The 57671-nt window shown below is 48.4% G+C and carries 44 protein-coding genes and 2 pseudogenes (1 of these 46 running past the window's edge); 25 read left to right on the forward strand and 21 right to left on the reverse strand.

Going from position 1 to position 57671, the window contains the following annotated elements; all coding sequences use genetic code 11:
- Positions 1-323: 323 nt before the first annotated feature.
- From LZD49_RS30930 to LZD49_RS30950, 5 genes are all read right to left on the reverse strand, one after another.
- A complete protein-coding gene (locus LZD49_RS30930; protein ID WP_234671961.1) occupies positions 324-1286 on the reverse strand; it encodes an AraC family transcriptional regulator in 963 nt (320 codons plus the stop codon).
- Positions 1287-1423: 137 nt separating this feature from the next.
- Positions 1424-2263 (reverse strand): SDR family NAD(P)-dependent oxidoreductase, encoded by an 840-nt coding sequence (locus LZD49_RS30935; RefSeq protein ID WP_234671962.1) that lies wholly within the window; start codon positions 2261-2263, stop codon positions 1424-1426.
- A gap of 196 nt (positions 2264-2459) precedes the next feature.
- Complete coding sequence (locus LZD49_RS30940) at positions 2460-2891, reverse strand: cupin domain-containing protein (protein ID WP_234671963.1); 432 nt, start codon at positions 2889-2891, stop codon at positions 2460-2462.
- Positions 2892-2946: 55 nt separating this feature from the next.
- Positions 2947-4239: an epoxide hydrolase family protein gene (locus LZD49_RS30945; RefSeq protein ID WP_234671964.1), complete on the reverse strand. Its 1293-nt coding sequence runs from the start codon at positions 4237-4239 to the stop codon at positions 2947-2949.
- A 139-nt stretch (positions 4240-4378) separates the two neighbouring features.
- Positions 4379-4810 (reverse strand): Ohr family peroxiredoxin, encoded by a 432-nt coding sequence (locus LZD49_RS30950; RefSeq protein WP_234671965.1) that lies wholly within the window; start codon positions 4808-4810, stop codon positions 4379-4381.
- Positions 4811-5181: 371 nt separating this feature from the next.
- Between LZD49_RS30950 and LZD49_RS36185 the strand changes: the two are divergent.
- The 3 genes and pseudogenes from LZD49_RS36185 to LZD49_RS36195 form a co-directional block, all read left to right on the forward strand.
- Positions 5182-5289 (forward strand): annotated as a pseudogene (locus LZD49_RS36185) (helix-turn-helix domain-containing protein); the annotation flags it as partial.
- Between the two features lie 333 nt (positions 5290-5622).
- Positions 5623-5743, forward strand: a pseudogene (locus LZD49_RS36190) (thiamine pyrophosphate-dependent enzyme); the annotation flags it as partial.
- A 100-nt stretch (positions 5744-5843) separates the two neighbouring features.
- Positions 5844-6077 (forward strand): uracil-DNA glycosylase family protein, encoded by a 234-nt coding sequence (locus LZD49_RS36195; RefSeq protein WP_409021366.1) that lies wholly within the window; start codon positions 5844-5846, stop codon positions 6075-6077.
- A 322-nt stretch (positions 6078-6399) separates the two neighbouring features.
- On the opposite strand, the gene LZD49_RS30960 is transcribed toward LZD49_RS36195, so the two are convergent.
- Positions 6400-6780, reverse strand: a complete 381-nt coding sequence (locus LZD49_RS30960; RefSeq protein WP_234671966.1) for a VOC family protein — start codon at positions 6778-6780, stop codon at positions 6400-6402.
- 281 nt (positions 6781-7061) lie between these two features.
- Between LZD49_RS30960 and LZD49_RS30965 the strand changes: the two genes are divergently transcribed.
- Together LZD49_RS30965 and LZD49_RS30970 are read left to right on the forward strand one after the other, a co-directional pair.
- The gene (locus tag LZD49_RS30965; protein ID WP_234671967.1) at positions 7062-7493 is read left to right on the forward strand and encodes a hypothetical protein; all 432 of its coding nucleotides are present in this window, start codon (positions 7062-7064) and stop codon (positions 7491-7493) included.
- A 14-nt stretch (positions 7494-7507) separates the two neighbouring features.
- Complete coding sequence (locus tag LZD49_RS30970; RefSeq protein ID WP_234671969.1) at positions 7508-9589, forward strand: BACON domain-containing protein; 2082 nt, start codon at positions 7508-7510, stop codon at positions 9587-9589.
- A gap of 135 nt (positions 9590-9724) precedes the next feature.
- Here LZD49_RS30970 and LZD49_RS30975 read toward each other — a convergent pair whose 3' ends face one another.
- Both LZD49_RS30975 and LZD49_RS30980 read right to left on the reverse strand, forming a co-directional pair.
- Positions 9725-10894, reverse strand: coding sequence for a PepSY domain-containing protein (locus tag LZD49_RS30975; RefSeq protein ID WP_234671971.1), 1170 nt, complete (start codon positions 10892-10894; stop codon positions 9725-9727).
- 63 nt (positions 10895-10957) lie between these two features.
- On the reverse strand, positions 10958-11881 hold the full coding sequence (locus LZD49_RS30980; protein ID WP_234671973.1) for a carboxypeptidase-like regulatory domain-containing protein: 924 nt from the start codon (positions 11879-11881) through the stop codon (positions 10958-10960).
- A gap of 258 nt (positions 11882-12139) precedes the next feature.
- Between LZD49_RS30980 and LZD49_RS30985 the strand changes: the two genes are divergently transcribed.
- Together LZD49_RS30985 and LZD49_RS30990 are read left to right on the forward strand one after the other, a co-directional pair.
- On the forward strand, positions 12140-13759 hold the full coding sequence (locus LZD49_RS30985) for a PQQ-binding-like beta-propeller repeat protein (protein ID WP_234671975.1): 1620 nt from the start codon (positions 12140-12142) through the stop codon (positions 13757-13759).
- Between the two features lie 266 nt (positions 13760-14025).
- Entirely contained in the window at positions 14026-16197 is a 2172-nt protein-coding gene (locus tag LZD49_RS30990; protein ID WP_234671976.1) for a prolyl oligopeptidase family serine peptidase, read from the forward strand.
- 55 nt (positions 16198-16252) lie between these two features.
- On the opposite strand, the gene LZD49_RS30995 is transcribed toward LZD49_RS30990, so the two are convergent.
- From LZD49_RS30995 to LZD49_RS31040, 10 genes are all read right to left on the reverse strand, one after another.
- Positions 16253-17227, reverse strand: a complete 975-nt coding sequence (locus LZD49_RS30995) for a YafY family protein (protein ID WP_234671978.1) — start codon at positions 17225-17227, stop codon at positions 16253-16255.
- Positions 17224-17826 carry a YdeI family protein gene (locus LZD49_RS31000; RefSeq protein WP_234671979.1) on the reverse strand — a complete coding sequence of 201 codons (603 nt, stop codon included), beginning with the start codon at positions 17824-17826 and terminating at the stop codon, positions 17224-17226. The genes LZD49_RS30995 and LZD49_RS31000 overlap by 4 nt, the downstream gene beginning before the upstream one ends.
- A gap of 132 nt (positions 17827-17958) precedes the next feature.
- Positions 17959-18354 carry a RidA family protein gene (locus LZD49_RS31005; protein ID WP_234671980.1) on the reverse strand — a complete coding sequence of 132 codons (396 nt, stop codon included), beginning with the start codon at positions 18352-18354 and terminating at the stop codon, positions 17959-17961.
- Between the two features lie 113 nt (positions 18355-18467).
- Entirely contained in the window at positions 18468-19547 is a 1080-nt protein-coding gene (locus LZD49_RS31010; protein WP_234671981.1) for an alkene reductase, read from the reverse strand.
- A gap of 13 nt (positions 19548-19560) precedes the next feature.
- Positions 19561-20454 (reverse strand): NAD(P)H-binding protein, encoded by an 894-nt coding sequence (locus tag LZD49_RS31015; RefSeq protein WP_234671982.1) that lies wholly within the window; start codon positions 20452-20454, stop codon positions 19561-19563.
- A gap of 104 nt (positions 20455-20558) precedes the next feature.
- Complete coding sequence (locus LZD49_RS31020) at positions 20559-21311, reverse strand: pirin family protein (RefSeq protein WP_234671983.1); 753 nt, start codon at positions 21309-21311, stop codon at positions 20559-20561.
- A gap of 76 nt (positions 21312-21387) precedes the next feature.
- Positions 21388-22332 (reverse strand): NADP-dependent oxidoreductase, encoded by a 945-nt coding sequence (locus LZD49_RS31025; RefSeq protein ID WP_234671984.1) that lies wholly within the window; start codon positions 22330-22332, stop codon positions 21388-21390.
- 264 nt (positions 22333-22596) lie between these two features.
- Positions 22597-23334 (reverse strand): AraC family transcriptional regulator, encoded by a 738-nt coding sequence (locus LZD49_RS31030; protein WP_234671985.1) that lies wholly within the window; start codon positions 23332-23334, stop codon positions 22597-22599.
- Between the two features lie 217 nt (positions 23335-23551).
- Positions 23552-24373: an alpha/beta fold hydrolase gene (locus LZD49_RS31035; RefSeq protein WP_234671986.1), complete on the reverse strand. Its 822-nt coding sequence runs from the start codon at positions 24371-24373 to the stop codon at positions 23552-23554.
- 248 nt (positions 24374-24621) lie between these two features.
- Positions 24622-27204: a helix-turn-helix transcriptional regulator gene (locus LZD49_RS31040; protein WP_234671987.1), complete on the reverse strand. Its 2583-nt coding sequence runs from the start codon at positions 27202-27204 to the stop codon at positions 24622-24624.
- Positions 27205-27319: 115 nt separating this feature from the next.
- Between LZD49_RS31040 and LZD49_RS31045 the strand changes: the two genes are divergently transcribed.
- The 3 genes from LZD49_RS31045 (at position 27320) to LZD49_RS31055 (ending at position 29670) form a co-directional block, all read left to right on the forward strand.
- Positions 27320-27790, forward strand: a complete 471-nt coding sequence (locus LZD49_RS31045) for a lipocalin-like domain-containing protein (protein WP_234671989.1) — start codon at positions 27320-27322, stop codon at positions 27788-27790.
- 288 nt (positions 27791-28078) lie between these two features.
- A complete protein-coding gene (locus tag LZD49_RS31050) occupies positions 28079-28729 on the forward strand; it encodes an HD domain-containing protein (protein WP_234671990.1) in 651 nt (216 codons plus the stop codon).
- Between the two features lie 302 nt (positions 28730-29031).
- On the forward strand, positions 29032-29670 hold the full coding sequence (locus tag LZD49_RS31055; protein ID WP_234671991.1) for a hypothetical protein: 639 nt from the start codon (positions 29032-29034) through the stop codon (positions 29668-29670).
- Positions 29671-29810: 140 nt separating this feature from the next.
- On the opposite strand, the gene LZD49_RS31060 is transcribed toward LZD49_RS31055, so the two are convergent.
- Both LZD49_RS31060 and LZD49_RS31065 read right to left on the reverse strand, forming a co-directional pair.
- A complete protein-coding gene (locus LZD49_RS31060) occupies positions 29811-30512 on the reverse strand; it encodes a LytTR family DNA-binding domain-containing protein (RefSeq protein WP_234671992.1) in 702 nt (233 codons plus the stop codon).
- On the reverse strand, positions 30502-31509 hold the full coding sequence (locus LZD49_RS31065) for a sensor histidine kinase (RefSeq protein WP_234671993.1): 1008 nt from the start codon (positions 31507-31509) through the stop codon (positions 30502-30504). Before LZD49_RS31065 ends, LZD49_RS31060 begins: the two co-directional genes overlap by 11 nt.
- 139 nt (positions 31510-31648) lie before the next feature.
- Here LZD49_RS31065 and LZD49_RS31070 point away from each other — a divergent pair, with 139 nt between their 5' ends.
- The 4 genes from LZD49_RS31070 to LZD49_RS31085 all read left to right on the forward strand — a co-directional run bounded on the left by LZD49_RS31070 (position 31649) and on the right by LZD49_RS31085 (position 36264).
- On the forward strand, positions 31649-33193 hold the full coding sequence (locus tag LZD49_RS31070) for a serine hydrolase domain-containing protein (RefSeq protein WP_234671994.1): 1545 nt from the start codon (positions 31649-31651) through the stop codon (positions 33191-33193).
- Between the two features lie 105 nt (positions 33194-33298).
- A complete protein-coding gene (locus LZD49_RS31075) occupies positions 33299-34294 on the forward strand; it encodes a GRP family sugar transporter (protein WP_234671995.1) in 996 nt (331 codons plus the stop codon).
- Between the two features lie 161 nt (positions 34295-34455).
- The gene (locus tag LZD49_RS31080; RefSeq protein ID WP_234671996.1) at positions 34456-35367 is read left to right on the forward strand and encodes a hypothetical protein; all 912 of its coding nucleotides are present in this window, start codon (positions 34456-34458) and stop codon (positions 35365-35367) included.
- Positions 35368-35706: 339 nt separating this feature from the next.
- The gene (locus tag LZD49_RS31085; protein ID WP_234671997.1) at positions 35707-36264 is read left to right on the forward strand and encodes a hypothetical protein; all 558 of its coding nucleotides are present in this window, start codon (positions 35707-35709) and stop codon (positions 36262-36264) included.
- A gap of 199 nt (positions 36265-36463) precedes the next feature.
- On the opposite strand, the gene LZD49_RS31090 is transcribed toward LZD49_RS31085, so the two are convergent.
- A complete protein-coding gene (locus tag LZD49_RS31090; RefSeq protein ID WP_234671999.1) occupies positions 36464-38005 on the reverse strand; it encodes a serine hydrolase domain-containing protein in 1542 nt (513 codons plus the stop codon).
- Between the two features lie 156 nt (positions 38006-38161).
- On the opposite strand from LZD49_RS31090, the gene LZD49_RS31095 reads away from it, so the two are divergent.
- From LZD49_RS31095 to LZD49_RS31145, 11 genes are all read left to right on the forward strand, one after another.
- Positions 38162-38563, forward strand: a complete 402-nt coding sequence (locus LZD49_RS31095) for a BlaI/MecI/CopY family transcriptional regulator (protein ID WP_234672001.1) — start codon at positions 38162-38164, stop codon at positions 38561-38563.
- A gap of 6 nt (positions 38564-38569) precedes the next feature.
- Entirely contained in the window at positions 38570-40480 is a 1911-nt protein-coding gene (locus LZD49_RS31100) for a M56 family metallopeptidase (RefSeq protein WP_234672003.1), read from the forward strand.
- A gap of 305 nt (positions 40481-40785) precedes the next feature.
- A complete protein-coding gene (locus LZD49_RS31105) occupies positions 40786-42072 on the forward strand; it encodes an MFS transporter (RefSeq protein ID WP_234672005.1) in 1287 nt (428 codons plus the stop codon).
- A 97-nt stretch (positions 42073-42169) separates the two neighbouring features.
- Positions 42170-43666: an L-fucose/L-arabinose isomerase family protein gene (locus LZD49_RS31110; RefSeq protein WP_234672007.1), complete on the forward strand. Its 1497-nt coding sequence runs from the start codon at positions 42170-42172 to the stop codon at positions 43664-43666.
- Positions 43667-43716: 50 nt separating this feature from the next.
- Positions 43717-46854: a TonB-dependent receptor gene (locus LZD49_RS31115; RefSeq protein ID WP_234672008.1), complete on the forward strand. Its 3138-nt coding sequence runs from the start codon at positions 43717-43719 to the stop codon at positions 46852-46854.
- A 12-nt stretch (positions 46855-46866) separates the two neighbouring features.
- Positions 46867-48522 carry a RagB/SusD family nutrient uptake outer membrane protein gene (locus LZD49_RS31120; protein WP_234672010.1) on the forward strand — a complete coding sequence of 552 codons (1656 nt, stop codon included), beginning with the start codon at positions 46867-46869 and terminating at the stop codon, positions 48520-48522.
- A gap of 24 nt (positions 48523-48546) precedes the next feature.
- Complete coding sequence (locus LZD49_RS31125) at positions 48547-51567, forward strand: TonB-dependent receptor (protein ID WP_234672012.1); 3021 nt, start codon at positions 48547-48549, stop codon at positions 51565-51567.
- Positions 51568-51588: 21 nt separating this feature from the next.
- On the forward strand, positions 51589-53211 hold the full coding sequence (locus tag LZD49_RS31130) for a RagB/SusD family nutrient uptake outer membrane protein (protein ID WP_234672014.1): 1623 nt from the start codon (positions 51589-51591) through the stop codon (positions 53209-53211).
- A gap of 56 nt (positions 53212-53267) precedes the next feature.
- Positions 53268-54773, forward strand: a complete 1506-nt coding sequence (locus tag LZD49_RS31135) for a hypothetical protein (RefSeq protein WP_234672016.1) — start codon at positions 53268-53270, stop codon at positions 54771-54773.
- Positions 54774-54792: 19 nt separating this feature from the next.
- Positions 54793-57309, forward strand: coding sequence for a hypothetical protein (locus LZD49_RS31140; RefSeq protein ID WP_234672018.1), 2517 nt, complete (start codon positions 54793-54795; stop codon positions 57307-57309).
- Positions 57310-57336: 27 nt separating this feature from the next.
- Positions 57337-57671: the start of an SGNH/GDSL hydrolase family protein gene (locus LZD49_RS31145; RefSeq protein ID WP_234672020.1), read on the forward strand. 373 nt of this gene lie beyond the right edge of the window; 335 of the gene's 708 nt are visible here — the first part of the coding sequence; its start codon is at positions 57337-57339; the stop codon falls past the right edge of the window.

Raw genomic sequence — 57671 nt, forward strand, 5'->3', positions numbered from 1 at the left:
ACGAACCTATCTTTTTGCTCTCTTCATCATGTCAAAGAACGTTGCTCAGCCGTTGCTGAACTTGTGGTCTCGATCATTCTCGCTACCGTTGTTCCTGATTGGGGGTGCAAAAGTAGGACGCTTATTTTTAACATGCAAGTAATAGCCACAAATATTTTTAAATAAATAAAAATATACCCTCGAATCTTTCGGCGTCAGTCATTCAGTAACAGCGACGAAGATGACAGATAAGACATGAGCGCTATTGATAGTGTAAGTAAACCAGATGCTATCTTCTCTGTCAACGAATGGTCGGGCGATAGCTGCTGGCGACCGATCCTTCCCTAATTCATACTTTCGAAAATCGATTGATTGGACATCATCATGTTTTTGCGGAACAACGATGGTGACACATTAACCTTTTTACGAAAAAACGTCGTGAAAGCCGACTGTCCCGAAAAACCCAGTCCGTCACTTATTTTGTTGATATCCCAGTCCGTTTGAACTAGCAGGGATTTTGCTTCGTGCAGCAGGCGATCTTGGATATGTTCTCGCAACGTTTTCCCGGTATGATTTTTAATGAGCGCATTCAGGTAGTTGGGGTGAACGTGAAGCTGATCCGCGAATTCGGCAGCTGTTTTCACTTTTACCAGACTGTCATGCTCTTGCACCTGAAAAGAAGATTCCAGCAGGGCTAAAAATCGGTAAATGTAGCCGTAGCTTTCAGACACAGGCATCTCGATCCTGTTTTTGCCTGCGCGTTTACATTCAAGTAGCAAAAGCTGTAATTGTAACATGATGGCTTGCTTTTTATCCTCATCGTTTCCGCGTTCCTCTTTTAGCATTGCGGTGAAGCATCCATGGATCACTGAGGACTGGGTATCCTGCAACTGTACCACGGCCTTATCAGCATGAAAGTAGGGGAACTGCCTTAATAGCTGCAATACATGCTCCGAGTCGTGTCCGAAATATTCGGGATGGATCAGACAGAAATGTCCGCCGGTTTCCTCAGATGTAGTTTGCCAGGACATAATCTCGTCAGGATGCACAAAGGCAATTTCATTTGGCCCCATTTCATAACGATGAAGTCCGATGGTCAGGGTGCCTGTACCGGAGGTCATATGGAAGATCTTGTAAAATTTTCTGCGATGGGGTGAGATATAATCTTTAATCGGATAGTCGTCTCGATTCTCAATGATAAATTGTCCTGAATTAACTGGATAATGCTCCACATTAAGTAACGAGGCCTTATACTCTTCCGCAGCGAATTTTTCGAGTTCGATCCTGGGTATACCGGTATTTTCCATGTCCACTAATTGTATAGTGTAAATATAAGTGATCCCCTTTTTAACCATATAGAGCCCGCATTACAAAATATTCACTGATCATTTAAAGTACCCAACCACCAGGCTGAGCCCCAGTGGTCGGCAAATACCATGCATTTTTAATAATCTGTGGATTTGCTAACGCTTTCAAAAGCTTTCAAATCGTTTTGCAGCATCTCAATTTTGCCGTTGGCCATGCCGAATGAATCGGAACCCAGAAACAGATGTAGCGGCCTGGCGTCCATTTCCGCGACCCGGATAAATGCCGCGGCAGCCTTTTCAGGGTCGCCTGGTTGGTTGCCGATGATTTGCTCGTTATGCATTATTTCAAGGTCGCGCGCTTCCTTGTATGCCGCAATCGGATGGGCTGCGGTGCGCATTGAGCCTTGGAGCAAAAAATTCGTTTTGAAATAACCTGGATACACAATTGTCGCAGAAATCCCCATTGAGCTTGTTTCGGCTGACAATGCCTCTGTTAAGCCGGCAACCGCAAACTTGGTAGCATTATAAATACCCCAGCCCGGGAAAGTGCCCATAAAGCCCGCAATGGAAGATATATTGAAAAACGCGCCAGCATTCTTTTCGCGAAATAGCGGCATTACATTGCGGATCACGTTCAATGTGCCAAACACGTTCACATCGAAGTTCTCGCGGGCTTCTTCGTCACTTAGTTCTTCGAGGGTACCCAGTTGACCATAACCGGCATTATTTACCACAATATCAATGGTGCCGAATTTGCTCACAATATGCTTCACAGCCTCGCCGACCGCATTGTTGTCATTCAAATCAACTTGAAGTGGGAGAAAAAGATCACCGGCGAAACCCACTTCGTTTTGTAGGACCTGTGCATTTCGTGAAGTTGCTGCAACCTTGTACCCTTGATTTAGAAGGCGTTTTACCAATGCTAACCCCAATCCCTTAGAGGCTCCTGTGACGAACCATACTTTTTTTATTTCCATGATTTCCTTTGTTTTTATATGATACAAAGGTGGCATGGACAAGGTAGCCGGAGTTTGTTCAGAAGAAAGCAGTATTTGTTAGTTTCAAAGATTCCTCAAATTATGATGCGGATGCGGTCATTTGTAGGGAAGGGAGAAACCTTCGGTTGTTCACCGCTTCAATGAATAATCGTGCTCAACACGTAATCGTATTTGCTCAGGAACCGGTTGAGCGCATTTCTGTTTTCATCACTACCAACGTTTTCCCCTTTTCTACGATATAGGTCGCCAGTTCTACGGCTTTATTTTTACCGACATTTTTAGCCTGATGGTTTTTCCCTGCCGGAATAAAAAGCACATCGCCGGCGCTGAGCGTAACCGGTTTTTCGCCTTCGATCTGATACTCGAATGTGCCTTCCAGCACATAAATCACTTCTTCTCCCGGATGCGAATGCATTCCGAATTGAATACCCGGCTCAAATGCGATACTTGCCTGTATGGTTTCGTAGCCAGGGACACTAATGTCATGTCTTTGATGATTAATTCGTGTTATGCCTGTTTGTTGGGCAAAAGTGGCAACGGGCGCTAAGAAGGAACCTAATGCAAAAACCAAAGTGGTTGCCAGTAGGGATTTTTGATATCTTTTCATTGTCTTATTGGTTTGGATTTTAAATGGGCAACCGATAGTCGAGCTGCCCTTGTAACTAGCGAAGAGAATTGAATGCGGCGCGTAATTCCTGTGTAAATAGTTCAGGCTGCTCCCAGGCGGCAAAGTGACCGCCCCTATCCACTTCATGGAAATAGATCAGGTTTTTATAGGCTCGGCGTGCCCAGCTTTCGGGAGAGGCGTAGACGTCCTGCGGAAATGTGGTAACGGCAACGGGTATGGTAATCTGGTCGGATTTCATAATACCAGCACTGATAAGGCTGATTTTTCGGTTTTCCCAATAAATCTGGGCGGAAGAAGAAGCGGTATTGGTCAGCCAGTAAAGAGAAATATCATCCAGCACCTGGTCTCTGGTCGGCAGCTGTTTGGGATCATGCCCATAGGACCAATTTTCAAAACCCGGATGCAGGAAGATCCAAGACGCAAGCCCTACCGGTGAATCTGTCAGGCCATAGCTAACCCCCTGCGGCCTTGCCTCCATCGTGGTCTTGTAGATGAAGCCTCCGCTCCTGATCGCATTATTCAATTGTTTGAATGCAGCACTTTCCTTCTCGGAAAACCCTTCCGGAACAGCGTTTCCTCCCAAAGCCTTTCCTGCCTCATTGGGTAACGTTGCGGGTAAATTGCTATGGATACCCAGTAACCCTTTGGGAGCCAGCATGGCCATGGAGTGGACGATCCCAGCGCCCCAGTCTCCACCCTGGGCAACATAACGGTCGTACCCCAGACGCTGCATCAGCACAATCCAGGCTTTCGCGATACGGTCGTTGTTCCAGCCTTCCTCGGTCGGTTTACCGGAAAAACCAAAGCCTGGCAAGGATGGGATAATGAGGTCAAATGCATCCTGAGCATTTCCTCCATGAGCTGTCGGATTGGTCAGCGGCTCGATTACACCCATAAATTCAAAGACCGATCCAGGCCAGCCATGGCTTAAAATTAGCGGCATTGCATCCTTATGTTTTGATTCAATATGGATGAAATGGATATCGACGCCATCAATCCTTGTAACAAACTGCGGATAGGCGTTCAACCTGGCTTCTGCCTTCCTCCAGTCATAGCCTGTTCCCCAATACCCGGCAAGCTCCTGTACCTTGGCAAGATTTGCTCCCTGAGAACCATCTTTGACCAGTTCCTTTGTCGGCCATTTAGTAGCCATAATGCGGCTCTGCAGATCCCTGATCTGAGAATCTGGGATATTTACCTTGAATGGACGTATGCGCTCATCATCTATATTTTCTGCTTTTGAATTTCCCTGTGCGCCTGCGAGTGCAACCGGCACCATCAGTGCTGCTGTGAGCACCAGTCGGGCGAAACTGTTTAAAGTTTTCATTTCATTCGAATTTTTCTGGGCCCTGTGGATTTTTTGATATTTTCCATTGTCTTAATCTGTGTAACTGATCATTGAAAGCTAAAAGTGACCAGTCAGTCACTTTTAGGATAAAAAACAAAGAGCGCTTTATGCTCGATTTCTAGATGATATTGGTCTCGACTTTAATATTGCCGCGGATGGCTTTCGAGTAGGGACATAGGGTGTGCGCGTGTTCGGCAATTGCAATTGCGTCATCATCGTAAATACCGGGCAGGCTGATGTTCAGGCGGGCTTGTAATGAATATCCTTCTGTTTCTGAGAGTACCAGGTCTACATCAGTGGTAATATTTGAATCTGCGGAAAGCCTAAGGCCTTTGGCAGCAGCCGCTTTTCCTAATGCACCCAAAAAACATGCGGACCATCCCGCGGCAAATAGCTGTTCGGGATTGGTGCCTTCACCTCTTCCGCCCGGAGGGGTTAGTTTAATGTCTAAACGGCCATCTGTACTTTTCGATGCGCCTTCACGACCTCCTGTGGTATTTGTTGTCGCCGTGTACACGACTTTCTGTGCAGCAATATGTGAATTTTCCATGTTCTGTATTTTAATTGTTTAATTGAATTCGTGATGAACTTTTTTACGAAGCAAAGGTAGGATGGCGCAGATTCGCTAGCGGGGATAAAACAGCCGAAATAGGCAAAGTTGCGGGTGAAATAGACAGGACCGGCAACCCCCGGTGTCGCATTGTAATAAATGACCGTCGTCTTCTTTCTCCCTTTGTCATTTCTGCTCCTGAGCCCTACCGTGCGGAAAGCTACGCAATCGCGTATATAAGGGAGGGTGAGGTTAAGCTCAACGTCGGTTTGTCCGCCTGGCATGTGGTTGCCCCGTCTATTATTACGCTGGCGCCATCGGATATACGTTTTTTTCCAAAAGCAGCGAGCTGCTGAAAAACCCTCACGGTCTCGCAGGTCGCCGAGATGCTCAATTTTTCCGATCAGTCTGTGTTCGGGAAATTCTTCCGCGCCAATACCGGGCTGTCGCCAGTTCAATACCGAAAGAAAATCAAGTAATATTTCTCACTTCCATTGAGTACCATTTTGGGCCATTTCGACGAATGTCGAGGTATTTCAGCCTACAATATTTCCCCATTTTAAGGGAATTTTGCCATACAAAACATTAAAAACGTTTGGATTATGGCAAAGTCAACAGTCTGTCGCTGCGCACGGAGCTGCTCGATGCCGATAATCTCTCTCAGGAATCCAGGTTCAACCTCGTCAAGGCCCGAACCGACGCAAAATGTAGCCACTCGCGCCGCAAAGCACTCATGCGTGGCAAGTGGCGGAACTAAACTATCCAATTATATTTATTATGATGAAGATCGAACAGCAAGAAGAGTTGCCGGAACCAGCGGGGGCTTGGGAACGATGGGCTTTGCATTGCCTGCCGCCATAGGTGCCAAGTTCGGAGCCCCACACCGGGATGTGATTGCCATTGCGGGCGACAGTGGGTTTCAGATGACCCATATGAAGGTTAACAAAGCAATAAACGAATCGGCAGCAATGCTGCCGGACATCCTGGCAGAAAATCTGACCGCAGTTTTCTGTGGGATCAATCCTGGCCTGAAATGAATGCCTATAAGCCCCGGTACATTGCATTCCTTGGGAAGGCTGCATACCAAGGCTTCTTTCAGAAAAAAGATGTCATCTGGGGAATTCAAGAGCATGATATCGCAGGGGCGACCGTTTGGGTCCTCCCTAATCCAAGTGGGCTGAACCGCAGTTTTTCATTAGCGGCGCTGGTAGATGCATATGAGAAATTCCGGCACGCTCTAGTGCGGAAGACTACTCAGCACTCTTGATTAATTACGCCGCGCGATGAAACCTGGGACGCCCGTATTGACGACGTTGTTGAATCTCTGTCTCGTTTGAATGCGATTGATCTCGTCATTTGCGTCATCCGGCAGGGGAGAAATATCAAAAATTTCTTTTGCCCTATCCATCGTTTTTGGCGTGGTAAGTAAAACCGTGCCTCGCTGGATCGCCCAGGTCTGCCAATCCGCATGTTATGCCGGCCAACGTAATACCTTTTAAAAATGGTCTGGTTGGCCTATCCTACATAGACAGTCGATTTCAGTTCCTGACGTACTCCTTCATTCTCATAAACTGCACTACCGCACGCGCTCAATTCCCCCCTGGCGTAAAAAAATTAATGAGATTGCCGTCCGGATCTCGAAAAAGGAGGGAGCGGTTCCCCCAAGGCATTGTCGTCGGTTTTTGTACAAGGGCTTTACCAAGATAGTCAGCTAGTCTTTCGTAATGCGCGTCCACATCGTCAACACGGAATTCAAGAATTACAGAGCGGTTTGCGGCGGGTGAAGCTATGCTTTCTCCGCCAAATAGTTGCAAAGTACGCGTGCTGCCAATGGCAAGGACAGCCACTGGCGTGCGGAACTCAGCGAAATCTTCGGTGTACCTGTTAGCAGGAAAGCCAGTGACTTGCTCGTAAAAATCAATAAGGTGGTCAATATTGGCAGTAATGATTCGGGCTGAAATGAATGTCATGGATGCATCGGTTAGTGTTTGATTCCTCAAAGAAACAATTACAAAATGACAGCAGTATGTCAGCAGCAATGGCGCATGTAAAATTTTACATACCGCATTTCCATTCTTTTTTGGAATAAAAGTACCACTATCCCAAATGTCTCTTTTGGTAACTAAATCCACCTTGATACCACCCGGATGTTTTTGATTAATAGATATTTACACCGAATAATAACTTAAGAATCACGAGTTGTCGATGAGTGCCAAATAATGTTATTTTTAAGAAAACGTAAACTTCCTCTATGAAAAAACGATACTTCATTTTCCTGTTATGGGCGCTGGTATCCTGCAAGAAAGACAATGCACGCCCCCTCTCTGAGCAAATTCAGAAAGTATGGCAGGCCGGAGTTGTGAAAGAAGGTGCTATTACCGTGTTTACCAAGGGTGCCGCCTCAAATGCCAAACCTGGTTACAGCCAGTACCGTCTCGATCTGAGTTCGCCGACGTTAGTCAAACTGACTGACTTTGATGCCAATACTTTTGCAGGTACGTGGGAATTATCTGCTGATCAGAAGATGCTTATTCTCAAAGGACTATCACCGCAACCATCCGGCACAAACGGGCTTATCGAATTTTCCATCGGTTCGGCAAGCGACAAAACGCTAACAATTACTCGCCTGACTGCAAGCGTGAAGACCGGCGGTACAATAAACACCTATGATCTCACTAACTAACCTGAAAAGTAGAGATGAAAAATTTTTACCAAACCCTGCGTCTTTCATTGTTTTTGATCTTCTTTCATCAGGCCGCCACAGCACAGACCGAGATTTTCAATTACAAGGATATTATCCGCAAGGCATCGGCGACCACGCTGGCCCTCTTTGTTCAAAATATCAATCTCAACACAGGTGATGTCACTATTACGGGCGGTGATTCCCGTGCACCAGGTACACCATTTACCTTCATTTGGGGTGACAATTTGATTTCTCAGGGCTTTTTTCCCACAAGCCATAAGTATGCAGATTTTTCGAAAAATTATATCCTCAAGGTCGTTGGCAATTATTCTGACAATTCTAAGGATACCGTAGCGATCCTTGTAAGCTTTACCAAGCCGGCTATTAATAAAATAACGCTTGACCCTTTTGCCAAGGTCACGGTTCCCTCGCAAACGATTCCGCTCTCTACTCATTTCAGCATACCCGCGCCCCAAAGCCTGACAGCTTTTTCCGATGAGATGTTTACCGGACAATTCAACCGCGGTGATCTGGAATATTTGCTATCAATCGTTGGTTCGATTGAGACTGAGTTTATGAATTCTGACCTGTATTTATACGAAAACAAGTTCCAGCAATACCTTTTCCGGGATGCCGGTGCCGGTGGTGGCTACGCTATCTGGTACACCGACCCCGTTGCGATGGCCGCGGGGGATGCCTTGGTAAATACCACCATTGATTTTTCCTCTCTCGCGCACGAGATGGGTCATAATTTCACACTTAATACGCCAGCCAAATACATATTTGGGGGTAAAATAGATGGCAGTGCGAATGCGTGCTATTCTGAAAGCATGGCCCAAATATTCCAGCACGCCACCGGCTACGAGCTAATTAATAATTACAAAAAATATGGCCTTGACCAGAACATCTACCTTACACTTGTAGGGAACTTCAAAGCCTCCTTTAATACACTTAAAAACTTCTATCTGAAATATTTGGAAGGAGGAAAAAAATTTACAACCTGGAATGATCCTTCCACCGCCAATGACGAGACGCTGCTTTCTTTCGCAACCACAGCATTTAAGTTTTGTGAATATGCAGAAAACGAAGGACAGGGCTACACGATGCCAGTTAAACGGATGATGCAGTTTTTACAAAAATTCAACGCCGAGTGGCACCAGCGCTTCGATCAGTTCAACAATACCGAAGCCGCTAATTCCTTCCGGGCTACGATGATGGTCGCTGCCCTTTCTCATGCATTTCAGAAAGATCTTCGTCAAGATTTTCGGTCATTGAACTACCCCATCAGTGACAGCGACTGGGCATTTCTGAACCCGAAAATCGAAACGTTGGACGTTTCGACCGCAACCCTTCAGATCGGAGCAGCTAATGCAAGCGCAGGGACGTTCACGGTCACGTCAAACGCGGCCTGGTCTGCAAGCAGTTCACAAGCCTGGTTGACGGTCACTCCTCTTTCGGGATCTGGCAACCAAACGATTACTGCAACAGCTACTGCCAACACATCCAGTGAACCCCGGACTGCGATTATAACCCTATCAGTCAATGGCTCGGCGAGAAAGACAGTGAATATTACTCAGACCGCCATGGCACCCAGTTTGTCGGTTTCAACAAAAAATCTGACTGTGAGTTATGCAGAAGGAAGCAAAACGACATTTGACATACAGTCAAATGCGGCTTGGACCGTGGCAAGTTCACAGACTTGGGCAACAGTAAACCCCGACAGCGGAAATCAAAATGCCACAATAACCGTAACGGCAATTGCAAATCCGCTCTTTGAAAATCGCAAAGCCACTATCACCGTGAAAGCCTTAGGCATTGCCGATCAGCTTATCGAGTTGGTGCAAACCGCTCCGCCAATCACAGGCTTGTTCCCGAAGCACGAACTCACAGTTTTTCCAAACCCCGTAACGGATTATCTGGAAATTACCGGACCCGCCACGACCGTTAAGGTCGAGATACTTAATATGCTTGGACAAAGTATTCAGATCGTGGAACCGGCCCGGAAAGTACCAGTGAGACATTTAAAGGCTGGCCTTTACTTGATCCGAATAACTTCCGGAAATAAGTCATCGATCATAAAAATCGTGAAAATATAACAACGTATAACATCCGATGTTTAAAAAAGTCACACATTAGAAGATCAACAAATCACCTTTAAGACATACTCTTACTCTTTTCGGGCAAGTGGAATAGCAAGTACATCTCAGGCTTGACTCTATCTATCTTGATCCTTAGATTGATTGCGTTGTTTTCATTTTCCTGTGCGAGCCCGATTTTTTCTCCTTCCTGTTTCTTCCCCACCAGATATAAAATCCAGTAACCGGCAAACTTGAACAAAACAATGCAATGAAGGTGGCAATGATTTTGGTGAAGATCCCGTAAATGCTGCCCACGTGAATGGCATAGTTCGAGTTCCGGAATTTGGCTCCGGTTGTTTTGTCTTCGTGTCTGACAGAAAAATACAGATCACCGTTTCTGGCATCGTAATGATGAAGGTCCCAGGTATCCCACCCCGAATCGCCGTCATATCTGATCACTCCCAGGAATTTCTTTTCACTGAGAAAAAATGAAATTTTGTCCCATTCTGCTTTTTTTGTGATCATATCCGAAAGAGCCCGGTCAAGCGGGTTGGCTGCAATTTGTCCGTTGGGTCTTAACACCGGAACCTGATTGAATACTTTTTCAGGGTTGTCTCCCAATAGCCGGTAAATACCATCTGTCCACCATTCGAAAGTCCACACCAGGCCGGTCGCTGCAAAAATCAGGATAAACAGCTGCGTGTAAAAGCCACCGACATTGTGAATGTCGTAGTTCACGCGCCGCCATTTGGCATTGAATTTCATCTTGAACCTCTGCTTTAAAGCGCCCTTATTTCTTGGCCACCAGAGGATCAGACCGGTAATAACCATGACGATCATGATGAGCGTGGAAATGCCTACGATCATGTGTCCGATGTCGTATTGCAATAAGAGCTGCTGATGCATAATGCGCAGTAACCATATCCAATCCGTTTCCTGATCAACCACGCCCAGCACTTTGGCCGTATAGGGGTCGACGTAAACGATAGTAGAATATTCAACTTCCGAAAATGCATTCCAGCCTTCATCCTTCGCATGTTCCAATCCAGAAAAAATATAAGCTCTCTTCGGATCGCCGCTTATGTTAACTTCTTCAAGTGCCTGATCGGCTGGAACGCTTTTGCTAGCAACTTCCAGCAGTTTTGTTAAAGATTGCGGCGGCTTGCCGTTCGGTTCAACAAAAATATAATCATGATAGTATAGGTCTGTCAGCTCCTTTTCCCACACAAATAAAGCAGCGGGTAGAAAACTACAAACGACGACGATACCCACGGCCAGCCCAAGCCATAAATGAAGTACTGAGGCAATTTTTTTTAAAGTCATGGTTGTGAATGGTAATACTAAAAATCACACTTATCAACAGAATGATTCAGTCGATAAGTGTGATCATTTACCCGCCGCCCCAGGATAAGTCGATCTGGTGTCTTTGAAGATCCTAACCTTATCCAATGCGGGATAATCCACCGCTGCAAGGTAAGCCGTGTCTGAGGCATTCCAGTTTGCATTGAAAATAGAAAAGCCAATGTACAGTTTGTTATTTCTCAAAACGAGTGAGCCCACAGACAGGTCGTTGTCCGTTTTACCAATAGCCTGGCCGCTAATCGTGCCCGATTTGGTTACGGCCATTGCTTCCACGTTGATGATCGAATAGCTCAAAATGGGATCGGTCCCGGTTGGGCTCGCGTTTTCAAGCATCAAAGTTTTGTCGTCCAGCCAGGTGTAGGTAACCGAGTTTCCGGTAACGGGAATTTCAGCCACTGTGGTGAGCGCTTTGTTCTCATATTTGTACTTGGCAAATTTGCCATTGGTACGTTTGTAATAATAGCCATTTTTAAACCAGCGGCTCCATGACGTGGTTTCGATGCCATTTCCCACCGAAGTAACCGCGCCTTCCGTAAGCGTGCCGGCAGTTAAAAGATATAGGGTTGATGGATTATTGACACCACCGACGATCATAAACTCGTCGCCGTCCGGTGTTTCGACCCGAGCCATTGTAAAAAACCGCTGGATAAAGTTAAAAACCAGGTCTTTGCCGGATTTTGCGACAAACTCTTTCGACTGACCAATATAGCCGATAGAGGAAACTGATAGGGTAAACCGGCCATCGGGTATCGGGCTGAGAGAGAATGATCCGTCAGGGCGGGTCACCGTGCCGATAGACGGTACTCTCAGGGTTACACTTGCCCCCGAAAGCGCCGAGCCATCATCCGCATGCACATGACCGGTAATCTTTACGGACTGACCATACCCCCAAAAAACGCGAAACAGTAAAAGAGAAAACGTGAAAATTAAAAATCTACGAGGGTTCATTGTTCAAGCTACTTGTATTTTAAAAAGGCGCAAGCAATGCATCTTTGAATACAAGTAGCGTGGACTGATCTTTCCCGAAGTCGTAATGTGAACCTTTTTCGAATGAAATAATCCTTCCGTCGTATAAGAAGCGACGACGCACTGGGCATGCAACGGAAGCCCCGGTACAGCTGTCTGATGTAACTGATAGTATTTGTAGAATTAATTTCGATATTTAGAAATCAAAACACCTCACTTGTCAGTTCCCACAACTTGTTCATGAAAAAAATTCTATTGCTTTTTCTCCTGCTGCTCCCTGTTGCCGGCACGTTTTCCCAATCTAAGATCCAGCCCGTCCTGAATGACCTGCAAACAGGCGTTGATTTCCGGACGAACACACCGCTAATGGGCCGCGAAATTGGTTTTGGAATGCCGGTTTTTCGCATTCATCCACTGCCCGACGAGTCGTCGTTTGCGGTAATGCTCCGCAAGAAGAACCCGAACAGGGAAATGTGGACAATGAAAGGCGAAGTGATGGTTTTCGACCCTGCCAGCGGGCAGACCAAATGGCAGAAAAAATTCAAATACGCGCAAAGCCAGTTGTTGCTGGACGGCGATGTAATGCTCCAACAGCGAGGCAACAAACTGGAAAGACTTAATCCCGACAATGGCCTGCCGCTCTGGACTTCGAAGGGAATTGCATTCAAAGTTTTTCCCGAGCTAGGTCGCGCACTTTGCTACAATTTGCAGGATGGTGGTTTCAAAGTCATGCAAGGCGTTGACCTTGAAAACGGCCGACCGGTCTGGCACAGGTACGTGCCGGGCACTTATGGCTGGGAAGATCTGCAAATGCTGGACGACGAAACAGCGCTGATCAAGTCGTCGGGCCTGCATTTGGTGAGGGTTACCGATGGAGACGGCTGGTCTGTGGACCGGGTCTCGCATGCCGAAAAGGTGGATATGAAGCAGGTCGGGCTGGCCGTACTCACGGGCGTTGCGTTGGGTGCTGCGAGCGGCGCATTGGGCGGCGGTGCATACTACGGCTATGCAGTGCCTTACGGTGGAAATGCCTACATGAACCTTTTCCTGAACATTTGCTCTAATGTGGTTTTCAATCAAGACACCGTTTTCTTCGCTGCCAAGAACAAAATCAGCTGCCATTCGCTGGATGGGAAAACCATTTGGTCCACCGACCTGAACGAAAAAGAAACCAGTAAATCACATCTGTTCAGGGAAGGTAACGTACTGTACATGATCAATACGGGGCATGCAATGAAGTACGGCCGTCCTGCCCGTTTCGGGACGCCATTTATAGCAGCATTCGATGCTGGCACAGGCCAGCAGCTTTTCATGAAGGTGTGGGGTGAGCGTAAAAATTACTTTACAGACTACATGATCCAGGGCCACGACCTGTATCTACTGTATCGCGATAAGCTCGAAGTTCACGAATTTTCGCCCGAAGGACTGACCCAGAAAAAAATGATGGGCATGCACAATGGCAGTGAAATGCGGTCATTCGTTTCGGACGAATTGTTTGCCAAAAAAGATTCGGCCTGCTTGCAGCTAAGCCTCGACCCCGACCATTATTATATCCTTTCGGAGGCCGGTGACATCCTGAAACTTGACAATGATTTTTTACTCGTCGAAAAGGTAGACAAGAATATCCTGTACAAGAATTACTTCGAAAATGCCGATTTCAGGTTTCTGGGCAACGACAAAGAAACATTTGTCGTTGATAAAACCGACAACCTGCCGGTAGCCCGCTGTGAAATCCCGGTTCACGCATCGCGTTTCGGGACGAAGTTTTACTACCGGAAATCCAACCTTAATATCGCAGAAATCGATATGCGCCCGTTTATGAGCGCGTTCGGCGGGGCGGTCGGAAGCCAGGATCGGTAACGGCGCGGCGCGGCCTTACCTCACACTACAAAACGGTAAAACCTCACTTCGCACAAAAGAGCGTGAGGTGATCAATCTGGTCGTCAGCCAGGACAAGCCGTCGAGCTCTCACCTTCCTACGAGATACGGTGAGAGCTCGACGGTCAATGCTCCAAGTTCGCCAAGTAAGCCTGATTATGGATAATTTCTATATAAAACGAGTAGTAATACGCTATTTTCCAGCACTTTGAAAATATAGCTTTACAAGATATTCAAAACATCATGCTATGAAACAACTTGTATTGTTCTTCGTCGGCCTCTTAAGCTTCACATGTTGTTTCGCCCAGTCTGGCCAGGTAAGCCCTTCCCTGCCTGAGACGCCCAAGCAACCGGTAACTGACAACTATTTTGGTAAAGAAGTCACCGATAATTACCGCTGGCTTGAAGACATGACTAAACCCGAAACGGTGTCGTGGTTCAAATCTCAAGGTGACTATTCCAACGCAGTGCTTGATCAGATTCCCGGACGCAATCAATTGATTGAAACCTTTGTCGAATACGATAAGCTGCTTGCTGTCCGGTACGGCGAAATCATCAAACGAGGTAACCTGTATTTTTACCGGAAGACCCTTCCTGCTGAGAAAGTGGGCAAAATTTATGTTCGGGAGGGCAAATCGGGCAGTGAGCGCCTGATTTTTGATCCGGAAGCATTTGAGAAAGGTAAAACCTACTCGGTTTCAGCCTTCACACCCAGTCCGGATGGCAAAAAAATAGTCATTGGTCTTCAAGAAGGCGGGGGTGAATATTCGACTTTGCGTACGTTAGACGTTGCGACTAAGACCTTCGGCCCGGGGCAAATTCCCGCTGTCTTTGGGGGCTACGTTGTATGGCTTCCAAATGGAAGCGGTTTTGTTTACACACCTGATAATTCTTCCGACCCCAATGACCCCAAAGCCGCCATCGATACCAAAGCCCGCCTTCATAAGCTTGGCGATTCGGGCAAGACCGATCGCGAAATATTCTCGCGGGCCAAATATCCGGATCTGAAAATCAAGCCCGAGCAAATCCCCGATGTGTTTTTCTCGGAAGATCATACCCAATTATACGGACGCCTGGGCTCTGTTGACTGGCGAAACGACGTTTGGGTAGCCGCACCGGCAGACCTGAACAAACCCATTATCCCCTGGAAGCGCTTGCTCACTCCCATGGATAGTATCCAGAGTTTTGTCAAAATAGGGAACCGGCTTTACCTGAATAGCCTCAAAAGCGCCCCAAACGGGCAGATCATTGTAACGGATGCGAGTAATCCAAACCTGTCAACCGCAACTATTTTACTCGCCGAAAGCAAGCTGAACATCACCCAAATTTTAGCGACCAAAGATTATCTGTTTGTCAACCTCAGTGACGGTATTAATCAAACCATCCAATATTACGATCCCAAAAACAATGGGTGGAGTACCATACCGATGCCCATTAAAGGCACAATGCGGCTGGAAAGCTACGAAGCTTCCAAAAGCAATGAAGTAAATATATTCGGTACGTCTTGGAACAACCCAGGCACCTTTTATGATTTTGATCCCCAGACCAAAAAGTTAGAGGTCAACCCTTTCCACGTACCGATGAATTATCCCGGCGTTGCCGATCTGGTGGTAGAAGAAATAGAAATCCCCAGCCACGATGGGGTGATGATACCATTGTCATTGGTTTATCGAAAAGATCTTAAAAAAGATGGAAGCGCGGTGTGTCTTATGCATGGTTACGGGGCTTATGGGATTTCGGCAACGCCCTCTTTCAGCCGGCAGTATCTTGCCTTAATGAATAAAGGTGTATTAATTGCAATGACCCATCCCCGGGGCGGTGCTGAAAAAGGCCTGGCCTGGCACAAAGCCGGTTTCAAGACAACAAAACCAAATACATGGAAAGACTTCATCGCCAGTGGCGACTACTTAGTTAAAAACGGGTACACCTCGAAGGAAAAGTTAATTGGAATGGGAACCTCTGCTGGCGGTATCCTGATTGGCCGGGCCATCACCGAGCGCCCCGACCTGTTTGCAGCAGCCATCAACAATGTAGGCATCAGTAATCCGCTCCGGTTCGAACTTACGCCCAATGGCCCCGGAAACCTGCCTGAGCTTGGTACGGTAAAAGACTCAACCGAGAGCATGGCATTGTATGAGATGGATTCCTTTCATCATGTCAAGGATGGCGAGAAATACCCCGCCGTAATTAACGTTGCGGGCATAAATGATCCCCGGGTGATTGCCTGGCAACCCGGCAAGTTCGCTGCCGCGTTGCAAAATTCCAGTTCGTCCGGCAAGCCAGTCCTCATGCAGGTCAACTATGACAATGGCCATTTCACCGAAGACAAAACGGTCGCATTCCGCAACTTCGCCAATATGTATGCTTTCTGTTTGTGGCAGGCAGGCCATCCGGATTTTCAACCTCTAAGCTCCAAATGAACAGATGAATTCGGATCTTCGGAATAAACGATGGGCGCAAAACTAATTCACTTATTTACTTCTGATAAAAGGAAATATATGCTCGCTGTGCAAGCTCAGATAGATAGCCGCGCAGGGAGGCTGGTTCTACGACCGTTATCGCACTGGTAAACGGTAGCAGCCACGTTGCAATATAGGGGAGCGAGCCCACTAAAAATAACATTTCCAGGCTGCCTTCTGGCAGATTCTGTTGATGGGTCCAACCATATTGGTGTTTGGTGTCATGAAGATGCTGAGCTTGTGCGGGCGATACCTCCGACGAGTCGAAACGGATCACGACCTTTTCCTTATCCCTTCTTTTTGCTTCATCGATCCAATACCGTTGTAATGTCTCCGGACGCGAAGGAAACTCCTCGTCAGATACCGCCAGAGCGCTGAAACGATCGAGGCGGAAGTTCCGGAATGCCTGCCGTAGTCGACAGTAGGCGACTACATGCCAGTGCTGACTGAGATACAGCCCGATCGGTTCAATTTCACGGACGGTGGACTCGCCGGTTTCTGCCGCCTGATATTCAACCTGCACTACCCGGCGCGCTGCAACAGCGGCTACCAATTGATGATAGGCATTCGGCCGATCCGGCGTGGTAATTGGCTCTATTACTTCGATATGGTGCGATACTCTTTCAAGATGGTCTCTGTCGGAATACCGGAGTGCTGCACGCAATTTGTCCATTGCAGCGCCACTGAGCCGAGCAGTCGCCGTATCGGTCAGACGCGATGCTAGCTTTTCCGCGGTAAGCAGCGATACGGCTTCTTCGCGGGTAAACATCACGGGTGGTATGCGGTATCCTTCCAACATTGAATATCCCTTTCCCTCCTGCGTAACAATCGGAATTCCCGCACGTTCAAGGGTTCTGATGTCGCGATAGATGGTGCGTGTGCTCACTGAGAAACGATCTGCCAGCTCCGATGCGGTGATTGTTCGTTTTGTTTGCAGCACCGTGAGCAGCGTTACCAGGCGCGACAGGCGGGTGGTTTCGGAGTCACTCATGCGTCAGCTTTTTTTGTCCAGGTCAATATCTTTGGCTTTAAATTCTGGCCGGTGAATTCGACGATTTCCTCGATCCGTTTCCGGCGCGTGTTATCACGCTTCGCAAAAGCCACCCATTGCAAGAGGTTCCGTTTGTCCGATTTACTCAATTTTTGAAAGAAAGAAAGGGCCACAGCATTTTTTGCCAATTCGTTTAAGAGGTCATCCGGGGCAATCAATTCTTCAACGTCGTCAAGCAATGTCCAGGAACCGTTCCGCTTAGCAATAGCAATGGCGTCCAATCCGGCCTGGGACATCTTCCCTTCCTCAGTCAGCTTTCGGATTTTTGCCTTATTTATTTTCGACCAACCACCACCGGGCTTTCTTTTACTAAAAAATTGCATGTAACGGTCTACGTCCAATGGCTTTGCAAGGCTGTCGATCCAGCCAAAGCAAAGGGCTTCGTCTACTGCTTCGCTCCAAGTGATGGTGGACAGCTGTGAGGACTTTTTATGGTAAATCAGCCATACAGCACTTTCGCGGGAGTGGTTTTCCTCTAACCATTCCCGCCATTCCTGGCGGTTAGCGGGGCTGAAAACTTTTGTGTCTCTGGCTATCATGATAACATCGTTTGAAAGGAAAAGCCGCGTCAAGAAAGGCATTTTATTCTGATTTTGATGTGACAACCGATCTGATGTGCACAGATTGCCAAAACAAAAAGCCCGAAGCCGGGCTTTTTGAATGCATTATGGTTAGTATTTTACAACCGTGGCTTCCAGTTCAATTGTCAGACCTCCAAACAAGGCTTTCACTTCGAGCATGGTAGTGGCTTGTTTGATCCCATGTTTTGTAATCCAGGCCTGGTACGTCTGGATGCAGCTGGCAAAAAAGTCCTGTGTCGAAGTCGTGTAGACGTTCAGCCGCACAATGCCGCTGGGGTCATATCCGGCCTCGCTGATGAGTTGCTCCAAATTGCGGATAGTCAACTCCAACTGTGTATTCATGTCGGCAGCAACCGGCTGGCCGTTGACATCGATCGCCACCTGCCCGGAGCAGTAAAGCGTTCCCCCGGGTTGCTTGATTTCCACGGCCTGCACCGAATTTGTGTACTTTCCCCATTCCCAGGGATCGGTAATGTTCTTTTCCATCTTGATTTGATAACTAATTTGTTCTTTGTTTTCACAAAGGTGGAAGGCACAAGTGACAGCCTTATGTCATACCTGTTTGTCACTTTAAGCTCTACTCGTTATCTCCTGTTAATTTAAAGCAAAAACGGGTAGTCTACATAACCTGCAGCACCACCTCCGAACATCGTCGCCCTATCTGGTTCATTTAGCGGTGCGTCTGATTTAAACCGTTCAGGCAAGTCAGGATTTGCCAGGAAAAGTGTGCCAAATGAGATCAGTTTGGCGACTCCCTTTTCAAGCTCTGCTTCACCGGAAGCCTTGTCATAGCCTGCATTTGCAATGACCGTTTGCTGTATCATGCTGCCGAACAATTCTATTTCATCATCCGCCGGATAATGGGCAGGCGAAGGGAAGAACGGGCTGCGCTTCATTAATTCTACGTAGGCAAAGTTCAATTTGTTAAGCTGCTCCACCAAATAAGTGTAGGAGGCAGCTGGATTATCTAAAATCATATTGCCATATGGGTGAAAAGGAGAAATCTTAATCCCTACCCTATCGCCACCCACTGCACTGATCAATTCCTGCATTACTTCCAGCACGAAACGGGCTTTATTAGGAATGCTGCCACCATATTCATCTGTTCGCTGGTTTGCACTTTCCGCCAGAAACTGGCTCGGTAAATAGCCATTGGCAGCATGAAGTTCTACACCATCGAAACCGGCCTCAATGGCATTTTTGGCTGCTTGTCCGTAATCCTTAATTGTCTGCCTAATTTCATCAATAGTGATTTCCAGGGGTGTTTCGTAATCTTTAATGCCCTGCGAGGTGAAATGTTGCATTCCCTGAATAGGTAGCGCAGATGGTGCAAGTGGTAGCTTACCATTCCTGTCGATAGAATGCCCTACGCGGCCTGTGTGCCATAGTTGGGCTATGATAAGGCCTCCATGATCGTGTACAGATTGTGTAACTTTTTTCCAGGCCCCGATCTGATCACTCGTGTAAATGCCAGGCGTGAGCGGGCTACCAGTTGCTTCCTCACTGATTCTGATGGCTTCGGTAAATATCAGACCGGCACTAACTCTTTGGGTATAGTATTGAACTGTCAGATCGCCTACAATCCCGTTTTGATCGGCACGGCTTCTGGTCATGGCAGACATTACCATTCTGTTCTTCAATGCCAGGCTTCCCAGCTGTATTTTTTCTAATAATTTCATGAGGCTTAATTGGTTATTTGTTGTAGGCAAGCAGGTAAACCCCATCTACAAAGGCTTCTGCCGTCGTAGGCGTGGTGGTCGAATCATCTCTTTTTTGGTAATTCATAAACCCGGTCTTAATGGCTGTTCCCATTTCAATCAGATTATTCGCAAAATCTTCCGAAAACCCGTTGCCTAAGAATGCTTGCTTTACCTGCTCTACCGGTAGTTGTACATACGTCAGTTCAGGATTGCCAATGGCCTTACCTATAATACTGGTAAACTCTCTATATGTATAGTCTCTTGGTCCCATTACGGCATGGACACTCTTACCCTCGAAGTCAAGATTTGCCAAATGCCCGGCAGCGATTTTTGCCACATCTTCGGTGGCTACCATCGGTATGGAATGGTCTCCATCTGCGGCTGTCGCGTTGAATCCCATTTTTTTAACCACGCCTATTGTCCTTAAAAAGTTTTCCATAAAATAGGCAGAGCGGATGTGCAACACGTTTACATCCTGCAATTGGTTTAACCTCACTTCCTGTTCGCCTGTACCGCCCATCATACCATTACCTTCATGCATATGAGATCCAAGACTGCTCATATTAACGATGTATTTGATGCCCGACTTCTCGATGGCTTCAATGAAGATGCTTGTAACTTGTCTCTGGTAAGCTCTTGTATTCTCCGCCTTTACATTGTCGGGTAACAGCACAAAAGCGCTATCGGCATTTTTGAAGGCGTTAGTCAGCGTTTGCACATCGGTGATATCCCCTGCAATGATTTCGGCTCCCAGACTACAGTATTTTTCTAACTTTTCGGTATGCCTTGCGATCAATGTAACCTGATGCCCCTGGTTCAAAAGGATTTCTGAAATCTTGCTACCCACTGTTCCTGTGGCTCCGAGTACTACTATTTTCGTTTTCATTTTACTGTTTTTAAAAGTGGTCGATTAATTACTGTGTAAAGATGTTGTGGTTAAAAAATTTAAACTTGTATCAGATCACTGTTCTGGTTTCGATTCCAGGCAGCTCATCTGTGGAGATTGCCGCTATACATTCCGCCGTCAAAATGAGCTGCGTTTGTCTGCGTGATGAATAGTACTACGTCGCTTGTTTCAACTGCCTGGAATATGGGGCTTTCCATTTCAATGAGCACACTTTCTCCTGTGGACAGGTCCATGGTTTCATTCACTTTTACCTTTCCTTCAAATACATAGAACAGGAAAGCACAACGCTCAGATGGTGCTTCGGGAAGGACAATTGCTTCGCCCTTTTCTAATCGAAGGTCCAATAGCCACGTGTTACTTCTTATTTGAAGCGGGTAATCATTACCTTTACCCGCCATTTTCCTCCAACGGTTGACGCTATACGTGTCAGACAATTCGGAGAATTGAACCATTGGAGGAAGATCCGCCGTTTCCGGCCTGATAAAAATTTGTAGCCCCTCTAAAACACCACCTTCTTCTAACACCTTTTCTTCATGATAAAAGTCTGCTCCCGCATTCATCATCATTAATCTCTGGTTTGAGATGATGCCTGTATAACCCTCAGAGTCAAGGTGCTTCACGTTGCCACTTCTCAAATAGGTGAGAATTTCATCATTCTTATGGGGATGCATTGGAATTATTGTTCCTGGTGTTATTCGCGCGTGATCAATCCTTCCAATCGAAGAAAAACCACTGTCGTCTAACTCGGGACGGATGAGCCCGGGGTATAATATCTGAATTCCAAAGCCCTCACGCTGTTTACCGTATTTGATGGTATTATCTAATTTTGTTAACATTAGTCTGATGATTAACCGATATGTAAAATGTTCAGGACTGAGCCAAGTATCCCTGGGCACCACTTTGTAGCTCCTGTTAGTCTATTTCCACGACAACTTTTCCGATGTAGCCGCCTTGCTCAGCATATTGATAGGCTTCCTTGTATTGGGCGAAAGGAAAGACTTTATTGACCTCAATCTCTAACCCATTCTTTACGGCACCTAGCAACACATCTGTGTATTCAGTAGATGGGCTGGAAAGTACTACAATGTGTTTTTTGGCCGTAAACAAGTTCTTAAAGAATGATACGGGGATTTCGATTGGCTTCGGTGTCGGGTTTAGAAAGATGGCCCTGGGCTTCATGACTTGTTTAGCGTTTCTGTAACCCATTTTGCCGGATAAATCAATGACAATATCGTAGGCAGCCTTGTGAGAAAGCACATCTTCCCTGGCGTAGTTTATCACGGAACTTGCTCCCCATTTTTTTGCACTTTCTACTCCCCTGCTGCTTGTAACGGCTGTTATGTTGGCACCCTGTTGTTTTAATAATTGAAGTAAAAACATACCGAAGCCACCGGTAGCTCCATTCACCAGGATGTTAGTTTGCGCGTTGATGGTACCCATTTTTTCCAATGCAGTCACCGCCGCAGTACCTACTACCGGAATAGAGGCAGCCTGGGCAAAGCTGATATCAGAAGGCTTTTTCCAGATCAGCGAAGACGGCACGGCGACACATTCGGCTGAAACACCTTCTTTCATCATATTTTTTACCACGCCGAAAACTTCATCGCCTATCGTAATGCCGCTTACAGATGCCCCGATATCTTCAACAATGCCGGCGAAATCAGTGCCTGTGTGCTTTGGAAATTTAGAGCCGGACATTAGTGTCATCTCTCCCTTCCTGATTTTCCAATCCATTGGATTGATAGAAAATACTTTCACTTTGACCAGTACCTGATCTGCTTTTATAGTAGGTTTTGGCTGTTCGACGATTTGCAACACGTCTGCGGTTCCGAACTCTTGATATACCATGGCTTTCATGATATTATTTTTATTTGTTAAAATGATATCACAAAGTTGCATGCAAGCACATTACTGAACTTGTATCAAATCACTGTTCTGCATTATGCAAAAGTCCTTTGGGAAGAGTACCCAAAACAGGAATGGAACAAGTCAAAGAGCATCTGTTAGTACGAAACTGCGGCTTTTGGAAGTTGGGATGGGTCATACACGACCAAGGCACCTGCAAAATGGTGGTGCCTTGGTCGTGTATTGTAGCGTTAAAATGAATATAGGCAAGCAGGACTAGTAAACAGCAATCAGGTCACTATTGTACTTTAATGCCTTGGGCGGCATTCCAAACATTTCGTACATATATTTATTGAATTGAGGAAGATCGTAAAAGCCGGTGTCGTAAGCAATGTCAGTAAGGCTTCTGTCCTTGTCAGAAAGCGTAAGGTAAATGGCTTGGCGCAACCGGGTCCATAATAGATACTTGGATAAGCTGCTCCCGGTTTGCTTCTTAAAGAGTGAGGCCAAACGGGATGGAGAAAGGAAAACAATATCGGCAAAGGTTTGGGGAGTTATGTTCTGCTCAAAATAGTTAGCCCTGATATATTCAACTATTCTTGTAACCCTTTCATCATAATCAATGGAAGGTAATTTAGAAAGCATGGCATCAACTACCTTGTTAACATCTAAACTGTCTTTTGGTGTGTGAAAGAAAGAATTGGTCTCGGTAGGTGAGTCAAAAACGATGTAATCTTGATCTTCTTTAAATCTGCTTGCCAGTTCTAAACCAATATTCGAGTAGGGTTCTATATTGAGGACATTCAAGGTTCCTTTTTCTGCAACGCAAAAATGCGGAACATGGGGTTTGATCAGAAAACCGTGGATACGTTCATAAAGTATCCCGCTGATCGTTGAATTAAATGGGGTATCGTTCGATAAGACGATTTGATAGGCAGAATGATGATGGATCTCTACGGTAAGATTGCGGGCTTTAAGAGCAAGGATGAACGGGTTGTTGTTCTGTTTTGTCATGGAATTTACAATTATAGCTAGGACGCTGCCCGGAGTCTTGAACCAAGAAACTGTATCGCAAACCAGGCATCCCGGGGTGCATGGGGTCTTCTCCGAGGCATTCAGAGTTTAAAAGCAGAGCTTTCTCATGTTTTTGATGAAAAGCCGAACAGCGGTATTGCTGTTCGGCTTCAAATGTCAGCGCCTGATCACTGCGTTACCACCGTCTGATACATTATCAAAGCGTGATAAATGCTAAAATATCCTTGTTAATGGTTTCAGCCTCCGTTGTTGGCATTCCATGCGGAAAACCGGGATAAGTTATCAATTTGCCATTCTTCAAAAGCTTGGCAGCTTTTAATGCGGTTAGCTGATATGGTACAATCTGATCGTCTTCTCCATGTAGCACCAATACAGGGACATCTACGTTTTTTAGATCCTCGGTAAAGTCCGTTGCAGAAAAAGCTTGAACGCATTCGTAATGCGCAAGTACACTTCCCATCATCCCCTGCCGCCACCAATTGTCGCGGATACCTTGTTTCTCGACTGCTCCTTCCCGGTTATAACCATAGAATGCACTCGAGAAATCCTTAAAATATTGCGGCCTTTGAGTAGCAGTAAATAGACGAATTTCATCAAACACGCTCATAGGCACACCCTCAGGATTACTCTCTGTCTGTACCATTATCGGCGTTACAGCACTCACCAGCACAGCTTTTGCCACCCTGCCTTTTCCATACTTATTGACATAACGAATCACTTCGCCACCACCCGTTGAATGACCAATATGTATGGCATCTTTCAGATCAAGGTGTGCTGCCAAGTCGGCTACATCGGCAGCATATGTATCCATCTCGTGGCCTAGATAAGTTTGAGAAGACCGGCCATGTCCGCGGCGGTCATGGGCGATTACGCGGAAACCTTTTTGCAGGAAAAACATCATCTGATTATCCCAATCGTCACTTGAAAGTGGCCAGCCATGATGAAAGACGATAGGCTGTCCGGTGCCCCAGTCTTTGTAGAACATCTCAGCTCCATCTCTTAATTTCAGCGTACTCATATTTACCTTTTTTGGAAGTGAAAAATTACCATTCGCAATAACGTAAGAATCATCACATATTTCAAGGGCGTAAGATCAAGCTTGAATTAATTCGTTTTCGCGGCGCTTCACATAATTCCTGATTTGGACTGTCGCTCTAATTAAGGTCATCTGGGTCGGAAATGCTACTTTCTCAGGGTGCCGGCTTCGGTATATTGTACCAACGCCTCGGGTTGGGTAATACTGGCTAAATTAACGTGACGGGCTCCCTATTTTACAATTCCCAGTTTCAATGCTTCATGAACGGCTTTTACGCGGGAGCTTACATTGAGCTTTAATAATAATGCTGATATGTGATGGTCGACAGTTTTGGCCGAAATGAAAAGCTTTTCTGCAATTTCTCTATTTTGCATGCCAGTTCGGAGGTGATGTAAAACGTCCAGTTCGCGAGTGGTAAGTTGGGCGGAATTCGAGCGGGTGCTTAGTCGTTTACCCCGAGGGATCTTTTTCAGCCCTACAGAACGCATGGATTGCCGCATTTTGTCATAAACCGTATCGGCGCCGAGTTTTTGCACAATTGTCAGCGCCTGTTTCATGTCATCTTCGTCCCCGTCAAACAGCGTCAGGGCATATTCGTAAGGGCAGCCGAGCTTCTCCCAATAAGCGGCCGACAACCTTTCTTGATCGTGCCGATGATCAGATCCTTCTGTAAGAATGTAATCTTTTCTAGCGCGTTTAAGCCAAAAAAACAGCTTGTTATCATCTGTGATTTTCTTCGTTTGTCGGATCATTTGCACTACCCGATCCAGGACCGCTGTTTCAACAAGGATAGCTCCCAATAGCCACTCATACTCCAGCAATGCTGATAAAGCAGGAATAATCCGGTGCAGTTCCATCGTATCAAAAGCGATAGTCCTGGCCTCAGACAATAGTTCCAATGCGCCTGGCTCTCCGCGCCGTAATTTTAAAAGTCCAAAAGTCACCAGTGCACCAGCCTTGATTACAGGGAGCAAATCCTCCGTTTCCAGAAGAATATTTGCCAGCTCGTAAGCCTCATTCCAGGCACCCGTTTCCAGGCAAAGCCGGGCTTTATAACCCACCATATACAACCGGAGCGAATCCATGTCCCGCTCCTGACAATACAGAATACCTAAATTCAGATTCTCATTGGCAACATCATAAAGCTTCATGGATACAGCGTTGCTCCCCAAGGCCGTGTATGCACGGGCGACGTGCTCGTGAAAGGAATGTTTGAGGGCAATTTTAAGACTTTGCTGTAAAAATGACATCCCCTCGGACACTGAATTGTAATCTGTCATCAGCGAGGAGCCAATGCTGTTCAAAGCATGTGCGAGCGTCTCCTGATCGTTTATCTCATGTGCCACTTCGCTTGCTTTTTGTCCCCAGTCAAGACATTCGTCAGTCTGGTCGACCAGCATTTTTAGCATGGCCATGTTACTATAAGCCATTGCTTTGGCTCGGGAGGCTTGGGTGCTTTGCAATATTTCCACAGCCATGATACCAAACTCTTCGGCCCGGCTTCGGTGGCCTTCATACCACCAGAGCCGTGACAAAAAACGCAGGTTATCCCCAATCTTTTCTATATTTCGCTGCTCCTTCCAAAAATCCAACGCTTGTTCCGTGTAGCTGATCGCTTCCTTATGCTGGTGTATCAAATAACACTCATATGCGTACAATTCGTGGTATTCAGCAAGTTTTTCTTGGGCGATATATCTTTTATGTTCAATGGCAAGGCAATACAATCTTGCAGCATCTGCATGCGCGCCTGCCACAGCCGACTTATATGCCGCCATAGGCGCATACCGGGCAATTAGCTCAGCGGCTCCTGCATTTTTAGCATGGTGAATGATTCGCTCGACTTCCTGATTTTGTTCAAACGCTTCCAGGAACATGGACAAGATCTGCCTGTTCAGCGTGGTCCGGAGGAATGGGGTCAGAGATGCCTCTATGGTTTGACTATAAAGCTGATGCTTGAAGAAGATCAGCCCGTTCCTCACAACTAGGATTTTTGAATCAAAACAATATTTAACGGCCTCCTTATACCTCGGCTGTAATTGTTCAAGATACTGCACTTCGAAGCCGGCAGGGAAGATGGAGAGCATTTCCCACAGCATTTTTGTATCTTCATCCTGGCGGTTATAAACCGATAAAATGGAGTCCCGGATATTCTCTGGGACACCTCTGCTGTAACTGGCAAGGATCTCAGTTACGTAAAATGGGTTTCCACCGGTAATGTTGTAAACTTCTTCACCGCTGTAACCCTTCGCAGCGGCCATAGTTTCCACTACCTGGCGCGAGAAAGGTTCCAGCTGAAGTCTTGTCAGGGAATCTGCGTAAAGTTGGCCCAGCACATTTCGTAGAGGATGTCGGGCGTGCACTTCGTCGTCGCGGTAAGTGAGGATAAAAAGGCATTTGAGCTGACTGATCCGCCTGCCAAGAAATTTAATGAAGTCAAGCGTAGCTTCATCAGCCCAGTGAATATCTTCAAATACGACTACGACCCCTTTATTCTCTCTATGCAATTCCTGCAAAACATGATAAAAGAGGGCCGTCCGGTCGTCGACATTGATCTGTGTTTCCGGAAGGCCTCTTCGCAGCTGGATCCACAGATCATGCAGTGGCGCAAGCGGCCGTGGGCTGAAAAGGGCATCACACATTCCCCAGTATACGTTATATTGAGGTTTAATACTTTTGCAGAAGACATTAACCAGTGTAGTTTTTCCGATACCAGGTTCGCCTGTCACGAGAACGCATTGGCCTTCGCCGCTCAATGTCTGTTCAAATTTGTCATTAATTGTGGCCAATAATGCCGCTCTCTCGATAAGTTCCATGGCGCTAATTGGGAGAATAAGACTCGAAATTAGCGTAAAATGGGTAATAACTCCGATACCAGAAACTAAAATTCGCCCTTATTTTGTCGCAAGAAAAAATTAAATCTGCTAGAAAATGAGCCCTATTCTTCCTGCTCCTTCCGGGAATCTTCACAATGAAATGCTGGGAATCTGGTGGCTGTTGTCGCGGACAGACTGGACCCAAGAAGGTCAGCTCCGTATTGATCCGATTTTGGGACGGGATCCCGTTGGCATCCTGTCCTACGCCACGACCCATTTTGCTGCCCAGTTTAGCAGGCGCGATCGGGCAGTTCAAGCTTCTGTGTCAAATTCCAAGGCGAGCCAGAACAATACAGCGGCACTGGATGGGTATGACGCCTATTTTGGAACATATGAGGTAAATGAATCCACTGGCATTGTGGCTCATACATTAATAGGCTCCGTTGTCCCCTCTAATGTCGGCCTGACCGTATTTCGAGATTTACGGGTACAGAACGACCAACTGACGATCCAACTCACAACAACCAGTGCGCATGAAGAGTCGATCATCCGTACCTTGGTATGGAAAAGGATGCTGAATTTCTAGTAATGATTTCACCGTTTTGTATGATTGCAGATTGTACAACCATAGAAATCCGCGCCAAGCAGCCTCCAAAAAATTCCTTTCTTAAACCAGTTTAAGAACTTGCTCGGTGGTCTTATCGAAATTTGTGTCAGAAACAAAACAAAGGCCAATGGAAAAAGTAATCAGACAGCTCATAGACATCTGGAAAGAAGAGCCGCTGTATTGGGATCATATTGCAGGGATCGACAAGCGACTCTATGTATCATCAGTACCGCCCAGTCATTGTGAGTACCTTCAAAAAATGCAACCATGAGCACTAAGTTTCAAAAAGTTGTTGCCGGCGTAAAAATTCCCGATAGCACAATAGCAAAACAAGCCACCGAGCTATTGCTCGAGCACGGTACAGAATTCCTCTTCAATCATTCCTTGCGGACATTTTTATTTGCCTCCCTGAATGGGCAGCGGGATGAAGTTCGGTATGACCCTGAGCTGTTGTATGTCAGTTCGGTCTTTCACGACCTGGGGCTAACGCCGCATTACAGCAGTCCTGATAAGAGATTTGAAGTGGACGGTGCCAATGCTGCGCGTAGTTTCCTGGCGAGCCATGGACTTGCACCGCAGACGCTCCAACTGGTTTGGGATGCAATCGCCCTGCATACAACACCGGGAATTGCAGAGCATAAGGAAGCGGAAGTTGCCTTGCTAAATTATGGGGTGGCCCTGGATGTAGTTGGCAGAGGCTACGGGCAACTATCCGAAAAAGACCGCCAGGATATCGTCAGCCAGTTTCCGCGCACCGGCTTTAAAAAACAAATCATCCCGACCTTCTTCGAAGGCTTTAAACATAAAACGGATACTACGTACGGAAATATCAATGCCGATATCTGCGCATTTATGATACCGAATTTTGAAAGAAAGGATTTTTGCGATTCGATCCTTCATTCGCCCTGGAATGAGTAAATGACATTCGGCTGCTTAACGTTGGTGCTCGTATTTCCATCACAATCGATTGACTTTAGATTTTTGATGTCCTCCCTATGAAATAAGACGTTACCTGGGGTTTTCTTTTCCATGTATGTCAATTATCATTGGAAGTTAAAGCTTCGTCCCAAACCGGGCAAATCGGATCATCAGCGCCTTCAGTGGCTTGTCAAACGGATCAAGGATCTCTAAAAAGGTTTTGTGACCGTTAGGTTCGTTAGTGGAATATTTATTTATTTGAAAGGCATAGTTTAACCACCTTTCAAATAATAGTTATTGAAATGAAAAATGAAAAGGTTCTCTTGAGTGTGCTCCTAACCAGTTTGTTCTTGGCTTGCGGCAAACCAGGTAAGGCCGATACATCGGCAACGAAGCCGGTGCGCAAGGTAGAGAGCATCGACTTACAAGATGCCCACACAGTTCAAAATGTGGCACCGGACACGATTGATCTGAGCAAAATCTCTGTCAGCAATAAAGAGCTGGCACCTTTCCCTGTCTTTAATCCTCCAACGGGCTTGGCAGCTCTGAATAAGCCCATTACGCGAGATTTTGACAAACTTTTTTTCCCAACGCGTGAAGGGATGGTTTTGCTTGAAGGGAAGGTATACAAAACATTTATCACAAGCGTTGAAGGTCGGGAATGGTCATTGCCCTATTTTGAAAAAAGTTACAGGGAATTGATCACATCGGCGGGTGGGGTGCTCATCTTCCAGGGAAAGGTAGCGCAGCAAGAGCTGGACCGCATCAAAGATGAAGCGACGTATTTTGGTGAGGAAGGTTCGATAGACTATCCCAACACTTTGGTGAGAGTTTACGCAATCCGTAGAAAAGATGGAGATCACTTGTTTGTTCAGATGTCAGGATATAGTGCTGGCGCTTCCATTCAAATCCTGCAATTGCCGAAGGCGGAGAAGAAGTGACGAGTAATTTTGAAATGTTGTTTCAGATTGGGCCTTATTGTAGCAAGGCCTAATCTGAAGTCCGGATGAAAAGGCAGGCTTTGATAAGTACCTGTGGCCTTGCCCAAAACAGGAAATTGAACCCCATCAAGTTGCTCGCGTTACAACCCAAGTTTGAGTTTAACCACATTCTTATAAGTATCCCCTACCGGCAAATACTGCCCCCTGATTACAATTTTGGCTTTTTCAATATAGTCTATTTGGCTAATGCTAACAATATAAGACTTATGGATCCGTACAAAGCATTCATCTGGCAGTATTTGCTCCATGTTTTTCATTCTTTCAAGTGTCATTAGCTTCCCCGTTGTAAGATAGAAGATGAGATAGTCCCCAAGTCCTTCGATATAAAGAATGGTAGAAAAATCAGTCTTGTGAACTTTGTATTCCGTTCTGAGCAGCAGGTATCCGGAGCATTGTTCCCCAACCGCTGACCTGATGCGCTGCTTCGCCTTAGCAATGGCTACAAGAAAGCGTTCGAAGGTTATTGGTTTCAAAAGATAGTCGATCACATCATACTGATACCCTTCCAAAGCATATTCTGTATAAGCCGTGGTGAATATGACTTTTGTTTCATGGTTTTTCAACGATTTCATTAATTCGATACCGGTCATCTCTGGCATCTGTATATCCAGCAAAACAAGGTCTGCCGATCCATTATTAATGGCATTAAGTGCCTGATGAGCACTCGTCGTTTGCAGCACGAGCTGAAGCCCTGGGGTTTTCTTAACGTAGCCCGACAATAACCGGATTGCCGGATGCTCATCATCAACGACAATACACCGCATCAGTCTGTTACTTTCCATACCGTATTTGCAGTTTTACAACAAAAAGATTGTCAACATCTGAAATTTCCAACCGGTGAAGGCCCGGATAAAGCAAGTTCAGTCGCTGTTTAACATTGGTAAGGCCAATGCCTCCGGTTATATCCTTTCTGTTGGTGCCGATTATATTCGTACAGCTAAAATTTAAATGATGTAGATCACTGGTAATCTCGATTTTCAGCCAGTTCTCTTTGATGCTTACCTGTCCGTGTTTGAATGCATTCTCAACAAACGGGATCAATAAGAACGGGGGAATTTGAGCTGTTTCGTCACCGCAATTTTGCGTAACCTCGACCATCGACGGGTACTCGAAACGAAGCTGTTGTAAAGCAATGTACTTTTCGAGGTAGCTGATTTCGGTCGTTAAGAGCACTCTTTCATTTCCGTAGTACAACATATATCGCAACAACTCGGACAATCCGGATATGGCAGGTAAGGCAAGTGTATTTTGTTCATACACCAGCGAGTAGATGTTATTGAGATGATTGAAGAGGAAATGCGGATTAATTTGTGAGCGCAGTAAAGACAATTCAGTCTGGCGGTTTTGCAGCTGCAGTTCTACCTGCTGCAAATCTTTGTACTGCGTATACCTGACCAGATAAAATATGGTTGCGAAGACTACCTGTGCACTGACCGGAATAATAACAAATTGAAAATAGCGGCTCATCCGCACATCTTGAAAAAGCCTTGTCCAAAAGAGTGCGCAAAAGAATGCTGCCGTGCAGACTAGCAGCAGCGCTACAAAAAGGGACAGGTATTTTTTTCGCGGATGAAACCAACATAACAATAAATAAGTACCCAGCGCCAGCAAATAATAGATTAGTATGTCGCCTGAAAATTGCACCCACTCCGCCAGGCTATGGCTACCTTCCGAAAAAGAAAAACGGCCGCGTACCAGTCCGGGTAACTGCCTGGCAACAATTGCCAGCACATAAAAAGTCAAAAACGTGAAAGAGAATAAGGGCACTCTTTTCTTCATAAATCAAAGTTACCACAAATTATACGCGCTTGTGTGATAAGTAACAGCCTGTTCGTCGAGGTGTTTAGGCAGTTAAACGAGTTCTCAAGTTTTGGATATTCCGGGAGCCTACCTTGGTCAAAATTTAAAACAAACGATCATGAAATTTCGCTTTCCCCTGTTAGGCCTGTTATCGCTGTGCCCGGTATTTTTGCTAGCCCAGCCCAAGTCAATTGATACCTATTTTGAAGAACTGGGACGACTCAGGCAGCATAACGGCAATATCCTAGTGGCTGAGAATGGACGGGCGGTTGTAAACTTTTCTTCGGGTTATGCCGACTTCCGCACGCAAAAGCCAAACACACCCACATCACATTTTAACCTGGCTTCCATATCAAAAGTGATTACAGCAACCGCTGTTTTGCAGTTACGGGATAAAGGAAAATTCAGTCTGGATGACGCTGTGATTCAGTATCTACCTGATTTTCCATACAACGACATCAAGATCCGGCATTTATTAACGCATACCTCAGGGCTTCCCGACCTGGAACTGTTCGAAGCGCTGGTGAAAAACTATCCCGACACCATTATCACAAACCGTAATGTGTTGCCGGAGCTTCGCAGTTGGAAACGTGCGCTGTACTTTAAACCCGGCGATGAATTTCGCTATTGTAATACAGAGTACAATGTGCTTGCCCTGTTGGTTGAGAAAGCAGGCGGCATGCCTTTCCAAGCCTACCTGGCGAAATATATTTTCGCCCCCGCCGGGATGAAAGACACCTACCTGACCGGGCCTGCCAACCAAAAAGCAGATATTCTGGTTGCGCAACCACAAATGAAGCCACATCCGGGATACGATTCTACTTTTGTAGCAGTCGATTCCATTAAGCGCTTCAGATACCTTACCTACAATAACAGTGGCACCATAGGGCAAGGTGGTGTAATGAGCACAACCACAGATATGCTCAGGTTTGACCAGGCTTACTTTAACGGTAAACTGCTTAAAGCAAGTACCATGCAGGAAGCGATGACACCCGTCAAATTAAACAATGGCACCGTCCATTATGCCGACCGGATGGACACCATGGACGGTGAAGGAAAGATGGCTTATGGTTTGGGTTGGGAAATTTTTGAGCAGGCCAATTTCGGCAAATCCGTTGGACATGGCGGATTTAAATTTGGGCTGGCCACCTTTTATCTACATAACCTGGCAAAAAACCAAACCATTATCGGCTTCGATAACACGGCTGGTAGTGAATTCGGGCGGTTCATTACCTCAGCGCTATCATTACTGAACAACAAACCCCCAATGGTATTCAGAACCAGCCGTTCCCTGGTGACGCTGTATGGCATGTCACTGGTCAAAGCAGGGGCCGATCATGCCGCGGCTGTCTTTAATGCCAATAAGGCCAATACTACTGCTTACTATTTAAGCGAGGGAGAAATGAATGATCTTGGCTATAATCTGTTCTACATGACCTCTATGCCAGGCCACCGCGACATGGCCCTTGAAGTATTCAAGCTAGCGACCTTTATCTTCCCTAATAGTTATAATACTTATGACAGCTACGGGCAATTGCTGAAAGACAGTGGTAAAAAACAAGACGCTATACTGATGTATAAAAAATCAATTGAATTGAACCCAGATAACCAGGATGGGAAAAGAGTTTTAAGCCAGCTATTGAACCCCAAGGATGGGGAATAATGGCACCCCCACTTCAGTATGAAGAGCACCATTTCTTAATTCCGTTCAATTTCCTGTGAATCTATGCGATATTTGTGAAAGTGTATGCCGTAATTAAAAATACCAGTGTTTGTTATAGAAAGTTATCCAGTTGCAGTTTTCTTTTGTGTTGTCACAATGCTTTGTTGGGGTTCCTGGTCAAATACCCAGAAACTTGTTAGTCCAAAATGGCGATTTGAGCTTTATTGTTGGGATTTCGTCAATGGGATTGTACTTGCAGCTTTTATCTTAGCATTTACTCTCGGTAGTTTTGGTGATCATGGAAGGCGTTTTATATCAGATATACAGCAGGCTGATAATGAGAGCATTTGTGGTGCAATAGTAGCGGGAATTATTTTCAATTCAGCGAACATCCTTTTTATGGCTGCAATATCTTTGGCAGGAATGTCTGTGGCATTTTCAGTCGGCGCAGGATTGTCATTAGTATTAGGAGTTATAGTAAATTTTTTAAACTCTCCTGTTGGCAATATTTTTTTACTTGTTCCCGGGGTAGCACTCATTGTAGTTGCCATACTGCTTAATGCAAGAGCCTTCGGAAAAATGTCAGCCCGGTCAACTACAATTTCGACAAAAGGCTTGCTATTGTCGATTTGTAGTGGCCTGCTAATGGGACTTTACTATAAATATGTTGCGAATTCTATGTTCCCCGATCCCTTAAAACCCATAACTGGAATGCTTAGTCCGTACACTGCCATTTGTATTTTTTCAATGGGTGTTTTCCTAAGCAATCTTGTTCTCAACCCGTTAATGATGGCTAAGCCATTTGTCGGCACACAAGTTAACTTTTCGGAATATTTTGAAGGTAGCTGGAAGGATCATCTGCTTGGTGTTTCAGGAGGTTTTATCTGGTGTATTGGTATGTTATTTAGTGTCATAGCTTCCTACAAAGCGGGTGCAGCCATATCATATGGTTTGGCGTCGGGGGCAATAGTTGTGGCCTCGATATGGGGGATATTTTGTTGGAGAGAATTTAAGGGTGCTCCAAAGGGAACCCAATTGATACTAAATGTGATGCTTGTATGCTTTTTAGTGGGTCTGCTCCTGATAGTTTTTGCCAGGTAGAGTTCCCTACTTTTCGCATGCGAGCCTGGCCGGATGCTCGCGCTGCCGAAGGGCATGGCAATCCTTGTTTTCTGAGGCGAGATAGATGTTTAAATTCATCGCAGCATTTCCATTGTAATCCTCGTAATAATGTTATCGTTTATCATTTTCACATTGATTGCATGAAACGTCAATTTTTTCGTATCAAAAAGATGTTGAAGTTTATCTTGATAAGTTTCGCCATGGCGGTGCTGGGGACTACCTTTTCATTTTCCCAAGAGCAGGAAAATCCGGAAATACTCCGCATGTATAATGAGGATCAATCCGCAAGGAAGGCATCTAACATAAACTGGACGCGGCTCAACAAGGAAGACTCATTAAGGCGCAGCAGGACCAGCCAGCTCCTGGACGCGGGCAAAGTAGTTACAGCGCAAGACTACTACCGTAGTGCTATGATCTTCCAGCATGGCAGCGACACTATCGCTTCAAGCACGGCAATTCGCCTGATGAAAACAGCGATCGAATTGGATAGTACAGTGAACAGGTGGCTATTGGCCGCGGCAATCGACAGGCACCTGATGCGAAAAGGACTACCTCAGACATACGGGACACAATACATAATGATTGGGCAAACCGGAAAGTGGCAGCGATATCAAATTGATACAACGAAGGTAACCGACCAGGAACGAAAAGCGTACAACGTCGAGACCCTGGCCGAGCAAACCGAGAAGGAACGACGGATGAACCTGCACCCCATTTCTCAATACCATGCGATTAATAAATCGACCGAAAAAACGATTGCATTGATCGTAGATGAAGCTAAAAAAGGAAAGGCGTCGCAATATGACGTAAGCGAGGCAGCGGTCAATGCCTTTGGATATCAGCTCATCAACACACCGGAAGAGGCGCTTAAAATATTCAAACTCAATACTGAACTACACCCGAACGCCTTCAATACTTTCGACAGTTATGGCGAATGCCTGCTGAAACTGGGTCGACGGGAGGAAGCTGTTTCAGCATATGGGAAATCCCTGCTACTCAACCCCAAAAATACAAGCGCAAAGTCAGTTTTGTCTAAGTTGCAGGCAAACTGAATGCCGGCATTTTCGAGCAGCTTCTGCCGATTTAAAAGGATATACGAGCAGTGGAATCTCAGTAAGATATCTGGAAGCTGGAAGGGTGTGGGCAGGTAACCTAATTTTACCACAAAACTAGCCGAAGACAAATCGTTTTGAGTAAGCGGTAAAATTGCGATTACCTGTCCCTTCCTGCAAACGCAGCGGGCATCTTATGATGGATACCTACAATGTATTTTCGTAAACTTTCTCATTAACCCTGGGAATGATAATAGACGGGTAACTTTCAAAAGACAGCTATGGAACGATATTAGTGATGGGTGGCCAAATTGTATCATCCATTAATTTATTTCAACCATGTCTGAATTAACAAATGCCACTTACACTGCCGGCCCTATTACCGGTGCATTTAAAACTAGAGAAGATGCTGATCGTGCCTACGATTCATTGATCAGCCGCGGCTACAGCTCGGATGAGATTACCGTGATCATGTCGGATGAAACGAAAAAGACCAATTTTGTAGATAGTGATCACGACAGTGACCTGGGAAACAAATCGTTGGAGAAAGCTGGGGTTGGCTCGGCCATTGGCGGTACCGCTGGTGCCATTATTGGCGCAATCGCAGCTATTGGGACTGTCGTTGCCCTTCCGGGTTTAGGCCTGGTTGTGGCTGGGCCGCTACTGGCAGCACTAACCGGCGCAGGCGCAGGCGGTCTGACAGGTGGTATCATTGGAGCACTTGTTGGTTCGGGCATTCCCAAGGAGCATGCGGAACACTACGAGAACAGTATCAAAGAAGGTGGCATCATTATCGGTGTTACACCGAAGTCCATCTCTGACCGTAACGCAATCACCTCAGAATGGAGAACTTATCAAGTCCAACAGTTACACGGAGCAGAAACCGAAATAATGTAAATTAAACCATTCGAAAGGCTATGATCGTCCCAAATGAACTGGACAATCGTAGCCTTTCGAATTCCCCGTGTTGGGGAATCCAGTCCGTTGACTGGAGGTCAACTATCTTAGGTCAGCACCAGTTCACTCTCCGGCAGAAAGCCTGATAACGCCGCAAAGCTGATCGGGCAGTACGTCTAATCTGTAAGAAGCATAAAGCCTATTCTTTTTGTTCAAGCAACTTCATAAGTGCTTTTTTACCATCCTCGTTTCTTGGTGAAAGTGCAATTGACTTTCTGTACATTAGAATGGCTTCTTCTTTTTTGCCTGCTTTTTCAAATGCATTTGCGTAACTGTCGTAGGTGTTGCCACTTTTGGGGTAAAGAATGGTATTCAACTTGAAGACTTCCAGCGACAAAGGCAGGAATTTGTCGGAGGGTTGGTTCATAAAATCGTAGCCCAGCCGGTTCAGTTCGGATTCATCTACATGGTAGTTTAAAGTATCACTTCTCAGTTCATTGAATTTTGCTGCTCCGAAGTCAATTCCTTTACTCACTAGGGCTTCCCCGTATATTCTTGCTATGGAGCCGGTCTGTCGGATCTTCAAAGGTGCGATGCCCAGCATGATATTTGAAACTGAAATCATCAGTTGTATCGGGTTATTATCCATATTATCGTAAAGAATGATCGTTTGCCCGGAAGTCAGGTTTTTGTGCATGGCCGTGGAGAGCCCAACAATATGGCCATCATGAAAAACAAACTTTTGTACCGGCTCGGTTTTGCTGTTATAGATATTCCAGCCCAGTCCATAAGATCGTGTACTGCTCCCCATCCTGAAAGTTTTACCATCTGCCAGCGTAAGTGGAGTAAAAGCCATATCCATTAATTCCGGGCGAATCAACTTGCCCGCCGATAAAGCTTTGTCGAACGACCAAAGATCTTGTATTGTACTGACAACGTTATTCGAACCTGTAATTCCGCCTAAATGATAATAAGTCTGATAGCGATTGTGATCAAGTGAGTCAACATTTCGAAATGCAGATTCGTACATAACAGGCCTGTTATATCTGGTGGTGTTCGGCATTCCGGTCGTTCGAATATAAGTGTTCTTCATTCCGGCGGCTTCAAAAATGTTTTTCTGCATATAAGTAGCAAAATCTGTAACGCTTACTTTTTCAACGATCAGGGCAAGAATTAAATAATTCATATTGTTATAGCTCCATTGTGTGCCGGGATTATATGACAAAGGTGGTTTGGAGGCGATCAGATGAGCGTACACCGTTTCATTGGCAATGATTTCCTGTGGATGGTTTTTGATATACTCCCTTTCACTTGATTCCAAACCAGGTAGTCCGGAGGTCTGGTTTAACAGATGCCGCACACTCATTTCCTGGTATGGGAAATCGGGCAGGTGGGATGTAACCAAATCGTCCAATTTAAGTTTTTCTTGATGAGCCAGCTGTAAAATAGCCAGGGAGGTAAATGGTTTTGATAAAGAAGCCAGGTTGAATGAAGTGGTGTCTGTATGCTTGATGCTGTGGTTCCTATCCGCATAGCCAAATGAATTTTTGTAAACGATCTCTCCTTTTTCCGCAACCAGTATACTCCCGTTAAATAGTTGGTGGTGTGCCATTAGGGTAAGAAATGAGTCAATTCTGGCTACCCTTTGCTGCACAGGGGCAAGTTGCTGACCGAACGTCGTGATTGTGAACAGGACCAGTAAGCTGGTCAGTACTCCCGGATAAACAGTTTTTCTTTTCATGGATCTAGTAATAAGCGGATTAAATATTAAGTTAATAAGAAAAATTTCTTATGTTTAGAGCGCTGATTTACAGCATAGCTGACAATAGTAGTACAATTTAATTTATATAAGAAATATTTCTTATGTTTTATCAGAAACTTTTCTTATGTTTGATACATGAAAGACAAAAAACTGCAAAAAGATGCGAGCCAGGAGCCAACCAAGTCGGAGCTCGAAATTCTCCAGGTATTGTGGGAGTTCGGTCCGTCAACGGCGCGCTTCGTAAATGATCACTTGAACCAACATACGCGGCAAGTCATTTACATGTCGACATTGAAATTGATGCAGATTATGGTCGAAAAAGGATTTTTGAAAAAAGACGAAAGCCAGATGAAGCACATTTACTGGGCTGCGCAGGAAGAATCCAAAACGAAAAGCCTGCTTCTTGACCGGGTGGTTGATACCATATTCAACGGTTCTGCCAGTAATTTGATGATGCAATTGCTCGGTAACAAAAAGATGTCCGACCAGGAAATGGAGACTTTCAGGGAATTGATTAAAAAGATAGACGAAAAATAGCGAAACATGAACGCATCCTTGCTTCCTGGTATTTTTGAAGATGAGCATATCCGGGTTATCTGCTGGACGCTGATCCATTCATTATGGATTGGTCTGATTGCTGCTGCACTGGCCGGCGTAATGCTCGTTTGTACTCAAAAGTCATCTTCACAGCTGCGCTACCGCTTGCTATGTGGCTGTTTGATCATTTTTGTTTTGATTACCAGTTTTGTTTTTTATCAGGAAAGCAGATCATTTGATCGGGTGAGTAAGGTCACCGCCGCTTCGTATCGTATAATACCAACCGTTCCCTCATTGTCCGAGTATCCGGTTGCGCTCAACGACATTGACATCCTGACTCAATCAACCAGCTTCATCAACCAGAATTCGGTTTGGATATTTACCATTTGGTTTCTTTGTTTTGCATTCAAAATCCTCTCATTGGCCAACGGGCTTTTCTATGTGCACCGGATACGTTCTTACAAAGTGCATCAGGTTAGCGGGGAATGGCAGGAGAGAATCAAGAATTATGCTGAACATCTCGGTATCCGCCAATCGATTAGCTTGTTGCAATCTGAGTTGGTAAAAGTTCCAGTCACGGTCGGACACTTCAAGCCGGTAATTCTGATTCCTATCGGCCTGATTTTTCAACTTCCTGCCCAGCAGATTGAAACCATATTAATACATGAATTAGCGCACATCAGACGAAGGGATTATCTGGTCAATATTTTGCAAAGTTTGCTGGAAACGATCTTTTTTTTCAATCCGGGGTTGCTTTGGCTGTCTTCGCTGATCAGGGAAGAAAGAGAAATTTGCTGCGACGATATTGTGCTTGCCAATACGTCGGTCAAAAGCAATTACCTGGAAGCTTTGCTTGCCTTCCATTCCCAACAGCCAGCACGGTCTGATCTGGTTCTCGGCCTTGGCAGCAATCAATTGGTAAACCGTTTGAAAAGAATTATCAACCATGAAAATAAACGACTGAACAAGATGGAAAAGATCGTATTGCTTGCAGGACTGCTGATTGTTTCGGCATTTTCCTACATTCCAAATCCCGAACAACCGCTTGAATACACCAAAAACAGTCAACATGAAGTGACCCGATACATTCCACAAAAAAAGGAAACGATCACAAAAAACGAAGAATCTTCAGAGAAGGCTAGATTGATCGAAAGGGCCAGAAATATTGAAATTACAGACACTGCCTTGGTGGAAAAGGCAGTGGATACGAGCTATCAGTTTCAAAGTTTCAGGTTTTTCTATTCTAATGAGGACCTTGCCAACCGCGACATGGAAGTCCGTGACGACAAGGATAATATGTATCGGGTGAAAATTGAAAATGGCAATTTGGTTTCACTGAAAGTGAACAACGTTCAGATTCCCGAAGGCGAGCTGAGCCAGTACCGAGGACTCCTGGCGGAAATCGATCAGTCGTACTATGCTGCACGTGATAGCAAGCGTGCTTCCATAGAAAGGGCACATCAGTATTCCGAAAAGAATTCTAAAATAAGTGAGTTAAAAAGCAAAGACTGGGACAGGGCCAAATTCGTCAAGGACAATGACTTTACTAAATCCAAGTCCGGCTTCGTAAAGGGTTCTAAATCGGATCAGCTTGTTTGGGCTAACGGGAAGGAAGGTGACGGAAATCAGGTGGTGGCAACGAAAAAGAAGATAGAGCCCGTTGACATCTCTGCTGATCAGGAGCGTGTCAGAGGTGTAATCTCGGAGCTGGTACGGGAAAAGGTAATTTCCAGTCCATCAGATTTGGAATGGTTTGGCCTTAGCGAAGATGAGCTGGTTGTTAATGGAAACAAACAACCAGCTCAGTTGCAACAAAAATTGAAAGAAAGATTTAATATCAAAGCCGACTACGGTCTCTACTATGGACCCGTCAGAATGATCGGCACGGGCATATTTTTGGATAAAGACGATTTATAAAGATCTCAAATTACGCCTGCCATTATCACCTCTCCAGAACACTCATCATTGCTTGCAAAAAGCCCACTCACTCCCTACGGGTTAACGTACCTGGTCAATGACTTCATCTGCATATCCGCCGCATGGCTGGGCGCCAGCGGCGAGGAAGCCAGTTGCGCGGATTAATTTTAAGTGATTTTTAAGTACGCCCAATCGCCCACTTTGGCACTATCGTAAAAAGATTCCAAATTTTTTTTGCAGCATGTTGCATTTTGCACTTTCCTGATTTATTTTTGGCTCAAATTAAGTTAGTGCGTTAAGTTATCATGAAGAAAAACTTCGTCCGCTGGTGGGTTGTATTCCTCGTCTTCATTGCAACTGGTCTGAGCTTTCTCGACCGGCAGGTGCTGTCCATTGCCGTGATCCGCATTCAGGAGGAATTCGGTTTCAGCGATGTGGAGTATGGGTGGGTGAATACCAGTTTCCTGCTCAGCTACGCGCTGATGTTCACCGTTGGCGGCTGGTTGATCGACCGTATCGGGGCCCGGAAAGGACTAGGTATTGCGGTGGGCGTGTGGTCGGTAGCGAATGCGTTGCATGGGGTGATGACGAGCCTGCCACAGCTGCTTACCTTCCGTTTTTTCCTCGGCATGGGCGAGGGCGCCTGCTTTCCGGGTGCGGCCAGAACGGTGCATGAATGGTTTGACGAAAAGGAAAGGGCCTTTGCAAACGGCATCGCTATCGGCGGCTCAGCCATCGGTGCGGTGATCGCTCCGCCGCTCACGATCTGGCTTTCTAACATTTATGGCTGGCGTTCAGGATTCGTGGTCCCGGGCGTTATCGGGGCCATTTGGGTGATAGTATGGTTGATGTTGCCGTGGAAACGGGCGGCAGGAAACGACACAGTAGTATTGCAGCAGAAACCAATGACGCACGACGATGTAGTTTTTCAGGACGCATTCAAAATTACCTTTGCGAAGATTCTGAAACGACGCGAAACCTGGGTATTCATCCTAATGCGGTTCCTGCTCGACCCGGTCATGTATTTCATGATGTTTTGGATCCCGAAATACCTGAGCGATGTACGCCAGGTTTCTTTTGAACAAATCGGTCAGCTCTTCTGGATACCATTTCTTTCCCTGGGCATTGCCAATATTCTGGGTGGCTTTTTCTCGGATCATCTGGTTAAAAACGAGGTTAGCACCGGTCGCGCGCGGAAGATCGTGATGGGCTGCGCGGCTGCTTTGACGCTGGCAGTGCCACTCACCGAATTTACGTCGTCAGTTGGCATTGCAGTGGCTTGCATGGCGCTGTATATGTTTGCGCACGGGTGCTGGATCACCAATTACATTACCGCAATTTCAGACGTTTTCGGGCCGGGGGCCACGTCCACGGTGGTCGGTTTGTCGGGCACCGCAGGTGCAATATCCAGCCTGATCTTAAATCCGATGATCGGGAAAATCGTGCAGGAATATTCATATAAACCGCTCTGGATCGCTTCGGGCCTGCTGTATCCCGTTGCATTCATCGCATTCATTGTGCTTATTCCCAGGCTCCGGCCACTTTTTGACCGCCCTGCCGCCGTGGTCACACCTGCGGAAGTCACAGACTAGCATTTTTTATTTTTATTAAAGCCCTGAAAAGAAAACCTGTTGCCAAAAAACTTAGTGCGTTAAGAATTAAACTTTTAAAACAATATTTTAGTCACTCATGGAAAATCCATTACGGAACGAAAATCACGTCGTAGAAGAAGCCATTATCCGGAAACGCCAGCCTACCAAACCGCGCATCGGCGTGTTCGGGGTCGGGTATTTCAAATATTGGAGCCAGTTCGACGGCCTGCTCGACGATATGCTGCGCAAACAGGCTGTTTTCATCGGGAAGATCGAACGCGTGGGCCATGCAGAGCTCGTCGATTTTGGGCTGATCGACACGGTGCAAAAGGCTTACGAACTCGTACCGAAACTGCATGCGGCCAATCTCGACCTGATTTTCTGCGATATGCTTACCTACGCCACTTCCAACACGTTTGGTACCATTATCCGCAACCTGAATGTGCCCATCGTGCTCGTAGCATTGCAGCCCGACCAGGCGATGGATTACAGCCGGGCATCCACTTACATGCAGCTTTACAATGACGACATCTGCTCCCTGCCCGAGTTTGCGGGCGTGGCCGCGCGGATGGGAAAGCGCGTGCCGGAAATGATCATCGGCACGCTCCACGACGACCCGCAGGCCGATGCCGAGATCGAGGAATATTGCCGCATTGCCGCCGTCCTGCACGATTTGCGCACTTCCCGCATCGGCCACATCGGCCACCCTATCGAGGCCATGCTGGATATGCATTCGGATTCCACGATGTTTACTGCGCATTTCGGCGCGCACATTGTGCAATGCGAGGCGCATGAAATCGTGACGCAATACCAGCAAACGCAGCGGGCCGACGTTGAAACCATGAAAGAGCGCATTCTCGACTTTTTCGACACGCCCGACCCGGTTTCCGACCCCATTTCCGAAAAACTCCGCGATACTGACCTCGAAACCGCCGCCCGCGTGACGGTTGCATTGGAAAAATTCGTGGAAGCCAGGCAGCTCGACGGTCTCGCCTATTATTACGAAGGCCCCGAAAACAGTGAAACACGGCTCGTGATGTCCAACCTCATCGTGGGCAACTCGCTGCTCACCGGCGCAGGTTTTCCGATGTGCGGGGAGTCGGATCTGAAAACCTGTTTTGCGATGCTCATCATGGAACGTTTAGGCATAGGCGGTAGCTTCGCCGAGTTCCATCCGGTGGATTTCAAAGAGGGCTTTGTGCTCGTGGGCCATGATGGGCCGCATAATGTCGCCATTGCCAATGGAAGGCCCGTTTTGCGCAGCCTCACCAAATACCACGGCAAGCCCGGCTTTGGTGCGGGCGTCGAGTTCAAGATCAAGGAAGGGCCCATTACCATGCTGAGCATCAACTCTACTTTCGACGGCAAATTCAAGTTCATCATCGCTGAGGGACAATCGGTTGAAGGCCCTATTCCGCCCACGGGCAACACCAATACCCGCGGGTTTTTCAAGCCCGACGTACGCACGTTCTTGAAAAAATGGATGAAAGAAGGCCCCACACACCACTTCGCACTCGGCGTGGGGCACCATGCGGCCACCATTGCCAAAATCGCCGGCTACCTCGGCCTCGAAGCCGTCGTGATCGACCAGTAGGATTGTTTAGTTTTTCCTGTACTGCTTTAATCAAGTAAATCCGAACCTGTATGAAACACTTTTTATGCAAAAAGCTGCCGCCTTATGTGCGGTGGGCTGTGCTGTGTGTGCTCCTTTTGCCGTGCCGACACCTGCTCGCGCAGTCCGGAGGGCGGGTAACGATCACGGGCACGGTCCTGTCCGGGACCGATAATACGCCGCTGATCGGTGCGACCATCGCCGAAAAAGGCACGACCAACGGCACCACCACGGACGGCAACGGCCAGTACAAGATCACCATCGCCCCTACGAGCGACCTGGTGATCAGCTTCATCGGCTACACGGCCGGGGAAGTGAAGCCGGGCAGCCGCTCGGTGATCGACGTGACCCTGAAAGCGGATATGCAGCAGCTTCAGGATGTGGTGGTGGTGGGTTATGGTACCCAAAAGAAATCGACGCTGACGGGCTCGGTGGCTTCGGTGAAGTCGGAAGAGATTTTGAAAGCACCTACGGCCAATGCCACCAACAGCCTCACCGGCCGGATGCCGGGCGTATTTGTGGTGCAGCGCAGTGGAAAACCGGGCGATAACCAGGCCGATATCTTCATCCGCGGCCGTGCCACCACCGGCGACAGCTCCCCGCTCATCATCGTGGACGGGGCCGAGCGGCAAAGTTTCGGCGACATTGATCCCAACGAGATCGAAACCGTGTCTGTACTGAAAGACGCTTCGGCTACCGCGCTTTTCGGGATCAAGGGTGGTAACGGGGTGATCCTGGTGACGACCAAAGTAGGCAAGGAAGGCAAGCCGCGGATCAGCTATTCGGGGAATGTGGCTTTGCAGACCTACACCAGTTTACCCAAAACCCTGAATGCATTCAATGCCGCCAGCCTGCTCAACGAGGCCAATGCGAACGTAGGCAAAGCTGCCGCGTTCACCGACGTTGAATTGCAGAAGTTCAAAGACCATTCGGACCCCTACAAATACCCGGATTTCAACTGGTTCGACTACATTACCCGCCAATTTTATCCCCAGACCCAGCATAACCTGAATGTATCGGGTGGTACCAAAGTGGCCCGGTACTTTGTGTCGGCTGGTTATCTTTTCGAGGATGGTTTTCTCAAAAAATTCGACAATCCCTACGGCTATTCCACCTCCCCCAATTACAGCCGCTACAACTTCCGCTCCAACCTGGACCTGACTTTGAGCAAGGACCTCACCGTATCGGTAAAACTTGGCGGTCGCCTCGAAGAACGCTATGCACCGGCCGGAGATCCGTTTTATGCCAATGCGGAGATCGAGTACCTGCTGTCGAGGGTGAATGGGATTCCGGCCTACGCCTATCAGCCGTTTTTGCCCGACGGACGCTTCATGGAAAATCCCAATGCAGGCGTGAACCTTACCAATCCGCTTGGCTGGATCTCGCGCCGCGGCTATTACATTCAGCAGAACAATTCCATTGAAAGCACGCTGGCATTGAATTACGACCTGCACCGGCTGCTGAAAGGGCTTTCGTTCCGCACGCAATATGCCTACGACGCCTATTTCATTGCCACCCGCCGCCAGCAGGGCACTTTTACTTCCTATTACATCAACAAACAGACCGACCAGATCGTGAAAGGCAACAGCTCTTTCAGCGACTCGGATACCCCGCTGGGCGCGTTGGTGGCCACTTACGACGGCACCATTGCCTACAACCTGCAATCGAGCCTGAATTACAACAATACTTTCGGGAAGCACACCGTGACTGGCCTGGCATTGTTCCAGCGGCAGGCCCGGCGCGTGATCGGTGCGCAGCCCGCGTATGCCTCGCAGGGACTTGTGGCCCGGGTGACGTACAGCTTTATGGATAAATATTTCGCGGAATTCAACGGGGCTTACAATGGATCGGAAAACTTCGCTTCGGGCAAGCGCTACGGATTTTTTCCGGCGGTATCGGCGGGATGGACGGTGAGTAAGGAGGATTTTATGAAAAATGTTTCCTGGCTGAGCTACCTGAAAATCAGGGGTAGCGCGGGTAAGATCGGGTTTGACAAAATCGGTGGAAACCGCTTTTTGTACCTCGATGAATACTCCCGGAATTCCACGGTGTATACCGGCGGTGCCAACCTTGGGCTCGCAGTGAAACCCAACACTGCCGCCCAATTCGGCCTGCCGACAGCGATTAACACCTACCCGGTGATCACGCATTCGCGCATTGGCAATCCCAACATTACCTGGGAAACGTCCACCAAGCGCAACATCGGCTTCGAGAGCAGTTTCTTCAATGATATGTTCTCCCTGAACTTCGATATTTTTAATGAAACCAGAAAAAACATCCTGCTCAACCGGCAATCGGGTCTCACGACTTATGGAGAGGCTTACCCGAGCCTGAACTATGGCGAGGTGAACAACCACGGTTACGAGATCGAATTGCGGCATTTGCGGCGGGTGGGAAACATCGGGTATGGCATAACGGCCCAGGCGAGTTTTGCGCGGAACAAGGTTATCAACCTCGATGAACCGTTAGGCCGGCCGACTTATCAAAAATCCGCGGGCTACCAGATCGGCCAATACCGGGGCTATGTGACCGACGGCTTTTACCAGTCGCAGGACGATATCAACAGCTACCTGCCCAACCTGCTCGGCAAGCCCATTCCCGGCGATCTTAAATTCAGGGACATCAATAAGGACGGCGTCATTTCTACCGACGACATCACGCCCATCGGCTACTCCAACGTGCCCGAATACACTTACAGCGTGGAACCGACATTCAGCTTCAAGGGCCTCTCCTTTTCGGTGATGTTCCAGGGCGTGGCGCATGTGAGCTCCGACATTCAGTTTGACCAGCGAAACCTGAGCAGCAACCAGATGTACGAAAACATGCTCGGCCGCTGGACGCCCGCTACCGCCCAAACGGCCACCTGGCCCGCGTTGCAACCGGCCGTGGGCGGCAACTTCATGAGCTACGCGACCAACGATTTCCTGCTCACCAATGCCCGTTTTCTCAAAATCCGCAATGCGCAGCTCGCCTACCAGCTGCCCTCCACGCTCGTGAGAAAGGTGGGGGTAAAAGGCATACGCGTCTCGCTATCAGGACAGAACCTCTATACCTGGACGAAAGTGCTCTACCGCGATCCCGAAAACTTCCAGCGCCGTGCGCCGCAGGGACCTTACAACGTGTACCCGACTTCCCGGCTTTACAACCTGGGCCTCAACATCGAGTTCTGAACCAGCCATTTTATGATGATGAAAAAATATCTCCTTTCCCTGTTTGTCGCCTCGCTGGCCATACTGTCGGGCTGTGACGACAAGTTCCTGAACGTGGCCCCCGACGTGGCCCTTGACGAGGCGAAAGTCTTCGGTGACCCGGTGATGGCCGCCCAGTATGCCGACAATGCATACAGCTTCCTACCCGACGATTACCTGCGTTTCAACGAAGGCAACGGCGTGGCCCAGGCTTCCGACGAGGCAGTAGGCATCGATGTCACTAACCCGATGCTCTACACGCTTTCCAAAGGCCTCTACCACGACCATACCGCCTTCACTACATTGGCGATCAACGACATCGGCGGCCAGTACGACCGCCTGTATGCCGGTATCCGCATTGTCAATAAAATGCTTTCCAAAATCGACGAGGTAAAATGGACCGCCGACCAGAACCCGCAGCGCATCAAAGGAGAAATGTATTACCTGCGCGCATTCATGTATTTCGAACTCATCAAACGCTTCGGCGGCGTGGTGCTCATCGATAAGGCTTATTCCGCTACGGACGACATTGACCTGCCCCGCAATAGCTACGACGAGTGCGTCAATTTCATCCAGGCCGACATTGCCCAGGCCGTGTCCCTCCTGCCCATCGAGCACGACGAGGCCAACTACGGCCGCCCGACGATCGGTGCCGCGCGGGCGCTGAAAAGCCGGTTGCTGCTTTACGCGGCCAGCCCCTTGCACAACACTTCCAATGAGCCGGCCAAATGGCAGGCGGCTGCCGATGCGGCCAAAGAGGTGATGGATATGAACAGATACAAGCTGCATCCGCGCTATGAGGAATTGCTTTCGCCAGCGGGAAATGGCACTACGGAGGAGTATATTCTCATCAAGATCAAAAAACCGCGGACCTGGGACTGGGCCATCCTGTCGGTGGTGTCGCCAGGCTCGGGCGGCCGCATTGGCACCTACAATCCGACCCAGAACCATGTGGATTTGTATGAAATGAAGAATGGGCTGCCGATTACAGATCCAAAGTCGGGCTACGACCCGGCGAAACCTTATGCCAACCGCGACCCACGCTTTTACGCCAACATTCTCTACAACGACGCGCCCTGGCAAGAACGGAAAATACAGATGTGGGATGGCGGTGCGGATTACAGTTCCAGCAGCTCTTCCTATACCGCCACCCGGTACTATGCACGTAAAATGTGGCCCGAGGTGTATAAAACGCCCGGCACGCAAACGGCCTTCCTGAACTTTATCTTCTTCCGCTATGGCGAGATTTTACTCAACTACGCGGAAGCCAGAAACGAGGCTTCCGGCCCGGACGCGAGCGTGTACAGCGCCATTAACCAACTCCGGAAGCGTGCAGGCATGCCCGATTTACCCCCTGGTTTGAGTAAAGACCAGATGCGCGCCCGGATCTACAACGAACGGGCCGTGGAACTGGCTTTCGAGGATAACCGCTGGTACGACATCATGCGCTGGAAAAAAGGGAAGGAACTCGTGGCGCAGAAGATGTACGGAATGAATGTGGCGAAGAACGCGGACGGTACATTTACCTACACCAAAGTAGAGCTGGCATCGTCCTTCCAGCGGGTGTATGAAGACCATATGCACCTCTACCCGATCCCGCGCAACGAAGTCCAGAAAAGCAATAAGCTGGTGCAGAACCCCGGCTGGTAAGTCCATCTAAACCTTACGATATCTATGAAAATAATCAATACGATCCGCGGGCTGATGGTGATGCTCGCGGTGCTGGTGGGCCGGGTAATGGCCCAGGATGCCGTACCGGTGGCCGTTTCGGGTATGGTGGAAGATGCCGGCCATCTGCCCGTGGCAGGCGTAAATGTGAGTGTGCAGGAAGGAAAAGTGCAAACCATCTCGGACGAAAAGGGCGCGTTTTCTATTAAGGTTGTGAAGGGGGAAGTGCTGGTTTTTGAAAAAACCGGCTACCTCACTTTTTACCAAAACGTGACCGAAACCAGGCACGCCCTGAAAATCCAGCTACCCAAGGCACTGCCTTATGCCGGTATGGACGACGATGTATACATTCCTTTCGGGGTGCGCAAAAACCGGGAGATCAACGGGTCTGTATCGACGCTGAATGCCAATACACTGCCGCAGATCCCGGCCAGCTCGCTCACCAATCTCTTTGCTGGCCAGCTACCGGGACTGAATGTATGGCAAACCGGCACCCTGCCCGGCCGAGACGAAACCACGATCGTGATCCGCAACCGCACCTCGTTCGCAGGCGCAAACGTGCCCCTCGTGCTCGTGGACGGAGTTGCGCGCGACTTTTCGGATATGGACCTGATCGAGATCGAATCTATTACCGCATTGAAAGACGCAGCCTCATTAGCCTGGTACGGCAACCGCGCCGCTAATGGCGTGCTGCTCATTACCACCCGCCGCGGCAGTGCGGACAAAACGCGGTTTACCTACGATATGCAAATGGGCGCCCAGCAACCCACGGTGCTCATGAAGCCGCTGGATTCGTACAATTTCGCGAGCCTGTACAACCAGGCCCTGAAAAACGACGGCTTCGGCCCGCTCTACACCCAGGAACAGCTCGACGGCTACCGCAGCGGCACGGATGCGTACAAGTATCCCAATAACAACTTCGTGAATGAGTTCCTGAAATCCAGCGCATTCGTGCAGCGGCACGTGCTCACGGCCTCAGGCGGCTCCAAAGCGGTGCGGTACTTTACTAATCTCAGCTTTTTCGATCAGCGCGGCCTGTACGACCATGCTGATTCTCCTTTGTTCAATTCCAATGTGGGCTACCGCCGCTACAACCTCCGCACCAACCTCGACATTCAGGTAACGCCATTGCTCAGCGTGCAGCTGGACATGGGCGGGCGCATTGAGGACAGGCGCGAACCAGGCGGCACCAGCGCTACTTTTCTAAGCACCATCTTCAACACCCCGGCCAACGCATTCCCCCTGCTGAACGAGAACGGCTCCTATGGCGGCAGCAACCTGTTCCGCGCCAACCCGCTCGCGCAGTTACGGGCACAGGGCAACCGGAGCGAGGTCACCCGCGTGCTGCTGGGCACATTGAATGCGACCCACAAACTGGATTTCTGGTTGCCGGGACTCAGTGCCAATGTGTTTTATACCTTTGATATTTCGGGCCGTTATGTAAGCGGCCGCAGCCAGGAGTATGAGGTATACGAAAGATCGGCCAACGGGGCGCTTAGCCGCTTTGGCACATCTACGCCGCTGGGCTATCTTGCCGCCACATTCACCGACAACATCCGCACCAACGAGCTCTGGACCGGCTTCGACTACGACCGTGCATTCGGCAGGCACCAGCTCAAAGCGACCGTTCGCTACCAGCAGGCTGTGACTTTCAACCCTACCCGTCTGCAAGACAAGCGTCAGGGTTTCTCGGGCCGCGTTTCGTACGGTTTCAACAACCGCTACTATGCCGACGTGGTGGCTAGCTACACCGGCTCGGATAACTATATGCCGGGCAAGCAGTTCGGCTTTTTCCCGGCAGTGGCCGCTGGCTGGGTAATTTCCGAGGAATCGTTTTTAAGCCATATAAAACCCATTAATTACCTCAAATTGCGCGCCTCGTATGGCAAAGCGGGTAACAATGCAACGGGTGAGGCAGGCAAGTTTCCGTATGCCTACCTGTTCAGTCCGGCGAATGGCAGCTATGCATTCGGAACCAGTTTTGCGGCTCAGGCCGGGGCTTCTGAGAATACATTGCCCAATCCCGATATTACCTGGGAATCGGCATATAAGACAGATATCGGTTTGGATGCGCGGCTGTTTAAAAACACCATTACCGTCTATGCCAATTACTTTAATGAGTTAAGGAAAAACATCCTGACTGCGCCCATTAACCCGTCGATCCTCGGCTTGGCAACCTACCGCGTTAATGATGGCGAAACACGTTTACGAGGTTTTGAAGGCTCCATTGATTTTACCAAAACACTCGGAGAGGTCACCTTATCATTGGGAGGCAATTACACTTTGGCCAAAAACAAGATCCTGCGCATTAACGAATCGGCCGGCTTGCTGGACTACCAGAAACAGGCGGGCCACAACATTGCGGGTGTGACCGATTACGGCAAACTGATGCTCATTTCTGAGGGCATTTTCCAGACGCAGGCCGAGATCGACCAAAGCCCCGCGCAGCGTTTCGCGGGCAAGCTCCAACCCGGCGACATCAAATACAAGGACGTGAATGGCGACAATGTGATCGACAATTACGACCGCGTGATGACCGATTTCAACGACACGCCCAATGCGTACTACGGTTTCCATATCGGCGCGCGTTACCGTGCATTCGACTTTTCACTGGTGGGGCAGGGCGTGACCGGGCGTACGATTCAGATCCGGTCGCTTGTGACGGCAGGGTCGAATAATACGGGGTATATCAACCAGTTCAGCCCGCAGGCGTGGACGCAGGACGACCCTACGGCTCCCTACCCGAGGCTTGGTATTTCCGACCGGGGCAACAATACGGCGGACTCGGATTTCTGGCTGCGGTCGGGCGATTACCTGCGGATCAAGTCGGTGGAGCTGGGGTATACTGTCCCGCAAAGCATTTCCGACAAGCTGCGTATCAGGAGTTTAAGGGTGTACGCCAATGGGTTCAATCTTTTGAATTTTAATAAAACCCACATGGATATCGACCCTGAAATGCCTTTCGCAGGCTATAACTCCTACCCGTACCTCCGCACGATCACGGCGGGCATCAACCTTAAATTCTGACCATTCATTTTTTCGATAACCATGAAAAGGTACCAAACCATTATCCCCTTGATCCTCGCCGTGCTCGTGAGCGCATGCAAGGAATCGCGGTTCCTGGAATTTCCCTACTACGACGGCCCGGTGACCGAAGACCAGTTCTGGAACCTCAATGCATCGGCCCGTGGCCAGCTCAACCGCGGCTACAATTTCCTACAGGAAGGCTATAACCGGTACAGCGGGGCCATGCTTGCCGCCGGTTCCGACGAGGCCGTGAACTCGAACCTTAATTCGGACATCAACATTTTCAATAACGGAACGTGGAGCTCGCTGCGGACGCTGGACGATAGCTATGCGACCAATTACAATGGCCTGCGGCAGGTGAACCTCTTCCTCGAAAACGCTTACCGCGCCAACATCATCCCGCTCACCGACGTCCCCAGGCTCCGTGCCGAGGCCTTTTTCCTCCGCGCGTTCTTCCATTTCGAGCTTTGGAAACGCTACGGCGGCGTGATCATCGCCGATCATGTTTTTAACCAATCCGACAACCTCGACCTGCCCCGCAACACGCCGGAAGAAACCCTGGCGCAAATCCTGAAAGACTGCGACTCGGCCGCCGTAAACCTACCCCTCTCGCCCGTCCAATACGGTGCCGGCGACAAGGGCCGCGCCACCAAAGCCGCCGCAATCGCATTAAAGTCGAGGGCGTTGCTTTATGCCGCCAGCCCGCTCAACAATGCGAACGGCGACATTACCCTGTGGCAAAAAGCCGCCGCCACTGCTAAGGAGCTGATCGACACCAAAGCCCATAGTCTGCTCGCGAATTATGCCGACGTTTTCAATTTCTCGACGGCTGCCTACAATGCGGAAGTGATCTTCGCCACCGCCGCCAACCTGCGCAACGATATCGAAACCAACAATGCCCCCATCAGTTACAATGGCGCGTTGGGCCTCACCAACCCCACGCAGGAGCTGGTGGATGCCTATGAAATGAAGAACGGCGTTCCTATTGACGATCCGCAGTCGGGCTACGACCCGGCCAATCCCTACAAGGACCGCGATCCGCGTTTTGCCTTATCGGTGATTTACAATGGTTCGAATTTCAAAGGCACGGAAGTGAACACGATGGCGGGCGGCAAGGATGGCCTGGGCGTGAGTGTGAATGCGACTAAAACCGGCTACTACATGCGCAAATTTCTCAGCGAAGCCGCGAGCTGGAACCAGACCACCAACGCGACCGTGCGCCGCCCGTGGGTAGTTTTCAGGTATGCCGAAATCCTGCTCAACTACGCCGAAGCCCAGAACGAAGCCGCTGGTCCGGATGCGAGCGTGCATGATGCTGTCAACCAGATACGCAAGCGCGCAGGCATGCCCGATCTGCCGCAAGGATTGTCGAAAGAACAGATGCGCGCCCGCATCCGCAATGAGCGGCGGGTGGAGCTGGCTTTCGAAGAACACCGTTTTTTTGATGTACGAAGATGGAAAACGGGGGAAAAAGACTTCGCCGCACCGGTATCGGGGATGCGGATATCTACGAATGGCACCAACGCGGTCTACGAGCGCTTCATAGTAGCCCTGCGGGTGTTCAACGAACGGATGTACCGCTACCCGATCCCGCAAGGCGAGATCAATAATACGACCAAACTCATGCAGAATCCGGGATATTGACCGTGGTAAATGCTTTTTGAAATATCTGCATTTGACAAATGAAAAACAGTGCACGCATGGGCAAGCAAATAAAGATGATCGTGTTCTGGATCGCGGGCATGGCCGGGGCGGTGGCTTACAGCAGCTTCACCGCGCCACCGGTGTTGCCCGAAACCAGGCTGGAAGTTTACAACGACTCGGTGATGACCAGCGATTTCCGGGGCGTCAATGCGGTGTACCACGGCTTTACATTCATGGACGATCCCGGCGTAAAACCGATGACCGACGCCGACCGGAAAGCCGAATTCGCCCGCGTGAAAGCGATGGACCTGAAAATCGCCCGTACCTGGTACCGCCCCGATTGGGCCTGCGGCGACAATTTGTACAACGATTTCAACTGGCAAACCCCGCGCATGCAGGCATTTTACGCCTGGCTCGACCAGATGAAGGCCCTGCATGTGGATGTGGCCTTACAGGCAGGCTGGTGGTTTACCCGGGACACCTACCACAACACCCGCGTTCCCGCCGAACAGGCCACGCCCGATCCGGAAAAAGACCCGGCGCGGTTTGCAGAATGGGTGAATGCATCCCTTCACCAGCTCATTGAGGTGAAGGGATATACCAACATCAAGTACCTCGTGCTGTTCACCGAACCGCTCAACTACCGCTCGGGTAATCAGCCGGAAGGCGTGAGTTCGCCGGATTACTACAATCAGGTTTGCACCGCCATTCATCAACGGCTCCGGCAATCGGGGCTGCGGGAGGCGGTGAAGTTGGTCGGACCCAACAGCGGGAGTACCGACACGGCAGCATTTGTGGGATGGAGCGCGGGGAAAATGAATAGGGTGATCGACATTTACAGCTGGCATAGCTACAACGGCAGACAGTCGGGTACTAATCCGCCGCTGGAATACGAAGGCTGGAAGCAGATTGCATTGGCCGGAAAGGTGAAGATTGCGCACACCGGAAAGCCTTTTTGGATCGACGAGTATGGCGCGAGCAAGCCAACAGAGGAAGTGCGTTTCCGGCCGGATTATGGCAACTACCTCGCGCAATGCGTGGCCGCATTCACCTACGCAGGCGCGCAAACTTCGCTGCTATGGATACTTTTTGATCAGAAATATCCGTCCTCCAAAGTGACCAACAAAGACAGTTTTTACAACGGCGTGCACCGCTGGGGGCTCGTGCGGTCACCGCAGGATGACGTGCCGCATGCTGGTACGCCCTACCCTGCCTGGTATGCATTCAGTATGATGAGCAAATACCTGGGCGGGCGCGACGGTACGGCTGCATTCAAAACGCTTTCAGCGGATAGCCTTTATGTGATGGCGACGGGGCCGTCCGGTAAGGAAACTTCCGTGATGGTCGTGAATGCCTCGCATGCCGCGCGGAAGTTTACCGTGGGTTTTTCGAAACCCGTGCACGCCGGCATGAGCCGTTGCCTGTACGATCCCGCGCATATTACCGAGGTAGGCGAGCGTGCCATTTTGCCATTTGACAAATATTTTAATACAATCAAAAACAGCCTGGAAGACGAGCTGCCACCAAGGGGCGTCGCCATTTACACCACCATCAAACCGTAGCTGACCTGATCCTTTTACCATGAAAATAAAGCTCGCATTAACCTGCCTGAGCCTGTTTACCGGCCTTTCGCTTTCCGCCCAAAACAAACTGGGCACTGTAAAAGGGAAGAATTTCAACAACATTACGTTGGAAGTTTCGCTGAAACCATTCAAAAAGAACGACAAGGCCTATATCCGCGAAGTGGCCAGGGAAATGTTCGTGCAATGGTCGTCGATGCTGCGGCATGCGGACACGGTGTCGGTAATGCTCTGGACGAGCGACGGCTCCGAAATTCTCGACTACAAAGGCACGCCTGGCCAGCCGCTGGAATGGGCGCGGTATATGGGCAACCCCAACACCGGCCACGCCGTGAACTCCGGACCAAAAGAATTGTCCATCCATGAGCGGGCTTACCTCTACCTCGAAAACCCGCCCGCATTCACCTACGGCGACCTGCAATTCATCGTACAGACTTTGAAAGAGGAAGGTCGCAAGGCCACCGGTAAGCCCGTGCTCATCGGCGAGACCTTTGATCCCGGCCCTGAGTTCGCGCGGTCGGATTTTAAATACAAAAAACACCGCGAGATCCTTGGGGGAAGCGCGATGGGACATAATACGATGGTGAGCTGCTATTCGGTGCTCAATGCGGACACAGAGCCGTATGCGGGTTTTCCCAAAGGCATTCCCGCCAATACGCCTTTCGGGACGTTCCTGGGCAGGCAAAGCAAACATTTCCTGAGGGATATGGGGTTTGATTTTCTGTGGCTAAGCAATGGGTTTGGTTATGGAGTGGAAGGCTGGTCGTCCACCGGGGCGATCTTTGACGGCAAGGATTTCGATCAGGCCAAACTGGCGGATACGAAGGACAAGATCGCCGGTTTCTGGAAATACTTCCGGGCCGAAAACCCCGATGTGCAGATCCAGACCCGCGGTACCAACCTTTCCGCCGGCACCGACCTGGCCCGAGATGGCGTGAACCTGCAAGCCATTTACCGTGATAAGAACATGCTCCCGCCCCCTAACTCCCCCTGGGCTGCCCTGGACGGCGATTTCGGACTGGAAATGGTGGGATATATGTCGAGAATGGCCGAGCTGCCCGACGAGCGCTTCCTTTTCCGCTTCTATACGCACGACCCGTGGTGGCTCAATAGCCCCTGGCTCGACCGCTATGGCCGCGAGGCACATGATATTTACCTCCCGCTCTCGGTGAGCCGCATTAATGCCAAAGGAGAGGTAAAAATCCCTTCGCACCTGAGCTTTCTCAGCATCGACGACGCCCACGGCGACATGCCCACGCAGGTACCCGACGAGGTCACCCCGCATATCCTGAAAGCCCGCTACGACGCCCCTACCGCACCGGGGCCGCTGGTGTGGGTGTACCCGTTCGAAGAATACCACCGTTGGGCGTTCGCCTATAAGGACCGCCTCCCCGAGATCTATTACGGCGACTGGCTCATCCGGCAGGCGATCAACAATGGTTTTCCCCTGAATACCGTCGTTTCCACCAGTTCATTCCAAAGTGTAATCAAAAGTAAACCGGGCTTTTTCAAAGAATCCATCCTCGTAAGCGTGGTGCCGGATGCGGATTCTCCATTGGAAAAGACACTGATCAGTTTTGTCAAAAATGGGGGTAAATTAATGGTGTACGGCCCGGCAGGCCATGCGGGAAAGGCATTCCTTGAATTCCTGAACCTGAAAAACGGGACGCCGCTGGAAGGGGAATTCAAAGTATCGGGCCAGTATGAGGGCGACCGGCTGACGACCGCTTACCCGGATGTGGTGCGGCATGAAGCATTGTTTTCGGGCGGCGGCATTGCTACGAGCCTCGCCAATGCGGGTGATCAAAATACCCGCCTCATCGCGCGTATGACCCAGGCGGACCAGGCGCGTGACGTGTGCTGGGCGCGCACGGGCGACGACTGGCATGGCGGAAAAGTGGTGTACATCCGCGGCACGAATTCCAGCAAGTTCAATGGCGGCAAGCTACTGCACCCGGACAATCCTTCCAGATTCTTCACCGGCCCGTTGCTGATGCGCTACGCATTGGCCGCATTCGATATGCATTGCGTGATTGCAAAGGAAAACCCGGCTGTAAAAAGTCCTGTACTGACCATCGCACGAAGCAACAATGCATTTATTTTCTCGGGTTACCATCCCAACAGCACCATTACCGACCGGTTCAAGTTCCCGCAGGGAGCGCCTTTGTTGCTCGGATTGGAAACGAAGCTGGACACCGGGCATTCGGTGTACAAACTGCCTACGTCCTGGAACCGCGAATGCCGGATCTTCGTGCAGCAAACCGATGGCATTGTATCCTACAAGGAGCTGCATTCGGGGGTGAAGGACATCGACAAGCGCTTCGAGGTGAGCGGGTTGCAGGACGCCACCGTTCGGATCTATGCGCCCGAACACATTAGTATAGAAAAGTTCGAGGCTTATATCAATGGGGCTTATCCTTGGAAAACGGGCAAGATCCAGGTCAGCGAAGGCGATCCGAAGCTGGGCAGGCATTTTGTGGCCGAACACGTGACAGGTACGTTGACTGTCGCGTGGTAATGCATTTTATTTGAAACAATACTGATTATGAAACATCTGAAACTTTACTGCATTGCATTGCTTGCATTTTTTGCCGGAGCCAAAACCCGGGCACAAGTTGCCGACAGCAGCCAATATCTGCAAAAATTAAAACAGGAGCTGGCCACTGAATGGCCCAAAAGCCGAACGATTAATGTAGTTTTTCACGGCCATTCGGTGCCGGCAGGATATTGGGAAAACCATGAGGTGCATACTTTGGAATCGTACCCTAACCTTTTCCTGAAAGCATTGAAAGCGAAGTATCCGTATGCCGTGGTGAATGTGATCGTGACGGCCATTGGCGGCGAAAATGCGATCAGCGGGCAGGCCCGTTTTGAAAAAGA

It is taken from the genome of Dyadobacter sp. CY261 (genome assembly GCF_021440085.1).
Taxonomy (GTDB): Bacteria; Bacteroidota; Bacteroidia; order Cytophagales; family Spirosomataceae; genus Dyadobacter.

What these genes read in the sequence shown, in the direction of transcription:
- LZD49_RS30930 (WP_234671961.1), bottom strand. Translation starts at nt 1,286, where the DNA reads ATGGAAAATACCGGTATACCCAGGATCGAACTCGAAAAATTCGCTGCG.
- LZD49_RS30935 (WP_234671962.1), bottom strand. Translation starts at nt 2,263, where the DNA reads ATGGAAATAAAAAAAGTATGGTTCGTCACAGGAGCCTCTAAGGGATTG.
- LZD49_RS30940 (WP_234671963.1), bottom strand. Translation starts at nt 2,891, where the DNA reads ATGAAAAGATATCAAAAATCCCTACTGGCAACCACTTTGGTTTTTGCA.
- LZD49_RS30945 (WP_234671964.1), bottom strand. Translation starts at nt 4,239, where the DNA reads ATGAAAACTTTAAACAGTTTCGCCCGACTGGTGCTCACAGCAGCACTG.
- LZD49_RS30950 (WP_234671965.1), bottom strand. Translation starts at nt 4,810, where the DNA reads ATGGAAAATTCACATATTGCTGCACAGAAAGTCGTGTACACGGCGACA.
- LZD49_RS36195 (WP_409021366.1), top strand. Translation starts at nt 5,844, where the DNA reads ATGAATGCCTATAAGCCCCGGTACATTGCATTCCTTGGGAAGGCTGCA.
- LZD49_RS30960 (WP_234671966.1), bottom strand. Translation starts at nt 6,780, where the DNA reads ATGACATTCATTTCAGCCCGAATCATTACTGCCAATATTGACCACCTT.
- LZD49_RS30965 (WP_234671967.1), top strand. Translation starts at nt 7,062, where the DNA reads ATGAAAAAACGATACTTCATTTTCCTGTTATGGGCGCTGGTATCCTGC.
- LZD49_RS30970 (WP_234671969.1), top strand. Translation starts at nt 7,508, where the DNA reads ATGAAAAATTTTTACCAAACCCTGCGTCTTTCATTGTTTTTGATCTTC.
- LZD49_RS30975 (WP_234671971.1), bottom strand. Translation starts at nt 10,894, where the DNA reads ATGACTTTAAAAAAAATTGCCTCAGTACTTCATTTATGGCTTGGGCTG.
- LZD49_RS30980 (WP_234671973.1), bottom strand. Translation starts at nt 11,881, where the DNA reads ATGAACCCTCGTAGATTTTTAATTTTCACGTTTTCTCTTTTACTGTTT.
- LZD49_RS30985 (WP_234671975.1), top strand. Translation starts at nt 12,140, where the DNA reads ATGAAAAAAATTCTATTGCTTTTTCTCCTGCTGCTCCCTGTTGCCGGC.
- LZD49_RS30990 (WP_234671976.1), top strand. Translation starts at nt 14,026, where the DNA reads ATGAAACAACTTGTATTGTTCTTCGTCGGCCTCTTAAGCTTCACATGT.
- LZD49_RS30995 (WP_234671978.1), bottom strand. Translation starts at nt 17,227, where the DNA reads ATGAGTGACTCCGAAACCACCCGCCTGTCGCGCCTGGTAACGCTGCTC.
- LZD49_RS31000 (WP_234671979.1), bottom strand. Translation starts at nt 17,826, where the DNA reads ATGATAGCCAGAGACACAAAAGTTTTCAGCCCCGCTAACCGCCAGGAA.
- LZD49_RS31005 (WP_234671980.1), bottom strand. Translation starts at nt 18,354, where the DNA reads ATGGAAAAGAACATTACCGATCCCTGGGAATGGGGAAAGTACACAAAT.
- LZD49_RS31010 (WP_234671981.1), bottom strand. Translation starts at nt 19,547, where the DNA reads ATGAAATTATTAGAAAAAATACAGCTGGGAAGCCTGGCATTGAAGAAC.
- LZD49_RS31015 (WP_234671982.1), bottom strand. Translation starts at nt 20,454, where the DNA reads ATGAAAACGAAAATAGTAGTACTCGGAGCCACAGGAACAGTGGGTAGC.
- LZD49_RS31020 (WP_234671983.1), bottom strand. Translation starts at nt 21,311, where the DNA reads ATGTTAACAAAATTAGATAATACCATCAAATACGGTAAACAGCGTGAG.
- LZD49_RS31025 (WP_234671984.1), bottom strand. Translation starts at nt 22,332, where the DNA reads ATGAAAGCCATGGTATATCAAGAGTTCGGAACCGCAGACGTGTTGCAA.
- LZD49_RS31030 (WP_234671985.1), bottom strand. Translation starts at nt 23,334, where the DNA reads ATGACAAAACAGAACAACAACCCGTTCATCCTTGCTCTTAAAGCCCGC.
- LZD49_RS31035 (WP_234671986.1), bottom strand. Translation starts at nt 24,373, where the DNA reads ATGAGTACGCTGAAATTAAGAGATGGAGCTGAGATGTTCTACAAAGAC.
- LZD49_RS31040 (WP_234671987.1), bottom strand. Translation starts at nt 27,204, where the DNA reads ATGGAACTTATCGAGAGAGCGGCATTATTGGCCACAATTAATGACAAA.
- LZD49_RS31045 (WP_234671989.1), top strand. Translation starts at nt 27,320, where the DNA reads ATGAGCCCTATTCTTCCTGCTCCTTCCGGGAATCTTCACAATGAAATG.
- LZD49_RS31050 (WP_234671990.1), top strand. Translation starts at nt 28,079, where the DNA reads ATGAGCACTAAGTTTCAAAAAGTTGTTGCCGGCGTAAAAATTCCCGAT.
- LZD49_RS31055 (WP_234671991.1), top strand. Translation starts at nt 29,032, where the DNA reads ATGAAAAATGAAAAGGTTCTCTTGAGTGTGCTCCTAACCAGTTTGTTC.
- LZD49_RS31060 (WP_234671992.1), bottom strand. Translation starts at nt 30,512, where the DNA reads ATGGAAAGTAACAGACTGATGCGGTGTATTGTCGTTGATGATGAGCAT.
- LZD49_RS31065 (WP_234671993.1), bottom strand. Translation starts at nt 31,509, where the DNA reads ATGAAGAAAAGAGTGCCCTTATTCTCTTTCACGTTTTTGACTTTTTAT.
- LZD49_RS31070 (WP_234671994.1), top strand. Translation starts at nt 31,649, where the DNA reads ATGAAATTTCGCTTTCCCCTGTTAGGCCTGTTATCGCTGTGCCCGGTA.
- LZD49_RS31080 (WP_234671996.1), top strand. Translation starts at nt 34,456, where the DNA reads ATGAAACGTCAATTTTTTCGTATCAAAAAGATGTTGAAGTTTATCTTG.
- LZD49_RS31085 (WP_234671997.1), top strand. Translation starts at nt 35,707, where the DNA reads ATGTCTGAATTAACAAATGCCACTTACACTGCCGGCCCTATTACCGGT.
- LZD49_RS31090 (WP_234671999.1), bottom strand. Translation starts at nt 38,005, where the DNA reads ATGAAAAGAAAAACTGTTTATCCGGGAGTACTGACCAGCTTACTGGTC.
- LZD49_RS31095 (WP_234672001.1), top strand. Translation starts at nt 38,162, where the DNA reads ATGAAAGACAAAAAACTGCAAAAAGATGCGAGCCAGGAGCCAACCAAG.
- LZD49_RS31100 (WP_234672003.1), top strand. Translation starts at nt 38,570, where the DNA reads ATGAACGCATCCTTGCTTCCTGGTATTTTTGAAGATGAGCATATCCGG.
- LZD49_RS31105 (WP_234672005.1), top strand. Translation starts at nt 40,786, where the DNA reads ATGAAGAAAAACTTCGTCCGCTGGTGGGTTGTATTCCTCGTCTTCATT.
- LZD49_RS31110 (WP_234672007.1), top strand. Translation starts at nt 42,170, where the DNA reads ATGGAAAATCCATTACGGAACGAAAATCACGTCGTAGAAGAAGCCATT.
- LZD49_RS31115 (WP_234672008.1), top strand. Translation starts at nt 43,717, where the DNA reads ATGAAACACTTTTTATGCAAAAAGCTGCCGCCTTATGTGCGGTGGGCT.
- LZD49_RS31120 (WP_234672010.1), top strand. Translation starts at nt 46,867, where the DNA reads ATGATGATGAAAAAATATCTCCTTTCCCTGTTTGTCGCCTCGCTGGCC.
- LZD49_RS31125 (WP_234672012.1), top strand. Translation starts at nt 48,547, where the DNA reads ATGAAAATAATCAATACGATCCGCGGGCTGATGGTGATGCTCGCGGTG.
- LZD49_RS31130 (WP_234672014.1), top strand. Translation starts at nt 51,589, where the DNA reads ATGAAAAGGTACCAAACCATTATCCCCTTGATCCTCGCCGTGCTCGTG.
- LZD49_RS31135 (WP_234672016.1), top strand. Translation starts at nt 53,268, where the DNA reads ATGGGCAAGCAAATAAAGATGATCGTGTTCTGGATCGCGGGCATGGCC.
- LZD49_RS31140 (WP_234672018.1), top strand. Translation starts at nt 54,793, where the DNA reads ATGAAAATAAAGCTCGCATTAACCTGCCTGAGCCTGTTTACCGGCCTT.